The sequence below is a fragment of the Nostoc sp. MG11 genome (assembly GCF_014904695.1).
Taxonomy (GTDB): domain Bacteria; phylum Cyanobacteriota; class Cyanobacteriia; order Cyanobacteriales; family Nostocaceae; genus Komarekiella.
On sequence record NZ_JACXXN010000031.1, the window covers coordinates 1 to 57,671 of the forward strand.

Genomic DNA, 57,671 nt, shown 5'->3' on the forward strand with positions numbered 1-57,671 from the left:
CTTCCCGAACTCAGAGGTGAAACGCTGCTGCGGCCACGATAGTTTAGGGGTTGCCCTACGCAAAAATAGCTCGATGCCAGGTTTATTATTCAGTTAACATTAAATACCCAGAACATTTTAACTACTATGTTCTGGGTATTTGATTTAGTTAAGCTTTTACGGTTCTTCCGGTAGTTTTATGAACCTATCCCACTAATAAAACTCTTTGAATCCAAATATGAATAGTAGCAAGATCAAGAAATGCATCAAAATATATTTTTCGACGTTCCCAGCGAACAACTAAACGACGGTATTTACGTTGATACCAAGCAAAACAACGTTCTTGCTGGTTCTCGTCATAGATATTTTGATGGGTCTACCTTTATTTTTCTTAGTTTTCCAAACTCTTTTTGGTATTTGAGGTCGAATCCTTCGTTTGCGTAGACTCGCACGCTGTTGTTTCGAGTCATACCCCTTATCGGCAGCCAAAACTCTCACTCGTTTACGTGGTCTACCGCGTTTCAAAGTTCTTAATTTGACTTTATTTAGTAAAGATAATACTTGTTCCCCCTCGTTGCCGTTAGCTGGAGTTGTTGAATTAGACAGGGGTATTCCATTACCTTCTGTAAGCATGTGGATAAGAATACCTTTTCCTTTACCACCATACGCAACTTCTTCACCTCCTCCTTTTCCAGGGAGAAAAAGAGCCGTATACAGCCCCAGAATCCCAGTTTATCAGACCTTTTTCCATTAGCGTAGGCGTAGCCCGCCGCAGGGCATCGCTAATATACGTGCTTGTATGTACTCAAATGTTCCATCGTCACGCCATCGCTTTAACCATCGATGGGATGAGCTTTTAGATGCCCACACATCACCATGTGGTAAGTCACACCATCGACACCCAGTAATCAGAATGTACAACAAACTATTTAATACATGACGATATGGTGCATTTCGACTTGTCCTTCCTGCAGAAAAATTACTCACAGTATACATCAGAATCATTGGCGGATGATTCATGATTTACCTTGGAATAAAAAATCGGTGCTATTAAAAATAAATCGTCGCCAATTTATGAAATACTTGTCAGATGGGGATCAGATATACTTAATAAAATTGAAGAAGTGAGCATTGATCTCTGGTCACCTTATAAAAACCTAGTAGAAGAGTTAATGCCAAATGCTCATGTAACTGCTGATAGATTTCATGTAATGAAACAGTTAAATGATGAATTAGATACTATGCGTAAAACTGAGAAAAAAGCAGCTATGTCGCTAGATAATGAATCAGAAAAAGAGCGAATATTGAAGGCATTAAACAAAAGCAAATATAGCTTACTTAAAAATGAGAATTCTCTCAATGAAAAGCAAAAAAAAATGAAAATCTGTGCAGGATGTGTCCCCAAACCTCGCTACAATACACGCACTTAAAGAAGAATTTTGAGATATATTTGAAACAACTAAATCTTGGGGAGATAGTATAATAAACCTACTAAATTGGATGTATGATGCTCTTTCATATTTTCCGAAGAGTATAGGTACAATCGTTAGATGGTTTGGTGAAATAGTCGGCTATTTTGATAGCAGAACTACGAGTGGTGCTGTAGAAGGAATTAATAATAAACTCAAGTTAATTAAAAGGCTTGGATATGGCTTTCGTAACTTTAGTAATTTTTAGATTACGCAGTTTATTAAACTGGCATTTTACTATTAATTATTCATAAAAGTAACCGAAAAACCACTTTTACTTGCATAAACTGCAATTAACATAAAATTTGCATAATAAATAAGTATATTTGAGTTTCAAGCCCACATTATTCCTCTTCTGTCACTTTCCTAGATAAAAACATATTTACAAGATAAAAGTTCCAGTCTAAAGCAATGATTATGTCCATCATATTAGAAAATAAAGCCACAAACATAATCCCAGTTAGAGTTTTAGTGGTATTGACATGTTTAAGAAGTATTAAGAATAGACTGTCTCAGATTTCCATATGAACAAACCTGTAGGTATAAAGCCATTGATAAGGAAGCGCTGCTAGCAAAATGACGAACAAAAATGACAACAATTTATTTAAGGCTCAAAAACCTAAAACCTTTCCTCTGAGTTTGGCTTTGGTATTTATTATGTGTTTTACTATTCTAAATACTGGAAATACTGAACCTATAATTCCTATTTTAGGATTTCATGGAATTATTGATACTCAAGCTTCTACTCTACGCTCGTATAAAAGAGAGATGAACTATCCACGAGAAGATTTAGAAAAACTTCTAGAGTATTTAATACTTAATGATTATTTGTTTTTAAGCACTCAAGATTTATATAATTTTTTTTTAAAAAATCTCAGGAATTTTCGGCTGGGCATCGTAATAAAAAACTCATTATGATTTCATTTGATGATGGATATAAAACAGTACATACGAATTTACTACCCATTTTGTATAAATTTGAAAAGAAATATGGGAGAAAAGTAAAAGTTGTTTTATTTATCAATCCAGGGAATTTAACTAGTAAGAATAGTGTCAATTCAGCTCATTTAGGATGTCAAGAATTGAGAGAAGGATTTAAAAAAGGGTTTTATGATATTCAATCTCATGGAATGAATCATAAAAATTTAGCTAACCTCCCTCGTCACCAGTTAGTTAATGAGCTTTTGAAAGCCAGAACGGAATTAAGAAAATGTACACAAGATTTAGATATAGAACAAACTGTAGCATCACATTTCGCTTATCCTTATGGAGCTTATAATAAACAAGTAAAATATTATGTATCTAAATATTATTTATCTAGTTATTTATACAATGACCAAATACTAAATTATAGTTGTTTGAAAGATTACTATAAAATTCCTCGTTTAATTGTTAATCGGCAAAAATCAACTAAACAACTGATAGAAATTGCTCAAGGAATGCATCCTAAAAAATATCAAAAAAAATGTTAGTAAACTATGTTAATAAATTAAAAATATAACTGAATAGTGTATGTTAATTTCAACATTATTACTCTTCGTTCGCATAATAGAATTTGATTAAGAGAAATTATCGATAAGATTGCTATAAATATTATGTGAAATACCAAGCAAACTAATAATTTCCTGTGTAGAGATTTGAAATGAGGAATATAGGCAAAACGCTCATCTCAGACTTCAATAATCGTCAAAGTGAGATTAGAAAAAGCATATAACAATCGTTCAACCGTAGGTTTATCAGTCCGTTTTTTCAGATTATCGGGATACAGTCCAGTAACAGAAAAGCTAAAGGCAGTTATGATGTAGGCGATCGCATTTATTGCCTTTATGCTACCGATATCATCAACGATATTAGCGTTTTAGCTGTAGCGCGAAAACTTTGCCCAGAAGAACATGCATGTAGTGCTATTGAACAGCTGTCCACAGCTCTCTCTGCCCACAATACCATTTGAGTTGCGTAACATCGCTGTGGATGCAGCCATTCCTGGTGGTTTTAAACTTAGACTACTTACTCACCGAAGATTTACAGCCCTTTCCCAACAATTAAGACGTAGCGATAACTGCTGTAGAACAACTTTATGTGGAAGTTACCCTAGTAGAACCAGAGAAGGCATGGTTTGGGAAATAGAACCTCTTCCCGAAAACTATAACTGAGAAATACTCAGATTTTAAATATAGTTAAAATAGGTATTCATCCCATATATCCATTTAAAAATAAAAAGCCATGAGAGAAAAACCTAAACAACAAATGCGTATATGGGCAATGTTGTGTCATATCTCGGCTTTGTTAGCCTGGCTATTATTGTTCTTTTTGGTATTTATTGGTATCCCTTTATATTTGCCCCTGAATCTTTTAGCACCACTGTTAATTTGGCGTTTCAAAAAAGCACAATATTCTTGGATTGATTTACAAGGTAAAGAATCTTTGAATTTTCAAATTTCGCTAACTTTTTATACATTAATAGTAATATTTTTATCATTAATTTTGGTGGTAACTAGTTGTGGCATTGCAGTAACTAGCAATAGCACTGTCAATGAAGTAAAGATCACTTTTGATGGACTATTAATTATGTTCATGTCATTAATATTATTAGTAATGCTGCTACAATCATTTCTAGTGACTTTCGCCGCCATCAAAGCTTACAAGGGTGAGCATTATCGTTACCCTTTAACAATACGAGTTTTGCGGTGAAATAATTAGACTTTTGTTGAGCAAATGTTTCCGATGACACCAAAACTAAGAATATGGTTTAAGTAAAAGCCGAGCTAGGTATTTACTGGGTCGTGTGTACGCCAAGTTGCGTTGTTCAGTTTGTGCGGCTACAGCTACAAGACGAATGGCAGGGCTAATCTGATGAGGCGTTACTAAACGAAATTAAAACGCAGCAGTATACCTTTTGCTATTAATAACGTTAAAGTCTTGGTCAACGCGATGAAAACAATAAGTTCACTTTTTAGCGAAGAACGCAACCAACTCCGGGCAGATATTGACAATACAACCAGCATTGAGCAGGTAATCAAGCTGGTTCAGAATCGACTCGATAATCTCGAAAGAATTTACATTAGCAAGCTAAATGTAGTTCAAGTACGTCTAGCTTCCTTTTTTCTGGATACACTGCGCCAGTCCATTGCTACTCTGGCAGCGGCCCACTTGGCTCAAGTCGCCCCAACAGAGCAACAGCAAATCACTAATTTAGCTGTTTTTCCTACCAACAGGTTAATTTTGAAATTGCTTAAAGCACTTATTTATATCGGTATTTTAGGTTGGTTGTTCCACTTAACTGAAACTACCCCAGGTGCATGGATGGCTATTCTACTAGCTTCTGTGCTTTTAGGACTGGAAGTTGTGCTTCAACTCGATAAAGATAATTCAACATCTTTTGAGCAATTAGAACTAGCTCAACCTGTCCTACGGGTCGATAGCCAAATCCTTTTAGACAACCTTGCTGATGCTCTCAACACAATTGACTTAGCAGTCGCTAGATTTGAAGAAGGAAACAAACATCAAGACGATCGCGGCATCGAAGAATTGCCAGAATTATTGAGTTTTCTGCAAAAGCTCATGGGCGCATCATTTCTTGAAAAACCCCAAATGGCGATCGCACTAGCGAAAATGCTGCCACAGATTTTAATGTCTCAGGGAATTAACGCTCAAATTTACCGACCAAATGATCCTCATAGTGATCGCAATTATTTTGACTTCGAGCCAAGTATTGACCCATCCACCAAAGATTACGTAACTATAACTCCTGCTTTGTTGAAAGGCGATCGCTTGCTAAGACGCGGCCGGGTAATTGAGCCAGCATATTCCGAGGCTAGAGAATAACAGACAATAAGAGTATGGAAATTTTAGAAACAATTGGTTTTGACTTGGGACACGGTGAAACGGCTGTAGCTAAAGCTATAGTGGAGAGCATCGAACCCCCGGAAATGCTTGAGATTAATAACAAGAAGAACCAAATTACAGCTCTTGGTTGGCATCCCAAGCTAGGTTATCTTGTCGGAGAGCAAGCGTTAATTCAAGCTGGCGTTACCCAACTGACAATCTCTTTCAAGCAAAAACCAAATAACGATTCCAAGTATCGAGAAACAATTAGCACTTTTCTAGCAACTTACTACCGTCTTTTAAAAGAAAGCAGACAAATTGAAGCTGGGGAAACTACTTACTTTTATATTGGTTGCCCTTCAGGATGGTCGGTTAGTGAACGAGAGGAATATCAAAAGCTACTTCGAGAAGCTGGTATTGCCAAACTGAATGTTGTACCTGAATCGCGGGCTGCTTTTATGCAAGCCAAGGAAGCCGGTAAGCTGGAGTATGAAAAACTTCTTTCATCGGTTCTAATTGTTGATATTGGTTCTTCGACCACAGATTTTACCCTGGTTAAAAGTTTACAAGAAATTCCGATGGATTTCGGAAGTAACACTTTAGGCGCATCCCTAATCGACAAGGCTATTTTTGAGCGTACTCTCGCTAAGCACGAGCAATCAGAGTTGCTAAAAAAAGTATTTAATGAATATCCACATCACCAAGCTCGTTGTGAACTTGCTTGTCGCAAAACTAAGGAAGATTACTTTTCTAATGAACAGCTATACAGCGATTCTCAATCCTTTGCGCGTGGCTTCGAGTCTATCAACGAACAGATTTATTTTATCCCCCAAGTCAACAAATCGATGATGGAGGAGATTTTAAACCAACCTTTGCCAGAACTGAGGCTTCATAGTTGGATTCAATCATTTGGTGACTCTGTAAGTGAGGCTAAAGAAAAACTGGAAAAGCTTGGGATTGTGCCGCAACTTGTACTGATGACTGGCGGTGCATCTCGAATGAAGTTTACACACCAAATTTGTCAAGAAATCTTTCCCGAACCAGAAACGCTCCTGCGTCCAGATCCGGAACCTGAACGATGTATTGCACTGGGATTAGCGCGAGTAGGAAGATGGGATCTGCGTGCTGCTGCCTTCAAACAAGAAGTTAACAAACTATTGGACTCACAAAAGCTCAAAAAACTGATTGAGAGACATATTCCAAAGTTAATTGAGTTGTTGATTAAGCCACTAGCAGATGGTTTGCTAGAAAATGCAGTTAGACCTGGAGTAAAAGACTGGCAAAAAAACCAAATACGGACTTTAGCCGATTTGGAAACATCTATGAAAAGTCGAGCCGAGCAGTGGCTTCAAGGCGATCGCGCCCAGCAGATAATTAACAATCAGTGCATCAGTTGGTTTAACAATGAAATTCAACCCGACTTAGCCGCAGAAACCGACCCAATATGCCGAAAGTTTCAGATACCTAGAAGCAGTTTAAGGTTTGAAGATAGCATTGAGCCGGCTTTTGTCAACCCAGAATTAAAAATTGGAGATGCTATCCTTGCTGACACAGTGGCATTTATCATCAATGTAGTAATTGGTGGAGGTACTCTGGCTAGTATTATCACTCTGATACTAACTGGACACTTGGTTTGGCCTATTGCATTGGTGTACGGGGCTTCAGTAATGGCAGCAGGAATGGAGCTAAATCGCCAGAGTGTCCAAGAGGCAATCAAGACAAATTTGGATATTCCTAGCTGGATTCGTTTTAGTTTTTTGAGCGACAAGAAAGTTAATGATATGTTTTCCCAATTAAAGCCGGAGTTGGAGAAGGTTCTGCAACAACAACTAGCAGCGAATCAAGAAGCTTTTGACAAACTAATTAATCAAATTGAGCAAGGACTGCAAAAAGTTCTTTCTACTAAGGTTCAAGAGGCAATAATTTTAATTCAATAACGGTCGCTGCTGCAACTTGGGCGCTCGTCGCCAAAAGGAATATATGCTTGGTATGAGCAATAAAAATTACATGATTATGGGAGTAAAGATTATATGATTGGGGTTGCGATCGCTGGGACTGGATTTGGTCAAAAAGTCCATATTCCTGCATTCAAAGCACATCCTCAGACTGAGGTAGTGGCTGTTTATCATCGAGATATAAAAAAAGCTCAAGCGATCGCAGACTCCCATAATATTCCCCACGCCTGCGACACAATTGCAAACATTGTTGCATTGCCAGAAGTGCAAGCAGTCAGCATCTCCACACCGCCATTTTTACACTACGAAATGGCTAAAACAGTACTACAAGCTGAGAAACATTTATTACTAGAAAAACCTGTAACATTAAATGCAACTGAGGCGAAAGAACTATATCAATTAGCTAAAGAAAAAGGTGTTATTGCAACCGTAGATTTTGAATTTCGCTTTGTACCAGGATGGCAGTTATTTGCAGAATTATTGTCAGAAGGCTATGTAGGTGAGATGCGCCTGATTAAAATCGACTGGCTAGGTTCCTCGCGTGCTGACACTTCACGCCCTTGGAATTGGTATTCTGACAAAGAAAAAGGCGGTGGTGCATTGGGGTCTTTAGGTTCCCATACCTTCGATTACATTCATTGGCTATTTGGCCCAGTACGCAGATTGAACACCCATTTAAGTACCGCCATTCCCACACGAGTTGACCCTACTAGCGGCGAATTCAAGCCAGTAAATACGGATGACACCTGTATGCTGGCGTTAGAATTAGCGAATGGGACACCTTGTCAAGTTTGCATCAGTGCGGTTGTTCATGCACCGAGGACACATTGGGTAGAAGTGTATGGCGATCGCGGTACTTTAATTGTGGGTAGTGAAAATCAAAAAGATTACATACATGGCTTTCGGGTTTGGGGTTCTGAGTTAGGTAAACCTCTCACCGAAATCGAAATACCAAATCGGTTAATATTCCCGGAAAATTATGCTGATGGGCGCATTTCGGCATTTATGCGCGTGGTAGACCAATGGGTGCAAGCAATTGACCGCAAGCAAGAAATTACCCCATCGCTGCGAGAAGGAGTTTATTCTCAGCTGTTGATGGATTTAGCCCATAAATCTCATGCGACAGCAAGCTGGGTAGATGTACCTGGGTTGGAAGGCTTTATTGGTAGCTAAATATTATCACGCAGAGACGCAGCGAAAAGTATGTAGCTTGCTTCCCGTAGGGTGCGCCGGCTTCCGGCGAACATAACTTTTCAAGACAGAGTCGCAGAGAGTAAGAGTTGAGAAGAGTTGATTTTTAAATTTCATATTCAAATTCAACAACGCCAATTAATTTGGTATTAACAATTTTGAACGCTGCTGTTGGTAAAAGCCGACAACTTTTTGGACATAATCAGCTGTAAAGCCGCTATTACAGCCTGTGTAATTACCAGTCATCCACCAACAAGCTACGCCACGCACAGCCGCAGTTTCATCATTACTAGTGGCGCGGAACTGCTGGTTTAACTCGCGGCGCGTGATGCAGGATACAACTTGACGGGCGATCGCGGGGCTATTTTCAAACTGCGTTGGTGTTAGTTCTCGTTTAAGACAAGATTTCGACCAGCCTTTGAGGGTTTCTGGTTTAACTTGCCACTCACTGTGAAGTCCATCGTTTGAGGAGCCTGTTTGTGGTGCAGCCCGTCGCAGCGCCTCTACCATCGCCGCAACTTGAGCATTAGAAACCTGCTGTTGTGCTTGAGCTAATAATGGCGATGACAGCCCAAAGCTGACAATCACTCCGCTTAGTAGGAATCGTATGGGGTTTTTCCTCATAACTCTGGACTTATTTTTGATACCAGATGTAGCATACTACATCTCTAAAAATTGCAAGTATTAGCGGTGATGAAATTCCACCTCTTTCTCTAAAATTTTGATATCGTAGTTTCCAAAGAAATCGTGACCCAGTAGCCCGATGCCTGCTTTTGGAGCGATCGCAACTCGAATATTATTAGCTATGGCTCCACCTACTGCAATAGATTTTACTTTCCCAGTTGAAAATTGTACTTGGCTACCATCAGCAATTTGAGCTTGCATCAAACCTGTAGATTCGAGTTTGAGCGTGCTTGCCATACCTTGAGTAATTAGAGTACCAGTCGCACCTGTATCTACAATCATCTCAAAGGATTGTTTGTCATTGAACGTGACATCAATTATGGGAGTTCCACCAAGACGGCGTTTAATCGGAATCCGAAAAACTTTATTGTCATTACTTGAGGGCGGGGTTATCGTTACACCACCACAAAGGTTTGCCAATCCTACCGTTTTGCCAGAGGCGGTGATCATGAAACATGCTCCTGGATCTTCGGCTATTGCCGATTGGGGTAATGGCAAGAATATCAAAGTCGGCATTACAGCTATTAAAGCTATGTTAATGGTTTCAAGCCAACACTTCAAAGCATTTTTCATATTATTTTAATTCTCTAAGGTCTTCTATAAATGTTGATAAATAATGTATTCTGTTTGGCTTGATAAGCCAATTATTCTTTAAAAATGCTCATTTTCTTTACTAACTTTGTATATTTAAAATAAGACAAAATTGTATCTTAATAAATACATAGTACATATAAATACTAATATTACATTAAAGTTTAAGTAAAGACATGATAAAACTACTTAGACTACATCAAAACATGACATACTAAGAAGTTAGATAATGGAAATTTAAAGATGTAGCTAGACATTTGTTAGCTTACTCAAGGTTAGCTACTGCATGTATAGCAGTAGCGATCGCATTGTTAACGGCAATATCTTTCTTTGACAAAATCACATTTTCAGCAAAGGTGCGCTGAACAACTACACCGCAAACAGCAGCGGCAGCAAAATTATACACACCTGCCATCTTAAACAGCGTACCGCATTCCATTTCGTAATTCAAAACATTCAAACGCCGATATTCTTCTGTAATGCCATGCAGCGATCGCATTAAATTTGGATTCGCTGAATTGCTACGTTCTTGTCCTTCATAAAAAGTATCCACTGATGCCGTAATTCCTACATAATGCTCAATCTCTAGTTCTCGTGCTGCTTTAATTAAGGCAACTGTGAGAAACGGCTCAGCTGCGGCTGGATACTCCACAGGTGCAATGTCATTTGCTGCACCTTGGCGACACAATGCCGCACTACTAATTACAATGCTACCAACAGTTACATAAGGTTGAATTGCGCCACAAGTGCCAATACGAATAATTTGCCGGATTCCAACTTGTACTAATTCATTGACCACAATACTTAGCGAAGGCGCACCCATACCACTAGTAGCAGATAAGATACTGCGACCTGATAAGTTTCCCACATAACTATTGAGTCCCCGATTCTCCGACAATAAGCGCACATCCTGCAAATAAGTTTGAGCAATTAAACACGCACGTTCAGGATCGCCAGATAATAAAGCAATCCTAGGAGCAGATGAACCTAAATCATCTTTTCTAAAGCCAATATGATATAAACTTTTATTATTCATAAGGTAAGAAAAATTACTTTAACTTTGTCTAGAAATATTTATTCACCATGTAATCAGTTTATTCATCAAATAACTATGATTACATATTTATGACTACCGAAAAACGACAATTTTATAACAATAGTTATAATTTGGTATTAAATAGCAAAATAAGTATTTGTATCGGTAACGTAAAAACTTTAACTTTCTCAATTATGTTTTCATTAAAAATTAGAGATTTATGTCTTAACAAACACTATAAAAACATAGAATAATAAATTAAACGCAATATATTTAAACCAGTCATAAGACAGATGTAGTAAACTATAGTTAAACTTAAAGTATTGGATACAAAACAAAGGGCGTAACGAATTTAGGGTGCAACTGTAACAATGATAGACATTGATGATTGCAGAGTGAGAGTTGTATTTCTTACTCTGTATTTACTTAGAGGTTTTGCTTTGTTGAATTATTTAAAGTAGTAGATAAAAATATATTTTTCAACTTAAGATTGGGAACTAATTATAAATTACTAGTTCCCAAATCGTCATAATTACATTTTATCCGGCAGTTTAGAGTTGACAGCCATTATCCAAAAGGTACAAAGACAGACTCAAGCACCGTTAAAAAGTTCAAAATTTCTAAATTTCCGCACCTGCTTTAGATTCAGCACCCATTGGCGCAACATAATCACGGAAAAGAGTAATTTGCTGTTCAAAAGGTATGACTTGAATTTTGCTAAATAATGCTTTCGCTTCTGAAGGAAGTTGATAATCGGAAGGAACAGGAATGATAGTACCATTATCCATTCCTTGAGATAGTCGATACCAAAATAGCAGCTTGGTGGTATCACCCAAAGAGCCGTATTGACGAGAAAGTTGGGTATCTGCTTTATTAATTAAGTCACGTTGAAGTTGCAACTGTTCTTCGTGAGTTAATTCCTTAACTTGATTAAATAAACCTTCGGCAATTTCTGGGGAAGCAGTACTTGCACCAGGAGCAGCTGGTGTAATTGAGCTACCCATTTCTTTGTAAATGAACCAAAACAACGCGAGTTGTTGATCAACATCCAATTTTTGCCAAGCTTGAACATGTTCGCGAATAGTTGGATCGCCAGTTTGGGTGTATGTCATTATCAACTCCGATTGCAATTAATATCTATTAGCAATAACAATATCAAATGTGTATTTGGCGTTTTACCTCACTGAAGATAGAGATGTATCTAAATCAAAGAGAGGAACAATTGAAAATAGAATATCAATCGAGCGGAGTGTAGTCCTGTATGGAAAATATTTGGAACTAGATAAATATAAAGTAATAATTATGTTATGCAGAGTAAAATAATGAGCTTTATTGTTCCTTTACCACAAAGCGATAACATCTGTAATTTCAGGTTACCAAACTTAGAAATCGGAGTTCCGAGATCAAAACTTGAAACTCCGAATGAAAACTTGAATTCTATTTTTTTCGCAACTTTCTCCAAGTAGCTGTAGGCGTTCAGGCTTTCTTACTCCCGCCGATTTTGGTAATCTTCGGAAGACATTGGATCTAATTCCCAGCGAGAATCGTCTCGTTCTTCTAAAATATTGTTGGTACGGAGAAATGCAGCATCATCCATTTCTAAACCGACTGCTGCTTCTATTTCCTCAGTTACATTTTGGTCGGGAGTGGGAGCAGTACCACCAACAGCTTCATCCCCTACTGCATCTGCATCTTGCCAATAAGCATCAACATCACCGCCAGTAAGTTCAGGACTGGTCTCTGTATACTCACGTCTTTCCTCCCGTTGCGATCGCCCACCAATATTGTACCCCGGCAAGTCTTTCACACCAGTACCGTAGGACTCAGTAATTTCCTGCGGCAAATCATTGGTTTCAATTTCGTCATTATGATTTTTTTCTGCCATGATACTAGCCTTTTTCTGCATCCTCACAATAACGTTTTCCTGCCAGCAGGTTGTCCTACCGAAGATGTATAGCTTTAGAAATAAAATAATCTATCCCCTTAGTACGAAGCTAAGTAAGTAGTTACAGCCTAAGATTGTAACCATGAATTCACAAATCAAGTAACTTGTACTTGTCATAGTTGAAGTTTTTAGTTGTGAGTTAGAAGTTCTTAACTTTAATGCCCAACATAGATTTCTAAATCATGACTTTTTTATCCAGCAACAATCAATAAATTTAGCTAAGTTTCTTTTTACTTATGGCTTTAACTACCTGAATGCTAAACAACAAAGATTAATATTTAGTTAGAAGTGGAGGTAGAAAGTGGAATACAACGAGTTTATTACACACGTACAAAGCCTTGCTCAATCAGATTCTCGTGAAGAGGCAGAACGTTCTACCCGTGCCACACTGGAAACCGTTAAAGAACGTATTCCTGTTGATAAAGCACAAGACTTAGCTACCCAATTACCTCAAGAATTAGGCAAGTATCTACAAGGGAAAGAGGAAGAATCAAACAAATCATTTAATTTGCAAGAGTTTATTGCCCGTGCGAGCCAAAGAGAAAATATAGAACCGACTACCGCTGCGATTCATGTCCGTGCTGTGTTTGCTGTATTGCAAAATGCTGTCAAACCGGAAATATTTGCCGCATTCCACGCCAATTTTTCTCACGATTACGAAGAATTGTTTGCTACACCAACAAGCGAAGCATCTGCATAATAAACAATAAATAACTTAAAATTTCCAACTTCAAGTACTGCAAGCCAAAGAAAACATAACAGGCTGCTTAATTGACCTAGTTGTTGAATATTTTAGCTAGTTGAAACCCAGGAATAAACAGGTAATACCAATGACTCAGCAAAATCATTCTAGTAAGCAAAAAGTTGCTATCCTCATTGAAAACGATGTAGAAGATGCAGAATTTACAGTTCCTTTTAATGGGCTGAAACAAGCGGGGATAGAGGTTGTTGTCCTCGGTGGGCGCATGAATGAAAAATATAAAGGTAAACGCGGTAAACTTAACATGCAGCCCGATGGCACAACAACAGAAGCGATCGCAGCAGAATTCGATGCAGTAATAATTCCTGGTGGAATGGCCCCCGACAAAATGCGACGGAATCCCAACACAGTCCGCTTTGTCCAAGAGGCGATGCAGCAAGGAAAACTGGTAGCTGCGGTTTGCCACGGGCCACAACTTTTGATTGAAGGCGATTTACTCAAAGGTAAGCAAGCCACTGGTTTCAGTGCTATCCGCAAGGACATTATCAATGCAGGTGCAAATTACATAGATGAGCCGCTAGTAATTGACAGCAATTTGATTACCTCACGTGAACCCGGAGACTTACCAATTTTCACCACAGCTATTTTGAGTCGCTTGGGTTACGGTGGCAAAGATGCCGCACTACCAAGTGAGCAAGATACAAGCGCCGAATGGTGGAAACTAGCTGATGCTTGGGGTGGCTCAACCAAAGGTGATATCGCCAGAGGTTTAAATACTGCTCTTGCTGGTGAGCGTTATTCGTTAGAAGCTTTGGAAAAATACGCTGAAAAAGAATCAGATGCAGAAGTGCGATCGCTCTTTCAAGAGATAATTACTAATAAACAGCGTCACATTGAAAACCTGGAAACTTATCTTCACAAACTAGGCGAGAAACCCTCTTTAACCGCAAACATCGCCAATCAATACGCCAAAGTAAAAACTGCCTTAACAGGTAGTGATGACATATATCAGTTACGTTCCGCTTTAGGAGATGTACAAACTGGTATTGGCGATATTGGCAACTTGTGTGCAACATACACTGATCCAGTAGCAACTGCTATTTTCAAACAAATTTACAACGATTTGAGAAAATACGAACAGCAATTGATAAAGTTGTATCAGGTGCGGATAAGTACTCAGGCTAATCCTCCTCAGCCAACTACTGGTGCTGCTATGTCAATGTAAGAAGTCTTGAAGAGGCGTTGCACAACCAGAGATGAAATTAATGTATTGAGATTTAAACTCAACTTTAGTCCCAGAGCTTACATAAAAGCCAGATTGATTGCATAACTGGGATCTAAGGAAGTGTTAGTACTCTTGTACTGAAAAAATTTAGTTCAAAACTCCTCATCCTCTCTGCGCCTCTGCGCGACGCCAGTTGCTATAACGCGGCGGTACTTTCCACCCTTCGGAAATGCTTTCAGCGAACAAGTCGGCGAAGCCGCCCAACGCACCGTTTTCTCTGCGTGATATAAATCATCATTCAAACTATGCATACATGGCGTCTCTACCGCTTGCATAAGAAGCAAAAGCGCAGAAACAAAAAAGAATTGATTGGGAGATAAAAAAGTGACTTCAACATCTGGAGATAAACCGAATATCAGTCAAAGTGAAGCTAGTGAAACTGAGCGCTGGGCATCTCTTATAGGCGGCGGGGCGCTGGTGCTAATGGGTTTAAGACAAGGCTCTTTGCGCGGAGCACTGACAGCTTTAGCTGGTGGCGGTTTGATTTATCAAGGTGCAACAAAACAAAGCACAATCCAGCAGGCGCAAGAAGCAATGGGAGTAAACCAACCTATCAAAGTTGAAAAGACAGTAACAATCAATAAACCAGCAGATGAACTGTACCGCTTTTGGCACAACTTTGAGAATCTGCCCACATTTATGAAGCATCTCAAATCTGTGAAAGTTTATAACGAAAAACGTTCACACTGGATTGCCAACGCACCCTTGGGTAACAGCGTGGAATGGGATGCAGACATTTTAGAAGACCGGGAAAATGAATTCATTTCTTGGGCTTCTGTAGAAGGTGCAGATGTCGATAATTCTGGTTTTGTTCGCTTCCAAAAAGCATCAAGCAATCGCGGCACGGAAGTCAAGGTTGTCTTAGAATATAACCCACCCGGCGGAGCGTTAGCATCTGTTGTCGCTAAACTTTTTGGTGAAGAACCAGAACAGCAGATTGGTGATGAATTACGCCGCTTCAAAATGCTAATGGAAGCAGGCGAAATCGCTACTACTGAAGGACAACCCTCTGGACATAAATAGTTATTTGTCCTTCGTCCTTTGTCATTTGGATAAAGCGAATGACAAATTTAGATTTTTCAACATAGAAAAACAGCCGCATCAAAGTTGTGTTGACACGAAATGGCTAAGAGGTTAGTTGTGAGCATTTACTACTAACTAATTACCAGGGTACAGATGATAAATTGGAGAGTTTTAATGAACCAAGCAACTTCTTTTCTAAAAAACTTACGTCAAATTCTGACAGTTTTTCTTGTAGTAATTTCATTTTTTGCGATTCAAGCTTTTGGCTATAGTTCTACACTACAAGCACATGCTGGTAACACTGTGACAACTCCAGAAGGTACTTATTATAAAGGAGTACCTGACAGTGATGTAAACGACCTTACCAACAAAGCAAATCGGTCGGCTGACAGAACTGGACAAAATGCAAAAAGCGCTGTTGATAATATCCGAGAAAAGCTCAATCTTGATGAGCCACTGCCTCGAAGCACCAAAAACTTTTTGCAGTCAACTAAAGAAAAAGTAGAAGATACTGTTAAGCCAATGACTAGAAATAATGAGGGATATTAACAAGAGAAACAATCCCACATACTAAGGATGGAGTAATAGGGGAGTCTGTTGAATATTCAAGGTTGAGCATAACTCTTGACTATTCTTGACTCCTCCTTCCTTCATAATTGACCGAAAATTTAATTACGAATTACTGTCTTCTCTACGAGACGCTCCGCGAAGCGCTCAGACTTCATCTATTTGAGTAGCTTGCTTCTCGCGCCTTGGCGAGTATTACGTTAGCGCAGCGGGACGTAGCCCATTACGAATTAACGTGATTAAGGACTAATAATCATGAAAGCAGTTTGCTGGCATGGATCGAACGATGTGCGGGTTGAAACAGTTCCAGATCCAAAAATTATTAACCCGCGCGACGCCATTATCAAAATTACTTCCACAGCAATTTGTGGCTCAGATTTGCATATTTATAACGGCTATATCCCCACAATGGAGAAGGGCGATATTCTTGGCCATGAATTCATGGGGGAAGTTGTCGAACTTGGGAGTGCAGTCAAAAATGTTAAGGTAGGCGATCGCGTCGTTGTTCCCTTTACAATATCCTGTGGCAATTGCTTTTTCTGCAATCGGGATTTATGGTCACTCTGTGATAACTCAAACCCCAATGCTTGGCTAGTAGAAAAGCAAATGGGCTATTCACCATCAGGTCTATTTGGCTACTCTCACTTATTCGGCGGTTACGCCGGGGGTCAAGCAGAGTATGCACGAGTACCTTTTGCTGATGTAGGCTTGTTCAAAATTCCTGATGATTTAACGGATGAGCAAGTACTATTTTTAACCGATATTTTCCCAACCGGCTATATGGCAGCCGAGAACTGCAACATCCAACCCGGTGATATTGTCGCAGTTTGGGGCTGCGGCCCAGTCGGACAATTCGCTATCAAAAGTGCATATATGCTGGGTGCAGAACGCGTTATTGCTTTTGACCGCGTTCCCGAACGCTTGCAAATGGCTAAAGAATACGGCAAAGCCGAAGTCCTCAACTACGAAGAAGTAGATGTTGGCGAAGCATTAAAAGAAATGACCGGCGGTCGTGGCCCTGATGCGTGCATTGATGCAGTAGGAATGGAGGCACACGGCACAGATTTTATGGCATTGTACGACCAAGTAAAACAAGCAGTACGTCTAGAAACAGACCGCCCCACGGCATTACGACAAGTAATTGTATCTTGTAGGAAAGGTGGTCACGTATCAATTCCAGGTGTATATGGTGGTTTTGTAGACAAAGTGCCAATGGGTGCAGCGATGAACAAGGGATTAACCATGAAAATGGGACAAACTCACGTCCACAAATATTTACGACCCTTGCTAGAACACATCCAAAATGGTGAAATCGATCCAACTTTCATCATCACTCACAGATTACCTCTAGAACAAGCACCCCACGGCTACGAAATTTTTAAGGAGAAAAAAGATAACTGCATCAAAGTTGTACTCAAACCTTAAAGTCATTTCCAAAGTTTTGTTCTGACACTGAACTTTTGTTCGCCCTTGGCTTAAACTTTTCGCTTCGCTCAGACTTCTGTATTTGTCATTTGTCTAAAACAGATAACAAATGACTAATGACGAATGACAAATGACTAACAACAAATATGTTTGACTCTCTAAAATCAGAGCTTACCCGCCGGAATCTTTTGTACAAAGCAGGTTTTGGATTAATTGCAGTCAGCACTTTTGGTGCAGTAGGAACAATTTTCAAACCTACCCGTAGCTTAGCCCAAGCAGAGCCAGCACCTACCAAAGAACCATCTCTGCCTCCCGAAAAAAAGTTAGGATGGGCGGTTGTTGGTTTGGGAAAGTTTGCCACAGATACCAAGTGCCTCCAAGTTTTCGGCTCTGATGCAGTTTTAGAGTTAGATCCAGCGACCGACTAATACCAACATCGGCTGATAATCAAGCGAAAGAATAGTAACGAAGAACAGAATATTCAGGAAAAAAATCAATTCGCCCTAGAGATGGATCATTTATCCGAGTCCATCATGGCAAACAAACAGCCTAAAACTCCTGGCGAGGAAAGTTTACAAGATGTCAGGCTGATGCAGCTAATTTACGAAGCAGCTCCACTGGCAGAACAATCAAAGTTTAGCCAACTCAATCCCCAAGTTAAAAAGGTAAAAAATTATGTCTGATACAAGCGTTATAAAAGTAGATTCTAGCCATTCTCCTAAAGGTAAACTTGGTCAAAAGTATCTTGCTTCAGGTAAATCTATTGCCATGCGTCTTTGGGAAGACGAGCAACCAAGTGAAGCCAAAGAACCAACCGCGCGGGAATATGAAACTGTCGGTTATGTAATTAATGGTCGTGCAGAGTTGCATATTGAAGGGCAAACGATTTTACTAGAACCTGGGAGTTCCTGGGTAGTACCAAAAGGATCGACCCACACTTACAAAATTTTGGAACCATTCACCGCAGTTGAGGCAACTAGTCCACCGGCTCAAGTCCACGGGCGAGATGAAAGCTGATTTGTAGCTATGTGAAATCTTCAGCCGCCAAGGATGTATATCCGTTTTTAGTGGCGTACATATGTGCGCTACTAATACGTATTGGATTCAAAAGGTGTAGCGGCTACTCTTTAAAAACGCTAAGGGCGAACCTATAGGATACGATAACCGCTATAAGTTTGGCAGAGAATCGCCCAAAACGTGAAGCAATCGCAAGAGTTACTTTTAACTTGTTACTAGACTAGAGCCTGGTTATATTCTTAAAAGAAAATAAAGCCTTCTGAAATTCATTCCTAGACAGAACTAGAAACAAATAAAGCTCAGTCAAAATACTTATTTAAAAGTATTTTTTTTATCTGACTAGAGGCTGATGAAGATAAAACATTTGATTAGTTTCCTAGATAAGTAGAGGCTACACAAATATCAGATAAAAGTTTGGCAACAGTTTGATGTTGTGTCAGCACTATCTGCCATTAACGAGGAATTCAAATGTTTTATCACAATAAAAGACTACAGTATTTTACGCCCCCGGAAAAGCCAGATCCAGTTTACGCAAAGAAAATGCAAGAACTCATCGGCGGCAGCTTTGGTGAAATGACGGTGATGATGCAATACCTGTTTCAGGGCTGGAACTGTCGAGGCCCTGCCAAATACCGGGATATGTTGCTCGATATTGGTACTGAAGAAATCGGTCACGTCGAAATGCTGGCCACGATGATCGCCCATCTGCTGGATAAAGCACCGATCAAATATCAAGAAGACGGTGCAAAAGATGCGGTTGTGGGTGCAGTGATGGGTGGTAGTAACCCACGGGATGTAATTATGGCAGCAGCTATGAACCCGCAACACGCCATTGTTTCCGGTTTGGGTGCTATGCCAGCCGATAGCGTTGGGTTCCCGTGGAACGGTCGTTTCATCGTCGCTAGTGGTAATCTATTGGCAGACTTTCGTTCTAATCTTCATGCCGAATCTCAAGGTCTGATGCAGGCTGTACGGTTGTATGAAATGACAGACGATCCAGGAGTGAAAGATCACCTCAGTTTCATGATCGCCCGCGACACTATGCATCAAAACCAGTGGCTAGCGGCAATTGAAGATCTCAAAAGTGAAGGATTTGAGGACACAGTTGTTCCCCGTGTCGCCTATGAATATGGGAAGAACGAGTTTGCCTATCAGTTCTGGAATAATTCCGAGGGTGAGGAAAGTGCCGAAGGGCGCTGGGCGAAAGGGCCTTCAATGGATGGTAAAGGTGAATTCCAATATGTTGCAAATCCCCAACCAGTGGGGCCAGAACCGAACCCACCCCAGCCCGATCCCCGACTGCATGGTACACCGAAAGACCCACAGGCACAAAGCAACGGTTCTACCGCACCAACTGTGATTGAGCGCAAGACTATCAGCAGTTAATCATTTAAGGAACAACAAGATCCCCGACTTCTTGGAGGATACAGCTGGCAAATAGGGGGTCTAACCACTTAAAAACAAAAGCAGATTTACGAACACAGTTCTTTTGTGGTCACTATAAGCGTTAAGTGCGGTATTCTGCTGCACTTAACGACGAAATAATTTAAATGGAGATAAATCTTTATCTGCCAGCTTGGAATGAACGATTGATGTCACTTCTGTATCTGGAGTTGAGTCTGTACGTTACTTTCCATAATGCTTGAGCATATTTTTTTATTGAAATCTCTCCAACATTACGTCTAATAATTTATTTTAGTTATCATACTCGCTTAATCGACTGCGGAATTCACCTATTTTCGCAAGAAGAAGGAGGGTTTACCACGCCCTGGAAACTTTTCAGGTCTTTAGTCGCAGACGTTGGCACAGCGATCGCCTGCGTCATCTTCCCACGTTAAAATCTGGTCAGCAGTCAAGTTTAAATCTGGGAATATTGGTGATATTAAGCGATCACCTTGTCTAAACTGACTAACTTGATATTCACCTTCAACCAACTGGTAAACAAAGATAGTTGGCTGTTTGGGGTTGCCTTTAGCCCTACGACACCCACACCTAGTACACTGGGGAATTGCTCGCTCTGAATTGGGAGATATACAGAGGCATCGCGAATTTTCGAAAAACAGCTAACCTTAATCTAGAACAAACAAAAACAGATGATTACCAACAAGCTTTAACAGTAAGTTGGGTATGGTGCAAAAGTAAAGTAAAGTAAACCTATTTACTCGCAAAGTTAAATTAATGCCTATTGGGAATTAAATTATGAAATTTGATTACGCACTGGCATCAGCACTGATGGGAGTATCAATCGCTTTTGTACAACCCCAAATAGCGATCGCCCTATCCTCAACTGAGGTAAGTCAGGTTGCCAAAGCAATTACTGTACTAATTGACAATCCAAGCGGTTCTGGGACTGGGGTAATTATTCAGCGAGAGGGCGACACTTACACTGTTTTGACAGCTAAGCATGTCGTAGAAACTGAAGATAAATATGAAATTATCACCCCAGATAGTCAGCGCTATCCACTCGACTACAAAACTGTGAAAAAGCTGCCAGAAGTTGACTTAGCGATTGTGCAGTTTACCAGCAACCAAAGTTACGCTGTTGCCAAAATCGGTAACTCAGATGAAGCCATAGAAGGCGCTACAGCCTATGTAGCAGGTTTCCCTAAAGCAACCGCAGTAATTTCCAACTCGATTTATAATTTTGTCGCGGGGCAAATTACCGCTAATGCCTCAAAACCCCTGCGTGATGGCTACGCTTTAGTCTACAGCAATGATACGTTACCGGGGATGAGTGGCGGCCCGGTGTTGAATGAAAAAGGCGAAGTGATCGGAATTCATGGTATGGGGGATACTATGGAAAACTTTCAAATTTCCGACCAAAATCCCAATATCATTATCAAAACAGGTTTTAATTTGGGCGTTCCCATTAATACTTTTTTGAGACTGTCAGCTAGCGCTAAAACAGATGTGGGCGTCACTCCTCCTAGCACACCAACAGCCACAGCACCGAAAGCTGATGACTTTTTTATTCAGGCTGAGGACAAGTATGACAAAGGGGACTATCAAGGAGCGATCGCTGATTACACTAGAGCGATAAATATTAATCCCAACTTAGCTCAAGCCTACTACAGGCTAGGGTTGACCCGCAGCAAGTCTGGAGACAACCAAAAGGCTGTTGAGAATTTACAGAAAGCTACAGAATTATTTGCTGCACAAGGAAACAAAGCAGATGCCATACGTATTCAGGGCGTTGCTCGTTCCTTGTTAAAAGACTATAAAGGAGCGATCGCAGCTTTAACGGAAGCAATTCGCCTCAATGTCAAAGATACTTTAGCCTACAACAATCGGGGAAATGCCCGCTCTAACTTGGGGGACTTGCAAGGAGCGATCGCTGATTACAGCCAAGCCCTCAACATTGATCCTAACTATATCCAAGCCTACATTAACCGGGGAAATACCCGCTCTACTTCAGGAGACAAACAGGGAGCAATTGCCGATTATAACCAAGCCCTGAAGATTAATCCCAACTATGCCTTAGCCTACAACAATCGGGGAATTGCCCGCACTGCTTTGGGAGATTTGGAAGGGGCAATTTCTGATTACAATCAAGCCCTGAAGATTAATCCCAATTATGCTAATGTCTACTACAGCCGGGGAATTGCCCGTTCTAAGTTGGAAGATTTGGAAGGGGCAATTTCTGATTACAATCAAGCCCTAAAGATTAATCCCAACTATGCTCAAGCCTACTACAGCAAGGGAATTGTCCGCGCTGCCTTGGGAGATAAGCAATGGGCGATCGCAGATTTACAAAAAGCAGCTAACCTCTTTCAAGAACAAGGAAAAACAGAAGATTACCAAAAAGTACTGGAGTTAATTAAAAAGCTTTAACACTACCTCAACCTCGTATTTCTCGATTTTCCTTTGCTGAGGTGAGATTTAAGGAAAAAGCTTTAATATTATGCCATAAGTTTAGTCTTTAATACTCGTGGATGAGTCTTTAATACTCGTGGACGAGTCTTTGATATTCGTGGATGAGTCTTTAATACTCGTGAATGAATCTTTAATACTCGTGAGTGAGTCACTGCTCCCCCACTCCCCTGCTCATTCAATTTTGAATTTGCAATTTTACGCTCCGCTCAGAACTTTCCAAAACGGATTTTATACCGATTCAATTAATGATTGCAACAAATCCTTTGGTAGAGACGTTGCAATGCAACGTCTCTACATGGTCTATCTGTCATATTGTTTTTTGAAATTGGTATTAGATTATTCAATTCAAAATCTAAAATCTACAGCAGTTGGCATTTTCATAAATCACACGTAGAGACGTTACATGTAACGTTTCTACAGGGTTTCAGGTTTTATTTATGTACTTCATTTACCTGAAATCTGCTGTAAAATCTAAAATTACCCTAATTTTTGCATAATTAATTAATTTCAAATGATTTAATCATTGTTTCTGCTGTTTGCACAAACTTATCATAATCATCTATTGCTGCTGTATAGGTGATGACGTATGCTTGATCGCCTTGTAAAGTCCAAACTTGCAGATTTTTTAAAATATTCTCTCCACTTTTTCCAGTAAAAACTAATTTATTAGCTCTTTTATTTGCCATAGTTGTTTCACTCGTATCCAAAATATTAGCTCCTGACAAACTATTCTTAATTTCCTGTATAAATAACTCTCTAGATTCATCTAATGTGGTAGAAAGTGGTTCTGTACTAATAGTTAGCTTTTCTTGGAACTTATCAGCGTCACTTTGTTTAGGTGATAAGAATGTAACTAATTCTCCAGTCACAGGGTTTGCTACATCTTGTCTTGCCCAATTCTCAGGATAGTTTATCTTGATTCCATAACTAGAATTTTCATAAGTCAAAAACTTTGATGCTGGGGCGATTAATTGGGATAAAAATACAATAGCTGTAGCAACTGCTGCGATTATTCCTAGTGCGAACAAAAGTTTTCTCGGTGCTGCGAATGATAAAGATTTTTGCTCGATTGTAGTAACTGGTATTTGTTCGAGCGTATTTAAAACTTGCAATACCGACTCTGCTGTAGAATAACGTTGACGGAAGTCATAACGCACCATCTTATCAATAATTCCTGCAAGCTCCGGGCTAACTTGTGCTTGGTTTCGCCAATCAATTTCTCCTGTATCGGGGTTTCTGGGTAATCTTTGCCCACCATCAACAGCAGGATTAATTCCAGTCAAGGCTTGGATAGCAATAATTCCCACTGCATAGATATCGCTACTCAAGTTTGGGACTTGATTGGCTTGTTCACTTGGCATATAACCGTGAGTGCCAATCACAACGGTAACACTTGCTTTGCCTTGAGAATTAGCTATCTGGGTGCTGATTTGTTTGACTGCTCCAAAATCAATTAACACTATTTTGTTATCTGATTTTCTTCGCCGAATATTGGCAGGTTTGAGATCTCGGTGAATTACATTGTGTCGATGAACAACTGCGAGAACTTCCAAAATGTCTTTTAAAAGTTGAATTACCTCCGCTTCAGTTAGGAGGTTGCCTATAGGAGGTATTTCTTGACTGAGGTCGTGACCTACAATAAATTCTTGAACTAAATAAAATTCTTGATTGTCTTCAAAGTGAGCTAACAGTTGGGGAATTTGATCACACTTTCCCAATGTTTCTAGGGTGGCTGCTTCTAGGTCAAATAAACGTTTGGCTTGCTCTAAAGTGTATGGATCGGTAGAGAGTGGTTTAAAATGCTTAACAACACAATGCGGATTTCCAGGTCGTTGCATGTCTTGAGCTAAGAAAGTCTTGCCAAATCCCCCTTGTCCTAGTTGAGTGAGAATTTGGTAACGTCCACCCACGGTTTGACCCTGCATTACATTTACCCTTTCCGCTAGAATTACTCACTCACTGATTCTTAATCTTGATTTTTGCACATAACTAAAGTACTAAGTAGAAGCAAAGATACTGGTATAAACGAGTTGTAAACTTGAATTACATAAAGGGGGTGATGATTAGCTTATGATATCAAATCGGGAAAGTATGTATGTTTTGTAAAACCAGATAACGTAGTCAAAACTGGGCATTGCTGAATCAAGATTATGAATTGTCTTCTGTTCGCGCAGCGTTCCCGTAGGGTATGCAACGTTGGTGGAGCCTCTCGCAGAGAAGTGAAGCTTACCCCTCCGCTTAAGCAAGCTACGCGAACGTTTCGCGTAGCGACACTCAGCATGACAAAATAAAATTCATACGCCAATTCAGTAACGCCCAAAACCGCCTGTATTCAGCATTTATCTCTGTATATTAATTACGAATTACGAATTACGAATTATTATGAGTCTGAGTCTGTGCATGATTGTCAAAAATGAAGCAGCAACACTGTCTAAATGCCTAAGCAGTGTGAGAAAAGTAGTAGATGAAATGGTAGTTGTAGATACAGGCTCAATTGATCGCACTCCCTATATTGCCAAACAATTCGGTGCAAAAGTCCACCACTTTCAATGGTGCAATAACTTCAGTGCTGCTCGGAATGCAGCGCTTAAATACGTTACAGGTGACTGGGTTTTAGTATTGGATGCTGATGAGGTTATGACATCAGGAATTGTACCGCAGCTGAAAGAGGCGATCGCCAGAGATGAATATTTGCTAATCAACCTCGTCCGCCAAGAAGTTGGTGCAGAACAATCTCCCTATTCTCTAGTTTCCCGACTATTTCGCAATCACCCAGATATTTGCTTTGAACGCCCTTATCATGCCTTGGTGGATGACAGCGTATCCGCAATGTTAATGAAAGACCCCAATTGGCAGGTAGGTTATTTACCAGGGGTGGCAATTTTACACACAGGATATCAAAAAAACGCGATCGCTCAAAACAACAAATACGCCAAAGCCGCAGCAGCGATGGAAGGGTTTCTGGCTACTCATCCTGATGACCCTTATGTTTGCAGTAAGTTGGGGGCGCTGTATGTGGAAACTGGGAAAATTAGCCAAGGTATGGAGTTGCTGAAACGAGGAGTTGCGGCTAGTGAAGAAAACTACGATATTTTATACGAACTCCACTATCATTTAGGCATTGCTCACAGTCGTTTGCGAAATTTCCCACAGGCTATTTCTCACTATCAAGCCGCGATTAAGTTGCCAATTTATCCGATGCTCAAATTAGGAGCATACAACAATCTGGGAAACTTACTCAAAGCCGCTGGAGATTTAAACGGTGCAAAAACTGCTTACGCCACAACTTTGAAGATTGACCCTACTTTTGTTGTTGGTCATTACAATATGGGGATGATATTCAAAGCAATGGGATTGTTGACTGATGCGATCGCCTCTTACCAAGCAGCAATCAAGTTAAACCCTAATTATGCTGAAGCGTATCAAAATTTAGGTGTAGTGTTGCTCAAAGCTGGCAATCACCAAGATAGTTTAACAGTCTTTAAAAAAGCGATCGCCCTTCACGAAAGATACAACCCCGAAGAAGCGAAGAGGCTACGTCAGGGGTTGCAAGAGATGGGGTTGGTTTAGGGGAGTGGAGGACAAGGGAGACAAGGATTGTACAAGAATGCTGAATCTATTCTCCACTAAAGTTAGAATAATGCACCCTTGTATAATCCTTATGCTGCAAGCCTTAAAAGCATAATTGTCATACCCTCAGTGCTGTAATCGTTGTAATTATAATCTCATGATGCGAATCATTGCCCGCAGCACATTACGAAAGTTTTAGGAAGTATATCCCGATGCTGAACAGCCATTAAAGGCTTGGTTTGATGAAGCATCTCGTGCAGAATGGGATAGTCCGGCAAATATCAAAAGTACCTATCGCAATGCCAGTATTCTTGCTAATAACCGTGTTGTTTTCAATATCAAAGGTAACTATTATAGCTTAATTGTTCATGTTCGTTATGATATTGGAATTATTTTTATTCGTTTTCTTGGAACGCATAAAGAATACGATAACGTAGATGCAACAAGCATTTGAGGCAGTAATATCTATGCTTGAAACCCGTCCGATCCGCACTGAAGCTGATTATCGTGCTGCGCTTGATGAAATTGAAAGATTATTTGATGCGGAACTAAATACACCAGAGTTTGACCGCTTGGAAGTTTTAACTACGCTTGTGGAAGCATACGAGCAAAGGCATTACCAATCGAAGCACCAGATCCTATTGAAGCAGTCTTATATTATCTCGAATTCCGTGGGTTGTCTGTAGATGAATTAGAGCCTGTTATTGGCAGTAAAGCAGAAATTGCCGACATTTTGCATCACAAGCAGGCGCTAACCTTGGAGATGATTCGGGGTTTGCATCAACAATTGGGGATTCCGGCACAGATTTTGATTCAACCATACCCTTTGATGCAAAATTCAGCTTGATGGTGTTGGAACTAAATAATATCAGAACTCGGAACTTCAGTTTGGAAAATGAACTCCACCAGTTCTGAGTAGAAAAGGTAGAGTTCGAGAGTTGGTAAATTCTCCTCACAAGTGACAACTAACTAAATACGCGACTTGACAAATTTCTCTAACCGATCCATCCCCTTTTCAATTGTTGCCATATCCGTGGCGTAGGAAAGGCGAATATTGTGATCAGCACCAAAGGCGATTCCGGGAATGACTGCAACTTGGTGTTTTTCTAGTAAAGCGTCACAAAATTCCAAGGATTTTAGACCAGTTTTGCTGATGTCGGGAAATAGATAAAAAGCGCCGTCTGGTTTTGCAGTACTCAATCCGGGAATGGTGTTAAGTCTGTCTAACATTACCTGTCGGCGTTTGGCGAAAGCTTGGCGCATTTCTTCTACACAGTCTTGGGAACCTTCCAAAGCAGCGATCGCCCCATATTGGGCAAATGTACACACGTTAGATGTACTATGTCCTTGGATGGTACTCGCGGCTTTAATAATCTCGGTTGGCCCGGCTAAATAGCCGATACGCCATCCTGTCATTGAGTAAGCTTTGGCAAACCCATTACTAATCAAGGTGCGGTCAAAAATTTCCTTACCAAGAGAACCGATGCTGATATGTTCTGCACCGTCGTAGAGAATCTTTTCGTAAATCTCGTCAGAGACAACAAAGATATCTGCATCAACTATTACCTTAGCCAGTGCTTTGATTTCATCTGGCGTATAAACCATCCCTGTGGGATTGGATGGAGAGTTGAGGATAAATAGCTTTGTTTTAGGCGTGATTGCCTTGCGGAGTTGTTCGGGGGTAATTTTATAACCCGTTGTTGCATCTGTAGCGACAATTACTGGTATCCCACCTACTAAAGTTACCATTTCGGGATAACTAAGCCAGTAAGGAGCAGGGATGATTACTTCATCACCTGGATCAATGAGTGCCACCATCAAGTTGTATAGAGAATGTTTACCGCCGTTAGTGACGATGACATTCTCTGACTTGTAATCAAGACCGTTATCAGTTTTAAGCTTGTGGGCGATCGCATCCCTTAACTTTGGTTCTCCGGCGGCGGGGCCATACTTGGTTTTGCCTTCATCCAAAGCTTTCGCTGCTGCGGCTTTGATATGCGCTGGGGTGTCAAAATCTGGTTCTCCAGCGCTAAAACTGCAAACATCTATGCCGTCTGCCTTCAGTGCCTTAGCCTTGGCTGCGATCGCTAAGGTCAAAGAAGGTGTTACCTTACTTACTCTTGCTGCCAGCTTCATTCTTACTTTTTTTGGCAAATCTTTCACTTATATTAGGATATCCCAGAATCTCTACCGAGATTTGCCTTTTTAAAACTCTTTAATTAGTAGTCAGATCCCCGACTTCTCCAAGAAGTCGGGGATCTGACCACCCTCAAGCGTTTGAGCATATCTATGGGATTTTATTTGCTGCTTCCACTTCCCAAGTCTTGAGGAATCACTTCTGTTGCTCGCTTTTCCCTTTTGATATCATCAGTAGTTTCTTGGACGTTGGCTTTTACTTTCTGGCGATCGCGAGTAGCATAATAAGGCTTGAAAGGCTCAGTTTGTGCTATTTTACGCTCTTTGGTGGCATAAAAAGGCTTAATTACTTCTAGCTTGTGCGTTTTTTCCGAATAATAACCATCTGCTTGAACTGAAGCCACAGGTAAGCTAACCAGCCAGATCAATCCAGCTAGCACAGCTATCGTAATTTTGTGACTTAATTGATTAAATTTTCTCTGGATTTCCAACATTGGAAAAACTTACTCCTGAATCTTTTCGCAAACGTTTAAATCGTAAAAAACTCTCATGGAGATAACGTCTTCCCCTAGGCTAGTTACATGTATATAAAAAGTGAGGTTAGGGGAATCAGGAAATAACGCAATATCACGCAAGATTAGTATATTTTGTATTTATGCAATAGAGCTATTTTGTCAGTCTCTTATTTTGCTTAATACTTCAGTATATTTATTTAAGATATTAGCGATCGCCTGCTCCCATTCCAATACCTTCCGGTTAAAGAGGAAAGGCTTAAATCTACTTCTTATCCCTTTACCCATTAACCTTTTCCTAATTGCTAAAAAGGGGAAGACTTTGACTCTAGAAAGCGAACGTTTACACTCCTCCCTGCCAGACAAAAGCCAGAACTAGGGGTTTTCTGCCAATCAACTTTGATTCGTACTGTCGCTACCCGTACTGGTAGTTGACGGCGGGTAATTTCTGGTGGTGGTTCTACAACATATTGCCCAACTTCAAAACGACCTGTACCTGCTCTGATTGTTTCTACTCGTCCTTTCCATTGAACATTACTTGAGTTATTAAGGTTGATTTGGGCTTCTTGTCCAACGACAAGTTTCGATGCTTCAGTCTCATTTATAAATGCATCTATCCAAAGATTCTGACAGTTGAGTAATTGAATAATCGATTTATTAGCTTCGACTATTTCCTGTGGCTTAGAATCAATTGACCAGATCACGCCTGTTGTTGGTGCTATAACTAAGACGTTTTGTTGAGCCTGCAATTCTTTACTAGTAATGGATAGCTGTGACTGAATACTCTGGAGTTCTTTAGAGAGATTTTTTTCTTGTTGCTTTAGATCTGTTAACTCTACATCAAGTTCAAGAACGCGCGTTTCAGGATAGCTTGAGGTGCGAGTTCCTTCTAGCTGAAGTCCAGCTTTCGTTGCTTCTACGCTGAGATTGGCTTGCTCAATTTTTGACTGAGCTTCCTTGATTACAGCAGATGCTTGCTGTGCTCTTGCGATTTCGTTTTCGGCTCTGGAGATGGTCACTGCTCCTTTCTTAGCTAAGCCAGCAAAGCGCTGAGCATCGGCAATCGCTACTTTTTCTGTGGCTCGTGATCGAGCTATTTCCCATTCATATTGTTTTTTCTGTTGACGGGCGTATTTGAGTTGAAGCGTTTTCTGGATAACTGTTTGTTGTTCAAATAAGTTCATTAATTTAGTTCGATTTTGAATTTGCTGTTTTACCCCAGAGATTTGCTGTTGAATATCCTGTAGGCGAGTTTTTAATTGCTGCTTCTCAATTATGAGGACTGATACTCGTGGATTTTCGACAGTAGATTTAATTGTGCCGATTTGTGTACCTTTTTCAAGTTGGTTGCTCAACTTAAGTTTCTCGCTTTTCAACTCTAGCTCGCCTGGGATGGATGCCCGCACAAAAATGATTTCACCGTTAACAAAAGCTTGTACACTAAGAATTTGCGAAAAGTTGCGTCTCAGCCTAATTCCAATAACAGCCAGACAGCTAAGGACTAGAATCGAAAGGATAATTTTTCCTGAAGCTGTTTTAATTAATTTCATGAAACAAATGGCAGAAAATTATCAGTTCGCAATTGCTTTAAATTTTAGTTAGTTTTCGCGCATACTATTTAGACTATTTAGGGTATTTAGAAAACCAGCTTCCACTATGTAACAGAACGTAATTTCATTCCTTAAGTAACAAACTCGCTTTTGGGCATATCAAGAATCCCAGGTAGCTCCATAAGCTGGAATACCTTTCCCCAAACAAGTCTCGATCACCTTTTTAGTAACTACTTTGTTGGATACACAAAACACAGCTTGCGCTCTAAAATCTCGAACGGCTTGAATAGCTAGCTGCTCTACATTTGGTCTACCATGCATTCCTGTATCGAAAATATTGCAACGAGGATGAGAGTCAAGCAAAGACCAAAGCCTTTCGCCGTAAGTTTGTTCGTGGTCGTTACCGATCCACACAATACAAAGTTTATGATTATTTTCTATCACATGAGGTATGACTGGTGCAATTCCTGCTCCAGTTGCGATTACAACTACCCGTGAATAAGCGTTAATTGAGAACATAAAACCAGGAGGCTTGACTCGACGAACCCATAGTCGTTTGGGCAAATTTCCTTTTTCAACTTGCCGAATCAAATTTTTAGTCCAGTCGCCTACCGCGCCGATTATTAAATGAATTTCTGATTCGGCTGTTTGTTCGCTGAAACTCGTTCCTGCAACAGAAAAGGAATGCCATTCAATACCATCTAGACTAATTCGAGCAAACGTCCCTACATCAGCCCTTCCTGGAAGAGTTACAACTAAAACCCCAACAGAAGGACAATGCATCGTAAAATTATCAAAACACTGCACGCTTATCCAAGGCAAAAATATACTGAAAATCATCAGCGCGAGCATCAGTAAAACTGGATTAGTTAATAAAGTTTCTAGAGGATAAGTTTGGTTGAGAGCGATGATAAATTGAAATCTAATTTGATGCAAGACGAGAATACCCAAACAAGACCATCCCAGATAGCGATGGCTTATTTCAAACGTGTCATGGAACTTATGGCGTAATGGGGGAATAGCGGTGAGGATAATAATAAATAAAAGTGTTAAAAGTATACTGGATGTAGCGATTGATATGGGATCGCTGGATGTAGCCATTGATAGAGGATCGCTTGGGTTTCCCAACTGCTGCAATACATCAACAATTAGCCACAAAAAACCCCAAGTAGCACATGAGGTGTGAACGCCACCGATATAATGAACGCCACTATTAAGATAGTATTTGCCATAAACAATCTTTACCGAAGTCCATACTGCCAAACGATACAATAAATGCAAAATCAGTTCATTACGGACTAAAATCGCTACTAGTATATTACTGACACTAAAAATTGCCGTTGAAATGTCAGTCAAATATATTGTTTGGTAAAAAATATCTAAAAGTAAAATATTGACTAGGGAAACCAAAATCCACCAAAAAACATGCATATTAAAGTTTTGCTTGAACATAAATATGTCTCCTGAGGTCAAGTTTAAATAACACCCCAGCTAAATCAAAGGTGGAATATCATTTGAAGTAGAACAAGATGTAAAATAGCTTCTCTTGGGGCGTTTATAAGCGAGCTTTTCTTCCGGCTAACTTGGTTTTTTGACGTGATTTCTTACACTCAATGATGGTCTGTTCATAGATAGCGGTAAACTTTGGTAGTAAGGCTTCAAAGGTTTCACGGTTCAGTCCGTTCATCGCTCTCAACAATTAGTCTTGCTTGAGAATACGCTCAAACTTTAGCATCTTCTTATCCCAACTTGCTTGGTTTAACGTCTATTCTCTGCCTATTTGCCAACAAGTTTGTTAGTTAAGGGTCAAGAGTCAAGAGTTATTATTCTCCCCCTGCGCCTCTGCCCCCTAACTACAAAAATACTGTGACGGATTTTGATTTTGAAGTTTTTAAGCTATGGTCACATCGGGTGATAAATAAACATCTTGAATGGCGTGAAATAGTTTCACCCCTTCTTCAAACGGACGCTGGAAAGTTTTGCGCCCAGAAATCAAGCCTGTACCACCAGCTCGTTTGTTAATCACAGCGGTACGAACTGCTTCTGCGAAGTCATTTTTACCAGTCGCCCCACCAGAATTAATTAGTCCTGCACGTCCAGAGTAGCAATTGAGTACCTGGTAACGAGTTAAATCAATTGGGTGGTCGGTTGTCAATTCTGTGTAAACCCGTTCGTCGGTTTTGCCGTAACTCTTTCCAGTGGCTTTAGCGACTGCACCGTAACCATTATTGCATTCGGGTAACTTTTGTTTGATGATATCAGCTTCAATCGTCACACCCAAATGATTCGCTTGTCCGGTGAGGTCAGCGGCAATGTGATAATCTTTATCTTGTTTGAAAGCGTTGTTACGCAGATAGCACCAGAGAATAGTTACTAAACCAAGTTCATGAGCGCGTTTAAAAGCTTTGCTGACTTCTTGAATTTGTCTGGTAGATTGGTCTGAACCAAAGTAAATTGTCGCACCCACTGCTGCTGCACCCAAATTCCAAGCTTGTTCGACATCAGCAAACAATACTTGGTCAAATTGATTGGGGAAAGTCAACAGTTCGTTGTGATTTATTTTGACGATAAAGGGGATTTTGTGGGCATATTTGCGTGATACACTACCCAATACTCCCAAAGTAGTGGCTACAGCATTACACTCCGCTGCGATCGCCAGCTTGACAATATTTTCTGGGTCAAAGTAAATCGGATTGGGTGCAAAAGATGCACCTGCTGAGTGTTCAATGCCTTGGTCTACTGGTAAAATTGACAGATAGCCAGTATTAGCTAAACGACCAGTAGAGTAAAGTTGCTGGAGATTACGCAATACTTGAGGATTGCGATCGCTAATTGTCCAAACTCGCTCCACAAAGTCTGGCCCCGGCAAATGTAGTAAATCCTGAGAAACTTTTGCCTTGTAAGTGAGCAAGTCTTGTGCTTCTTTACCTAGCAAGGATTCGATAGAATTAGGCGCAGATAGCGTTGTCGTCATAGCGCTTTCCTTAAAACTTGAGCAAATGACCTTGTCTTTAAGGTAGCATTTTGATGATGATCGCAGTCTTAGCTAATTTTTTATTTAAGTCCGATCGCTCCTGACAATGACTTCGCGGGTATGATGGCGATTGTATATCTACAAAATTAATCGAACTGGGTAGACGCAATACAGTAATCAAATAATTTTCACAATTTAGATAACATTTCTATAAATACTCTCTATTTAAATCCGACCATTTTTTTATACCATCTTTAAACGTTAACCATTCCTTATAAACTTCTCCAAATAATGGATCTTTTTTAGCATAGTATTTCAATAGTTTATCTGTTTCTTCTTTGGCTCTTATCAAAATTTCCCTCTTAAATGGTTTTAGTTTAATGCCCAGTGACTTTAGTTCTTGTAATTTTTCACTATTTTTCTGATCGTATTCAGCTAATATTTTTATATGAGTTTCAAGACAAACAGCTTTAAATATTTCTTGATATTTTTTCGGTAAGTCTTTCCAGGCATCTGTATTAACCTGTATATCATAGGTCGTACCTGGTTCCCACCAACCTGGATAGTAGTAATATTTAAATACATTATGTAGTCCCAATTGAAAATCATCATATGGTCCAATCCACTCAGCAGCATCAAGTGTTTTGTCTCTGACTTTATCTGCAATTTGATTAATCGCAATTCTGAAACCTAAGTCTTTCTCTGTTTTGACACGCAATTCTCGTAACACATCTCCTCCTAGTCCAGGAATACGCATGGTTATGGCATTGAAATCTTCTATTGAGTTGATTTCTTTGTTAAACCATCCTCCCATTTGTGCCCCTATAGCTCCTGCTGGAAAGGGAATCACATTTAAGTCTAATCTTGGATAGATTTTTTGCATAAAAGTCAAGTCATCGTCAGGCTTATCTTTGTAATAAAGCCAAGCATTTTGTTCTTGAGGATTTAGGCCAAAAGGGATGGCACAACCAAAAAAGAGAACTCTGAATCTTTCACTGTTGTAGTAGACCCCACTGTAGCCACATTCTATCTTTCCATTGCTAACATCTTTGAGTATTTCTTCTGTATCTCCAGTGCTAACTAGGTCAATAGTAAAGTTACCATCTGTCATAACCTTGATGCGATCGCGGATCATTCCTGGAGCTTTCCAAAGTATCAAGTTCTTGGTATCTTCACCCAAACGGCTAACCATTTTCCAAGTAATACGTGGGTGATTTTTACTAGCAAACCAACCAGCAGTTAGTCCCACCGATGTACCGATAGCTGTAGGGATAAAAGCTCTGCGAGACATCCGCAACGATGGTAATCTGTCTTGAATTGGTGCTTTTATATGAGGATTTAAGCCAAGATGAACGTTGACAACGTTGCCATTTGAACTGCTATGTGTTTGATTCTGATTATTATCATTACCAATAGCAGCTTGCATTCCGCCGTCTACCGTTGAATCTTCAGTATTTTGCCGGATACTAGGCTCAGATTTTGGTGGTGAATTGTTGGAGTCAGGCGATGGTAATTGGCTCACAGGGTAACTCTGCTAAAGTCCAAAGAAAGATTTTGCAACATTTAACCAACCCAATAGTTGACCTAAAATAGGTTGAACTTTTTCTACAAGTCCTTGACCTGCATTGAGAGTTTTACTTGCATCTTCAAGGGTTTCTGTCATTCGTTTCAGGTTCCCCGCAGCCAATTGCTTGTCAGGCTCTTTCTGCTGAACCTCATCAACTGCAGCTCCTAATCGATTGCTGGCTTTTTGCTTAATATCTTCAGGTAAAGTAGACCCTTGAAGAATCTGCTGAATTTCCCCTAGCAATCTGAGTACATCTTCTTGAGAAAGTGTTTTTTGTGCAGGTACAGTCTGAGCTTGCATATTCTGCTGGTTATTATTACCGATAGCTGCTTGCATTCCGCCAGACATTTGACCTGTATTGGATTGTGAAATACCGCCTGGATTGCTGGTCATTTAAATCTTCCTAGTGTTAATCATTGGTACGAACAACTTTATAAATTTGCTTTTTGTATACGTAAACTACCTACAATAAGATAACTGCGGTTTAACTGGCGATGATAGTGTTATTTTCAGTATAATACCCTTGTTATAGGATACTATACGGTGTTGTTATAAGTATATATTCGGACGTAAACATTAGGAGCATTAGGTTTGATTTTGACTAGCGATCGCAGCTTTTATTTATCCAAACTCTATTTTCAAACTATGTCTAATCAAGACGCCAAAATCAACTTAATTTAATGGGTACAACAAAATAGGGCATTGCTGAATTGAAGTATGAAATTTAAAAACTTAACATCTTAAACTCTTACTCTCTGCGCCTCTGTCTTGAAAAGTTTCCTACGGCGGGAAACCCGCCTACAGAACTTTTCGCTGCGTCTCTGCGTGAGGTAAATTCATACCTGGATTCAGCAACGCCCAAAATAGAAGTTTTGAATATAAAAAAATCCTCTCCGTTATTTGGAGAGGGATACTAATTAAAATTTAGAGTTGTCTGCTTTTTTCTAACTGTTATTGAGCGGAATTGTTTGTACTATTAGCGCCAGTTTTCTCTGAATTGCTACCGGGTATTGCATCAGTCTGATTTGATTTATCTTGAGCAGGAGTAGAGATGCTAGTATTATTGTTTTTCTCTTGAGTGGAAGTACTATTACTCTGGTTTTCAGACTGTTTAGGAGCTTCAGGTATTGAAGGCGCTGGTTGCTGATTAACTTGTGTTGGCGCAGGATTAGGAATTGAAATGTTGATGTCTTGCTGAGGAGGTGCTGCTGGAGCTTGAGGTGCTGGCGCTTGCTGTTGTGGAACTGGAACAAGGACATCCCTAGTTTTTTCGATGATAGTGGTTTCTTTTTCAGGAGGTTGTTTGGCTTCTGGTTTTTGAGGAACCACTATTGGAGATGTAACTGGGACTGAGGTGTCGTTACGTTGATTTAGAAAGAAAAGAACACCACCAACCAAACCCACTAGCGAAGCCAGAAGTAATCCAACTAGCAAACCACTAGCAGCGTTACTGTTATCACGAGCCGCTAAATTTTCCTGAGCGTCAACATAACCATTTCTGTAGGAATTAGAGCTAGACCCCACAGGAACATTGTTAACAGTTTCTTCTGTTTTTTTCACGTTAGTGTGAATATTTCCGTTAGCGTCTTTATATGAATCCTGTTGAACTTCGCGGTTATAGCTTTGGTAATCGTTTTTGTTAGTCATGGTGTTAATAAAGTAAGTAAAAAATTGAAAATTCTAAACGTTTTAGCTTTCTTAGAAAAAACTCTGAGCTATCTTGTAGTGTTAGTTTTGCTACTTGTGCTTGAATTTTTTATAGAATAACTTCAAAAATTATCTAAACCACTCTGTCTCTAGAGTGGATTTATACATCTATCTAAAGATATAATGTCAAGAAATAAATTTACTGAATTTTCATCATTTAATGTTAAGGTTTACTGAATATTTATAGGCAAAACAATAAATAAAATATATACACATGCCTAAATAGATATAGGCAAAAAGAAATAGTGCAACTTCAGTATTCCTGATATTTTTATTCACCAACTTGATTGCAACAAAGTGAAGATTAAAAAGGTAAAACGACATCAAGGTTATTTCAGTGGCACACTAGTTTTACACTCAGCAAATACTTTCTTCATCCCTAACTTATGTTGCCTAAACCCAAAAAGCGTTGGACACCTTCAAACTGGGCAAGTTGGAAGCCCTTCGGCATTGGCGAGCAGTACCCTAACAATTACTGGGAAGTCTTTCGAGCCATTTGGCTATCTCGTGACCAGTTGCCTTATGCGTGGAACATCCTGGACAAAGGTGTTTGTGATGGTTGCGCTCTCGGAACAACCGGAATGAAAGATTGGACATTAGATGGCATCCATCTCTGCAATGTCCGGCTGCGGTTGTTGCGGATGAATACTATGCCAGCTTTTGACTCTGCACTGCTAGAAGATGTTTCTCAGTTACAAAAGCAAAAAAGCGCCCAATTACGAGACTTAGGACGGCTTCCCTACCCGATGATGCGTCAACGTGGGGAAAAAGGCTTTCGCCGCGTTAGCTGGGATGAGGCGCTAGAAGTAATTGCTAGTCGCATCCGCGCTATCACACCAAACCGCATCAGTTTCTACGTTACCAGTCGCGGCACTGTTAACGAAACTTACTACGCCACTCAAAAAGCTGTGCGGGCAATGGGAAGTAATAATATTGATAACGCCGCCCGTATCTGCCATTCTCCCAGTACAGCGGGGCTAAAAGCTGCTCTCGGTGCGGCGGCTACCACCTGTTCTTATAAAGACTGGATTGGTACTGATTTATTAGTTTTCATTGGCTCTAATGTTGCTAACAATCAGCCTGTCACAGTCAAGTATCTCCACTACGCCAAGAAAGCTGGCACCAAAATTGTGGTAATTAATACTTACCGCGAGCCAGGTATGGAACGCTACTGGGTTCCTTCGATTCCAGAAAGTGCCCTTTTCGGTACTAAGTTTGCCGAAGACTTCTTTTTGGTGAACATGGGCGGGGATATAGCATTTTTAAATGGCACAATTAAGCATATATTCGCCAACGGTTGGGTAGACCAGTCATTTATTGACTTACACACAGCTGGGTTTGCAGAACTCAAAGCTTCATTAGAAAGCCAATCTTGGGAAGAGTTAGAGCGGCTTTCGGGAGCATCCCGCGATGAAATGTATGCTTTTGCCAAAATGGTTGGGGACGCCAACAAAGCTGTATTTGTTTGGAGTATGGGCATTACTCAGCATGAATGTGGTGAAGATAATGTGCGGAGTATTATCAATCTTGCTCTGACTAAAGGTTTTGTCGGTCGGGAAGGCTGTGGTTTGATGCCGATTCGTGGTCATTCTGGGGTGCAGGGTGGTGCAGAGATGGGATGTTACGCCACTGTTTTTCCTGGTGGTAAGTCCATCACTCCAGAGAATGCTGCACACTTAAGTCAGCGTTGGGGTTTTGAAGTGCCAGCAAGTAAAGGTTTAATAGCTCCAGAAATGATTGATGCAGCACATCGGGGAAAATTAGATATGTTGTTCTCCGTCGGGGGGAATTTTTTAGAAGTGTTACCAGAACCCGATTATGTAGAAGGTGCGCTAAAACAAATACCGCTACGAGTGCATATGGATATTGTTCTCTCCAGTCAGATGTTAGTGGAACCAGCTGACACGGTGGTACTTTTACCTGCCACTACTCGCTACGAGATACCTGGGGGAGTGACGGAAACTAACACCGAACGCCGAGTAATTTTTAGCCCAGAAATTTCGGGGCCACGCATTGGGGAAGCGCGTCCAGAATGGGAGGTGTTTATAGAGTTGGCAAGGCGGGTGCGACCAGATTTGGCAGACAAGCTGACTTTTGCTGATACTGCTGCAATACGCCAAGAGATTGCTCAAATTGTCCCACAATACGCTGGTATTCAACACTTGCAGCAGGCGGGAGATCAATTTCAGTATGGTGGCTCACATTTGTGCTTTGGTTGGAATTTTCCCACACCAGATGGAAAGGCGCACTTTGGGATATTATTGCCACCACAAATTGAATTACCAGAAGGCTGTTTTTTAGTAGCAACGCGCCGGGGTAAGCAGTTTAATAGTATGGTGCAAGAACGCAAAGATGCAATAACTGGGGCAGTGCGCGAGGCGGTGTTAATAAATGCAGAAGATGCGGTAAAGTTGGGATTAAAAGATGGCGATCGCATCATTCTCAAAAATGATTTAGGCGAGTTGCATGGGCAAGTTTACATCGCACCGATTCAATCAGGCAACTTGCAAGTACATTGGCCAGAAGGGAATGTGCTATTAGATAAAAGTAAGCGATCTTTGGAAGGAGTTCCCGATTATAACGCAGTAGTACGCTTGGAAAAACAAACTTAATATTACCGCTTTCTCACTGCTACGCTCAACTTAATATCACCCCAAAACTTGCAGCCATGTCTGTTGCCAAAGATTTTGAACCACCAAAAGATGTAATATTTCCACCAGGGGATTTAGAAAGTAACGAACCACCATTGGAAACATACCTACATTTGCAGCAAATGCTGCTATTGATAAAATGCCTTGATTGGTGGTGGCGAGACCATAACAACTTTTTTGCTGCCGGGAATCTTAGCATTTATTACAGTCCACGCCAACGTAAATCCGAAGACTTTCGCGGCCCAGATTTCTTTGTCGTGTTGGATACTGAACGCAGACCCCGTGATAGTTGGGTTGTTTGGGAAGAATACGGTAAATATCCGAATTTGATTATAGAACTGCTTTCAAATTCAACCGCAGCGACAGACAAAGGCTTAAAAAAACAAATTTACCAAGATATCTTTCGCACTCCTGAATATTTCTGGTTTGACCCCAAGAATCTAGAATTTGCTGGGTTTATCTTATTAGGTGGTACTTATCAACCTATAGAACCTAACCCACAAGGATTATTGTGGAGTCAGCAGCTAAGTTTGTACTTAGGCGTTCATGAAAATCAATTGCGCTATTTCACCGCAGAAGGACAGCTAATTCCTACACCTGAAGAATTCGCTGAACAAGCAACACAACGTGCTGAACGCCTAGCAGCAAAATTGCGAGAATTAAATATTGACCCAGAAAATTTATAAAAGTTGATGATGTCTAGAATTTGAAAGTAGGCGATCGCTTTCAGGAGTTTGTGATTAAAATGCTGATGTATACCTGGAAAAAGCTAAATGACTAAGCCTCCAGGAAGTAAGACTAAAGCTACAGTCTGGGTGGTAGAAAAAGGACAGGCACGACCTCGTTTAGACCATCTCACCACCGAAGAACCCCTAGAGATTCGCCTTCTCCCTCTTCAAAAAACGGTAGCTGTCACCATGCGGACACCGGGGGCAGATTTTGAACTGGCTGCTGGTTTTCTCTACAGTGAGGGTGTGATTAACTCTAGAAAAGATATCCAACGCATGAGCTACTGTGTGGATGACTCAGTTGATGGTGAGCAGCGGTACAACATCGTGAATGTGGAACTCAGAGATGGCTTAATTCCAGATTTACAACCCTTAGAGCGTCACTTTTACACTTCCAGCGCTTGCGGAGTTTGCGGTAAAGCTAGCCTTGAGGCTTTACGTATGCGGGGTTGTCCAGTGATTCCCGCAGGTTTAAAGGTTATGCCGGAAATTATTTACAGCCTACCGGACAAACTCCGCGCTGCTCAAGGTATTTTCACTGCTACAGGGGGTTTACACGCTGCGGCTACCTTTGATGCTCAAGGACAACTGTTAAACTTGCGGGAGGATGTTGGGCGTCACAATGCTTTGGATAAATTGATTGGTTTGGCATTGCTCAGTGACGAATTGCCTCTAAATAATCATATTGTTATGGTTAGCGGACGCTCTAGTTTTGAGATTTTGCAAAAGTCTACAACTGCTGGAGTTCCGATTGTCTGTTCTGTTTCTGCTCCCAGCAGTTTGGCGGTGTCTGTAGCTAAAGAATTCGGAATTACCTTAATTGGATTTCTGCGCGGAGAACGGTTTAATGTTTACACTGGTTGGGATAGGATAAATGCTGCTTAAAGAAACATAGGTAAAAGTAAATCTGAGAAACAGGTAATTAATATGACAGATTTTCAAATCAAGGGAATCAACCATATTGCTTTGGTATGTAAAGACATGGCACAAACTATAAATTTTTATACCAATATATTGGGCTTGAAGTTGATCAAAACTATTACTTTACCAGATGGTGGACAGCATTTCTTTTTTGACATTGGTAATGGGGATGCTTTGGCTTTTTTCTGGTTCCCCTCAGCACCGCAAGCTGCACCTGGTATTGCGTCTGTGGGACTTGATGCCTTTCAAACTGGTAATGCAACCACCGCACATGGTTCATTAAATCATTTGGCGTTTAACGTTCCACTGGAAAAAGTTGAGGAGTATAGAGAAAAACTTATTGCTAAAGGTGTACAAACGACTCCTGTTTTACACCATGCAGATGTTCCCTCTGGCTATTCTCCAGAAGTTGACGAAAATACATTTATTTCCTCAATCTATTTCTTTGATCCTAATGGTATTTTGTTAGAGTTTGCTGCAAATGTGCGCTCTTTGGGTGATCCTGTGCGGGATCTGCAACATCAACCAGCTACAGCAAAGTAGCTAAGAAGAAGCGTTGCATACTTAAGGGATGATTGATTTCACGCAGAGGCGCAGCGAAAAGTTCTGTAGGCGGAGAGAAGTCTGAGCGCCGGCGTCCGGCGATGGTCTTTATCACTGCCCTTGGGCGCAAGGCTTTGCGCCTCTGCCTTGTGTCCAAAGGACACAAGGCAACCGTTCTGAAAGAACGGTTGGGCAGTAAGACCCGCATAGCGATCAAAACTTCGGAGTTTCCCAACCTAGGAAACTTTTCAAGACAGAAGCGTAGAGAGGATGAGGAGTTTTAAATTTCAATACCTCAATTTCATCTCTTGTGTAACGCCTGAAAAGATCTATCATGCTATTGTGGCGAGATATATGGAAAGGTGGTAAGTATGGGTTTCCGATATACTGACGCGATCGCCACTATAGCAGTGATTAATTTTGAGAATTTAGTAAGTTTCTATACCAAGTTATTAGGGCAAGAACCAGTATCCCTAATTCCGAATATTTATGCTGAGTTTCATCTAGCTAGTTTGCGATTAGGTATTTTTAAACCCAAAAAAATACACGAATCTGAATTTGGAGGTATTACCAAAAGTAAGATAAGTTTATGTTTAGAGGTGAGTAACTTGGAAGATGCGATCGCTCACCTGACAACTTTAGGCTATCCCCCACCAGGAAATATTTCTATTGCTTCCCACGGCAGAGAAATTTATGCTTATGACCCTGATGGTAATCGTCTAATCTTACATCAAGCCCAAAGTTATTAGTCTTTACTAATGACAAATGACAAATGACAAATGACAAATGACAAATGGCTATAACTCAAAACTATAAATTAAATCTGATTCAATGGTATCCAGGTCACATTGCTAAAGCTGAAAAGAACCTCAAAGAACAGCTCAAACGGGTAGATGTGGTTTTAGAGGTACGAGACGCCCGGATTCCTTTGGCGACACACCATCCGCAAATAAGTGAGTGGGTGGGGAGTAAGGCGCGGGTATTGGTAATCAACCGGGTAGATATGATTCCGCCGCAAGTGCGATCGCTTTGGATAGATTGGTTCAAGCGTCAAGGAGAATTCGCCTATTTTACCAACGCTCAACATGGTAAAGGTATAGCAGAAATAATGCAGGCAGCGCAAGCCGCTGGGGTAGCACTTAATCAAAGAAGATGCGATCGCGGCATGTTGCCGCGTCCAGTCCGCGCTGTGGTAATTGGTTTTCCCAATGTTGGTAAATCAGCTTTGATTAATCGTCTGTTAGGAAAACGGGTGGTGGAAAGTGCAGCCCGTCCTGGGGTAACTCGTCAACTGCGCTGGGTGCGAATATCCGAGCATTTGGAATTGCTAGATGCTCCTGGTGTTATTCCTGCAAGGATGGAAGACCAAGAAGCAGCTTTGAAATTAGCGATATGTGATGATATCGGTGAAGCATCTTACGATAATCAGTTAGTAGCAGCGGCATTAGTAGATTTACTGAACTATCTAGAAGCTGTAGCTACTGATTTATTACCGAAAAAACCATTACAGTCGCGTTACCAACTCGATTCTATATCCGACACTGGAGATGTCTATTTGCACGCCTTAGCAGAGCATCGTTATAAAGGTGATGTAGAGCGAGCTGCAAGGCAACTTTTAACAGATTTTCGTAAAGGATTATTGGGTATACTTCCTTTAGAATTACCGCCGAATTGAGAAGTGGGGCAGAAAATCAAAAATTGTTAATTTCTCCTTTTTAATTGGGCTGCCCGCACACTCAAAATCAGCATAGTTCCAGCTGTAAATAATATTCCTAATAACATATTTTTAAAGCTCAGATGCTTGCCGCTTTCACTTACTAGAATACCTTCCAACATCACAGAAGGTATTAAAATCCCGCCATAAACTAATAACTTAGAAAACATCAACTTTGCTTTCGCTATTAGAATTATTATGGCTAAGCCTACTCCTAGAGGTATAAAAGTTAGTGCATAGTAAAAAACTTTCTGCTTTTTAGGAATTAAATCCAGTAAGTTAAAAGAGTAATAATTCTGTAAATTATCTACATAAACTTGAATAGTCGCTCTGACATAAGTAATGACTATGTGATGAGGGTTAGTGTCTACAAAAACATTAGGTATATTCAGTTGTAACTCTGACCCATTTTCTCCAGTAATTGGCGTTCGTATTCGAAAATCTAGGTTGTTCCCGTGCTGTGCCAGTGTCCAATTACGACGCTGAGAATTACCAGAGACCGAGACAATACGAGCAGGGCCTAACTGGTCTTTATTGGCAGTAGCAACGGTAGTGCTGAGCGTAAATTCAGATGTTTTACTGATTCTTTTGCTGAGAGAGGTAACAGGAGTAGCTGTTTGTAGCCAGTGACTAGAACTTAGAAAAGCCCCTTTACCTTCCTGAATATCTGAAGGCTGTCCTTGCCACAATAGTTCTGGCAGTTGTCCAGTCTGTTCTTTATAGCAACATTTACCATTTAATCGATAAGAAGCTAACAAAGAAGTACCAAGTTTATCAAAGTAACTTGAGTCAGCTAACCCTTGTGATACTTCATTTCTTGATATAGCTCTGTCAGTCATATAAACTTCAGATACATATCCTTGCCAAGGTTTATCTCCTGTGCGCTCGTTGCCAATTGTTAGCGGATAATTGACATCCCAATTACTCAAATGTGTCGTACTCTGCCAAAACAGCGAAATCAAAAATACCAGAAATATATATCCTAAAAAACAGGCTAATATTTGTTTGTTGGAACGGCTAGACTGACTATTTTCTATATGCGCTACTGTGTTAACAAAACTCTGATGATTCCATAGATAAAAGCAAATAAAACCTAACAGCCCACCAATTCCATTATTTATAATATCCGCTGGAGTTGGCGTTCTAGAAGGTAGGAATACTTGCAAGAACTCAACTGTTAGTGATAAGCCAACGCTCACCAAGGTAGCTATGAAAACTTGTACAACTATTTTCAACCTGAGTCTCTGCAAAAGGCTGGTGAGACTGAAACCTATAGGTATAAATAGCAAAATATTATTTACTTGGTCTTGAAAATAACTGGTATTGTTAAAACTGGCAAAAAGTTTTCTCAGGGAAAAACTATCTGGAATTGAAAAATTAAAGGGATAAAGTGTAGCGAATAGTACTAATATTATGCTGATAATAAAAATCCGCAAATGAAAAGAGACTTTATGGAATTTTTGGCGTTTATTCATAAGTTTTCATGTAATCTTTGTGTTTAGTAATTGGATGTTTATCAATTACTAATTTCTATTAACATACGTTTAAACCAATGTTTAACTGTGCAGAACGTGAATGCTGCCTTTATATTATTTACTCAGAGATAATTATGAGCAATAAGTTATGAAGAATTCATGAGTCTATTGTGAAGAACACATAAGTCCCTTTTGATCGACTGAAATAATGATGATTTTGATTAGTTTGGCAAAAAATTTCTGTAGTTTAAGATAGAGTTTTGCCGTTTCGGCATTTATGCCAATTATTTTCTGAGAGAGCAGTGAGGATTGTTCTGGCTGCACAAGTTCTTGTTTGTGGCGATCGCCTGCTATTGTTCTTTTATATCTAAAGATAGTTTCTAAGTGATATTTACTACATACAGTTGTCGTAATGCCGTCAACAGTGTCATAAAGAAAAGGTGAAGGGTTAGCCCTTGGCGTATACCTAAAATTAAACTTGCTTGCGCCCCCAGCCTCCAGGATAGACATATCATACTCATGACTGAACTCACGCTATGCCTACGAGAAGGAGATACCGAGACAACGGTTACAGTAGATCAAGATGTATTCACAATTGGTCGGTTGCCAGAATGTAACTTATACTTACCTTTTGTCGGAGTTTCCCGCAATCATGCACGGCTTGTTAGAACAGCTGTCGGTGTATGGACAATTGAGGATCTGGGTAGCAAAAACGGGACGCAAGTGAATCAATGTCTTATTCGCTGTCCTCAAGAGTTACATCATGGCGATGTTATCTGGTTGGGCAATGTTAGCCTAGCAGTGTTACTTGCCACTCCTGCGGTAAAGTTGACGCCTGAGTATGTGCTAGCTGCGGAAAATAATGAGCAGCGAACAATCTTTCGCAATGTCGAACAACTACAACAGCAATGGATTGAAGCTGATAGCAAAGATGGCAATATCAGCAATAAGGACAAAACCATTGCCCGTCTTAAAGACTTAGTAGATATAGCTAAAAATCTCTGTGCTGCGGCATCTATAGAAGAGATTTTCTCTCAGGTGCAACAAGTCGTTTTTCGTTACCTTGATAGTATTGACCGTTTAGCATTATTAATTGATGTCAGTGGTTGCGGTCAGTTGGAGTTAGTCAATGCTGCTACTAGAAATATTTTCCAACAAAAACATCTTGCAGCTGATGGCAGTTGGATTAGTCGTAGTATTTGTCAAAAGGTATTTGAGGAAAAAGTTGTCATTCAAACGGCTGATACCCATAAGGATGAACGGTTTTCTAGTGAACACAGTATTTTGGTTAAAGGCATTCGCAGCGCGATGGCAGTGCCTTTATGGGATGAAAATAAAGTTGTAGGCGTTCTTTATGCCGATGCTCATCTTTCTTCTTATCATTGGGCAAATGAAGGCGAGGAAGAACTCAGCTTTTTTTCGGCCTTGGCAAACCTTGTAGCTTCTAGTGTGCAACGTTGGCTGTTGGTAGAGAAACTCAGAACTGAAGAGGTGATTCGTCACCGACTAGAACGCTATCATTCTCCATCTGTGGTACAGCAGTTAATATCTGTAGGCGGTTTACCAGGTGGTCGTTTAGCTCCCGCAGAGAGCGAAATCAGCATTTTATTTGCAGATTTAGTCGGCTTTACGGCAATTTCTGAAAAGTTAACACCAACTGCGATCGCTCAATTATTAAATAATTTATTTGAAGAGATGCTACAAGAAGTGTTCGGCTATGGCGGCACTTTGGATAAATATATCGGAGATTGTATTATGGCATTCTTTGGCGCTCCAGAGCCGCAACCAGATCACGCCGATCGCGCAACTGCTGCGGCTAAGGGAATGCTCACCCGTCTAGCACGTCTCAATGCCAATGGTTTTTGGCACGAACCGCTACAACTACGCATTGCTATAAATAGTGGTAAGGCTGTGGTGGGAGATGTTGGTAGTTCGCAGAGAGTAGACTATACGGCATTAGGCGCTACGATTAATCTCGCTGCTCGGATGGAAGCAGTCTGTTCCCCTGGTGAATGCGTAATTAGCGAAGCTACTTATAAAATGCTTTCGCAACCTTCATGCTTTCAGGAAATGGGGGATCATCGTTTCAAAGGTATTGATCGATTAGTGAAAGTTTATCAGACGAAAATGCGCCAAGAGTCATTTGTCATTAATCAAGATACAGAAATGCCAGGAACATCACATTTTCCCGCAAGTCATTGACCAAACCCAAACTTAGTGCTGAGTTCTGAGTGGAAGAGTAGGGGAGTGGGGGAGTGAAATAATTTGAATTGTCGAAAGGAGGTGATTTTTCACTTTGGAAAATCGCTGGTTTATCATCTGATTTTGTCTACAAAAGTTCAATGTAGAATATGTGTTTTGCTTATCATGGGTTGCTTGTATAGTCTGTCATATAGGTTTTTTTTGCTTAAATTTGTTTAACGATAAATACACGGTTATTCTGTATATTTTGTTTCTAAGTTAATTGCAAAATTGTAATATTAAGCTACCAATTCTTGGCTAAAAGACTAAAATTTAGATGGTAGCTTCCACACATATAGTATGTGTAACACTATGAAGTTTACCTGAAGCTATTTTTTAACGGGAGGTTAGGTAATGGCTATCGCCACCATTAATCCCGCCACTGGGGAGACGCTCAAAACCTTTGAGCCACTTAATGATGCAGAAATTGCCGCTAAACTCGATTTGGCACTTCAGGCTTTTGAGGAGTATCGCCAAACTAGTTTTTCTAAGCGATCGCACTGGTTGCAAAAAGCTGCGGACATTCTAGAGCAAGAGAAAGCAGAATTTGCTAAAGTGATGACTCTAGAAATGGGCAAACCCTTCAAAGCAGCGATCACAGAAGTAGAAAAATGCGCCGCCGTTTGCCGCTACTATGCCGAAAACGCACCGAGTTTTTTGGCTGATGTTGCTGTCAAAACCGATGCTAGCCATAGCTTTGTCCGTTACCAACCATTGGGCGCAATTCTCGCGGTTATGCCGTGGAATTTCCCTTTTTGGCAAGTTTTCCGGTTTGCTGCACCTGCCTTAATGGCGGGAAATGTCGGCTTGCTCAAACACGCTTCCAATGTGCCGCAGTGCGCTTTGGCAATTGAAGATATTATCCAACGAGCAGGTTTTCCCAAGGGTGCATTTCAAACTCTATTGATAGGTGCTGCCAAAGTTGCCGATTTAATGGCTGATGAGCGGGTGAAAGCTGCTACCTTGACTGGAAGCGAACCCGCCGGCGCATCTCTCGCCGCTGCTGCGGGAAAACAAATCAAAAAAACCGTCCTGGAACTGGGAGGAAGTGATCCATTTATTGTGTTAGCAAGTGCTGATTTAGAGACAGCAGTTGTCACAGCTACTACAGCGCGGATGTTAAATAATGGGCAATCATGTATTGCAGCGAAACGATTTATTGTAGCAGAAGCGATCGCTGACAAATTTGAAAAATTACTTTTAGAAAAATTCGAGGCGCTGAAAGTTGGCGATCCCATGCAACTAGACACTGATTTAGGCCCATTAGCAACCCCCGGTATCCTCCAGGATTTAAACCAGCAAGTGCAAGCTGCTATTGATAGCGGTGGTAAAGTCCTCACAGGTGGACATCCTTTATCAGATCGTTCGGGGAACTTTTATCCACCAACAATTATCAAAGATATCCCCCACGACAGTTCAATTGCCAAAGAAGAATTCTTTGGTCCGGTAGCATTGTTATTCCGGGTTCCAGATCTCGATGCTGCCATTCAACTCGCCAATGATACGCCCTTTGGTTTAGGTGCAAGTGCTTGGACAACAAATGAGCAAGAACGCGATCGCTTAGTTGAGGAAATTGAAGCAGGTGCGGTATTTATCAACGGTATGGTTAAATCCGATCCGCGATTGCCCTTTGGTGGTACTAAGCGTTCTGGGTATGGCAGAGAACTGAGTATCCAGGGTATACATGAGTTTGTCAACGTTAAAACTGTTTGGGTGAAGTGATTTTGTCATTAGTCCTTTGTCATTTGACTAATGACTAAAATCTTGTTCATCGCTAGTGAGGAAATCAAATGAATACGGCTGAACTGTTAGTGCAGTGTTTGGAAAATGAAGGGGTGCAATACGTTTTTGGACTTCCTGGCGAAGAAAACCTGCATGTTTTGGAAGCATTGAAACATTCTTCCATTCAATTTATTACTACCCGTCACGAACAGGGTGCGGCTTTTATGGCGGATGTCTACGGACGCCTGACAGGAAAAGCTGGCGTGTGCCTTTCTACGCTTGGGCCAGGGGCAACCAACTTGATGACCGGGGTAGCAGATGCTAACCTCGATGGTGCGCCTTTAGTGGCGATTACTGGTCAAGTGGGAACAGATAGAATGCACATCGAATCTCATCAATATTTGGATTTGGTGGCAATGTTTGCTCCTGTTACCAAATGGAATAAGCAGATTGTGCGACCGAGTATTACACCAGAAGTTGTGCGGAAAGCCTTTAAGCGATCGCAAAGCGAAAAACCTGGTGCAGTTCACATCGATTTGCCAGAAAATATTGCTGCCATGCCTGTAGAAGGCAAACCTTTACATAAAGATAATAGCGAAAAAACGTATGCTTCTTTTGCAAGTATTCGAGCAGCAGCAGCGGCAATTTCCCAAGCAATTAATCCTTTAATCTTAGTGGGAAATGGAGCAATTCGCTCTCACGCCAGCGATGCTGTGACGCAATTTGCCACTACCATGAATATTCCTGTTGCTAATACTTTCATGGGCAAAGGCGTAATCCCCTACACTCATCACTTAGCCTTGTGGTCAGTGGGATTACAGCAAAGAGATTTCATTACTTGTGGCTTTGACAACACAGATTTAGTAATTGCTATTGGTTATGATTTGATAGAGTTTTCTCCCAAAAAATGGAATCCCGATGGTGAAATTCCCATTGTGCATATTGGAGTAAGTCCAGCGGAAATTGATAGTAGTTATATTCCCCATGCGGAAGTAGTAGGAGATATTTCTGATTCCCTCTACGAAATCTTAAAATTAGCAGACCGCCACGGAAAAGCTAATCCTTTTGCGATCAGCTTAAGGGAAGATATTCGTGCTGACTATGAAGAACACGCCTATGATGAGGGGTTTCCCATTAAACCACAAAAGTTAATTTATGACTTGCGGCAAGTAATGGGCCCAGACGATATCGTCATCTCTGATGTTGGCGCACATAAAATGTGGATTGCTCGTCATTATCACTGTCATAGTCCTAATACTTGCATTATTTCTAATGGTTTCGCGGCAATGGGTATTGCTATTCCAGGCGCTTTAGCAGCAAAACTTGTTCATCCCAACCGCAAAGTCGTAGCGGCTACCGGCGATGGCGGTTTTATGATGAATTGCCAGGAATTAGAAACTGCTTTGCGTGTCGGTACTCCTTTTGTTACCTTAATTTTCAATGATGGTGGCTATGGGTTAATCGAGTGGAAGCAAGAAAATCAATTTGGTAAAGGAAACTCATCTTTTGTGCATTTTGGCAATCCCGATTTTGTCAAATTAGCCGAAAGCATGGGTTTAAAAGGCTACCGAGTTGAATCTGCTGATGATTTGATTCCCATACTCAAAGAAGCCCTCGCGCAAGATGTGCCTGCGGTGATAGATTGTCCCGTGGATTATCGGGAGAATCGCCGCTTTACCCAAAAAGCTGGCGAGTTGAATTGTGCAGTCTAATCAGTACTGAGTTAAGAAGTAGGACTAGTTCTGTCAAGGTGATGAGAAATCTGCACTTCGGTAAGCATAAAGGCATAAAGAACATTAAATGTTAAATGCTACACCTTGACAGGGCTAGAGTTAGGAGTTATCAATACAGCTGTTGCCAGGTAGTTTAGGACATCATCCTGATCATAAAATCCTGATGCTAAGAGACTTTCAAGCCTGTTCTGTGTTCTCTATTCCCTGTCCCCTGCTATACCTAGCTATTTGGTGGCTTGGGGCGATCGCAGCACTTATGATGGTGAACTTTGCCAGAATAAGTGCGTCAATAGTTGTTGTTAACTACAGAGAGCGAATAGGAAGGAGTCAACTCTGAAAGGTTTTAAATTCAAAGGCGTTGAAAAACTGATTGGCCCAATAGCCGCACTTCTCGGCTTGGTGTGTTTGTTACAGTGGTACATCTATGGTGAACTGCGATCGCCTTCCGATCCCGTCTTTGAAGTTAAACAGCCACCTTTGGTTATGAAAGGGGGCGACCCTTATATCCGCGCTTTGATGCGAACCATCTCAGCAAGTGAAGCCAATAGCAGCCGTCCCTATTCGCTGTTGTATGGTGGACAACAAATTAACGACCTCAGCCGACATCCTGAAATATGCGTCACCATTGTCACAGGTCCTAACACGGGTAACTGTTCCACTGCTGCTGGTAGATATCAAATCATCAACACTACCTGGTATCACATAGCGCCTCGTTATCACCCAAACCCGATGCAATTAATGTTTTGGACTGCTTATAGTTTTCAACCAGAGTATCAAGATAGAGTGGTTTACCGTTGGTTAAGTGATTCACAAGTTTGGGGAACTGATATTTCTCAACTACTGCGTCAGGGAAAGTTAAATGATGTTTTGCGGCGACTATCTCCTACTTGGACAAGTTTAGGATATGGCATTGAAACTAATTCCATCAGTAGCTCTTTGCCAAAGGTTTATCAGAAAATGCTGCAAGAGGAATTAAACGCAGCTAAGCAACCAGCATCACAGAAGTTAACCCCATCTCCAACTCCTTCGAGCAAGCAAGTAGAGAAGCAGCCAAAGAAGCAGTGAACTTAATCATAGTTAACTTACTGCGTAAAAAAGTTTTTGACATTTTGCACAAATGCTAAGGTATTTTCAAAGTGAATGTTATGCCCAGCATTATCAATTATTTCTAGCTGAGAAAATTCACATACTTTAGTCATTTTTATATTGATATCTATAAATTTCTCATCATATTCACCAGTAAGCAAAAGCATGGGAATTGTGTTTTCTTTAAGCTTTGCCCACAAAGAAGGTTGGCATCCAGTACCCATGAAGCGCAGGGATTTATCTAATTCTAGTGGATGATTTTGCAACCGACTTTCTATCATGCGGTCATATTGTGGATGGTTTTTTATAGAACCAAAAATTGACTGATTGTACCAATTTGCTAGAAAAGCAGTATCAATTTTGTTAATGTTTCTGATTAATTTCCTCCCTATTTGCATATCACGTTTAATTCGTTCTAATCTTTCTGCTTTTGTTGGTAAACCTGGGGAAGCTGACTCTAATACTACTTTATAAAAACGTTCTGGAAAGTGCAGGGTTAGGTATAAGCCCAATCTCCCACCCATTGAATAACCAACTAAAAAGCATTTGGCAATTATTAAATCGTCCAGCAAGTTGATTAAAGCATCAGCAGTGTTTTCGATGGTGTAGTACTCCTCACCACCCAAAACTTGAGTTTTGCCATGTCCGGGAAGGTCAATTATCAAATAAGAAAATTCATCATTAGATAGTAATTTTATGGCTTCATCAAATTCATTCATGCTACCCATGAAGCCATGCAGAAAAAGAATTAGTGGTTTGTCTACATTACTAATTAAACAATAATGAAATTGATAATTTTCTGAAATCATAATCGGCTCAGATTCCCAACTTTTCTAAGAATTCGGGAATCTTGTGATCTTGTTGTTCAATTCACTGTGTAATGGTCTTTTAGTCTACTTAAGGCAAAAACCGATCTAAAGCAGCTTTTAACTGTTCAATTTCAACTTCCATATTGCCCTCCTTAGCGGCTCTGGCAATACACTCAGTTAAATGTTCATCTAGAACTATTCGTGCTACCCGATCTAGTGCGCCCCGGACTGCGGCAATTTGCAACAAAACATCAGGACAAGGGCTACTTTGCTGCACCATTGTCTTAATGCCGCGAACATGTCCTTCTATACGCGATAACCGATTGACAATTCTCCGTAACGACTCTTCACTATGGACATGAGGATGAACCGATGTATCTTCAGGAGTATGAGCTGTATGCTTGTGGTCTGTATTGTGACTGTGAGAGTCTTCTGCTTGCTGGGATATAGGCAAGGATTCTTGACCTAATCGGTTTGATACGTTCATGGGTTGTCAAAGTGCTGGTAGTACTAAGATCCTAGCCTAACTAGGCACTGGGAAAAGGGGGAAAGGTTAAAAGGTAAGAGGATGGTTCTTCTCTTTCACCGAAGAGGCAGAGGGGAAGGGAGCGATCTTGCGGGGGGAGCAAGCCCTTCCCCTAGAGCATCGATTCAGTAATCGCAAAAACCTGATTTCTTTTCGGTAAAACGACCAATTATCGTTGACTGTAGAGACGTTGCATTGCGACGTCTCTACGAAATAATCGGTTTTTCTCGCCCCTATCTTGAATACTGAATCGGTCTTCTAGAAGCGGAACATGGGTATGAATGAAGCCCTGTCCTTCCAGAACGCTTGGATTGGTGCGGAGTACAAGCTCCGTCTGTTGTCTTTCCCCCTGCCCCCTGCTTCTTTTGACTTTTCCCCAATTCTTAATCAATGGGTAAGATCCGTACCTCTAAAGGGTGAATCTCCATAATAGCTTTTGGGCTAAAAATTCCATTAATTTGATTACAGGTAAGTCGCACTACGCCTCAACTCCAATGTTGAGCAAAGTAGACGAAACTGGAAGCAGAGAGTAAACGTCAATTTTGTAAAAATAACTGTAGAAAGATTTGTCACGACTCAACAACATTACGCTTCTAAATTAGGTTGTGATTATGCGAATTTCCAAACTACCCTGGTCTGTACGCCAATTCTGTACTCATGTGTTAGCGATCGCGCTAGGAGTTATATTAACGGTTAGCAGCCTCCAAGTATTACCTTCTCAAGCAGAACCCGCGCCCACGAATACTGCTGGTGATGCGCCAGAACTCATTGCTCAGCGAGAATCACCAGCAAATGCTGCTATTGGTAGCAGTAGCTTTGTGACAGCAGCAGTAAATCGCGTTGGTACAGCAGTTGTACGGATAGATACAGAACGTACAATTACTCGGCGTGTCGATCCATTTTTTGAAGACCCGTTTTTCCGTCGGTTTTTTGGTGAAGGTTTACCTCAACAGATGCCTTCTGAGCAATTGCGCGGTTTAGGCTCTGGTTTCATTATTGATAAAAGCGGGTTAGTTTTGACCAATGCTCATGTGGTCGATAAAGCTGATAAGGTGACAGTCCGCCTCAAAGATGGTCGCACCTTTGAAGGAAAGGTTCAAGGAATTGATGAAGTCACAGATTTAGCGGTAGTTAAGATTAACGCTGGTAACGATTTACCAGTTGCGCCTTTGGGTTCTTCTAATAATGTACAGGTAGGAGACTGGGCGATCGCAGTTGGTAATCCTTTAGGATTTGATAACACCGTTACTTTGGGAATTGTTAGCACCCTCAAACGTTCTAGTGCTCAAGTTGGTATTAGTGATAAACGTCTAGAGTTTATTCAAACCGATGCAGCAATTAATCCTGGTAACTCTGGCGGGCCACTGTTGAATGGTCGGGGTGAAGTGATTGGGATCAATACAGCAATTCGCCCTGATGCGATGGGTATTGGGTTTGCTATTCCTATAGATAAAGCTAAAGTGATCGCAGCTCAACTGCAACGCGACGGTAAAGTTGCTCACCCCTATTTAGGTGTGCAAATGCTAACTTTGACACCCCAGCTAGCCAAGCAAAATAACACTGATCCTAATTCTCCTATCCAAATACCAGAAGTTAACGGTGTTTTGGTAATGCGAGTTATACCCAACTCCCCAGCGGCAACTGCGGGTGTCCGACGTGGCGATGTAATTGTTCAAATTGATGGTAAACCAATCACCACTGCTGAACAATTGCAAAATATTGTTGAAGACAGTCGCCTCGGTCAAACTTTGCAGGTGAAGGTGCAACGAGGTAATCAGACACAGCAACTTTCAGTCCGCACAGCTGAGTTACAAAATGCTTCGTAGTTAGTTAGCAAAGTACAGATGTCTCCGACAAGCCCTTCGGGTATCTACAGCGTAAGTCACTGCTCTGATTTATCGCTGAGTACCAAGTTTTGAGATAATTGTAGGACTTGTCAGTAGACTTATTACAAAATGCGAATAATACCAATTTAAAAAAAGAATGTGACAGATAGACCATGTAGAGACGTTGCAATGCAACGTCTCTACCAAAGGATTTGTTGCAATCATTAATTGAATCGGTATAAGCAAAAATAAGGAACCACAGATGAACACAGATAATTCATCTGTGTTTATCTGTGGTTTAATTTCTAAAAAATAGACTTTTGTAAGAGGTTGAGTAATCACCAATATCCCGTATTGCTTATCTGGATTGCTACAAAGAACAATCACCTATTTATCCCCTCAGCCTTGCAAGAGAATATTTTTAAGTCGTTTACACGCAACATATTTAGATGAAAACCTACGACTGGATTGTAGTTGGCGGTGGAATTACGGGTGCTGCACTCGCGTATGAATTAGTCAAAACGGGTTTTACTGTACTTTTATTAGAGCAATACGAAACACCACACAACGCAACTCGTTATAGTTATGGTGGACTTGCTTATTGGTCAGGTACTACACCCCTAACTCGGCAATTGTGCGAAGAGGCGATCGCACTTTACCACATCCTGTCTCAAGAGTTAGACGCTGATATCCAATTTCGCCAATTAGACTTATTACTAACTATTACAGCCGATAGTGACCCAGAAGTAACTGCTGCATCTTACGCGGATTTCGCCATTCCACCTCGCTTACTCAGTGTACAAGAAGCTTGTGAGTTGGAACCACTACTGAACCGAGAGGCGATTTCTGGAGCTTTAACTGTCAAACATGGTCATATCCACCCCGGAAAAACAGCACAAGCTTACATCCAAGCTTTTCTGCGTGCTGGGGGTGATATGCAGATTACCCAAGTATTGCAAATAGTGCAACATAGTGTAAAAACAACTAATACAACTTACCACAGCGCTAACGTGGTCATTTGTGCGGGTGGACTCAGCCGACAACTATTAAAATCAGCTGGTATTTCAATCAAGCTGTATTTTACTCATGCAGAAATTATCGAAACACCACCTGTTGATTTGAGGTTACGCACTTTAATTATGCCAGCTAATCTGCAACGGTTTAAATTAGAAGCTGAATCTACTCAAGTTGATGAATTGTGGAATCAATCAGATAATGAACCAGTACCACCGATTTTAGATGCTGGTGCAATTCAGTTTCAAGATGGTAGCTTGCGCTTAGGTCAAATTAGCCGTGTTCTCACAAATCCTCATGCCAAGGTAAACTCAGAAGCAAGTGAAAAATGGCTGCGAAAAAGCATTACTCAAGTATTACCAGCCTTGGGAAACTTACCAGGCATCTGGCATCATTGTTTGGTGGCATTTAGTAGCGATAAACTACCTTTAATTGGTGCTATACCCGGATTTGATGGTATTCATGTTTTCTCTGGGTTTAGCAACCCCCTAGTGATTGTACCGCCCTTAGCAAGGCACTTTGCTAACTTTGCGATCGCCAAGGAAGATGAAATTATTGCTCAGCTATCTCCTCACCGCTAGTAATAATTTTACAAATATTAATTCTTCTTAACCTGGTTAATTTCGGGTTAACAAAACAGAACAAATTGTATCAAAAATAACTTTTTAATTGTCAAATAACGCACTAATATCACAGTTTAAAGGTTTAAATTGTCAGCTTGCTATTAGCTAGCTGATTCATTGAGAAGAGAATTGATAAAAAGATGAGTAAACGATTTAATCGACGTAATTTTTTGATTTACGGCTCTGTAACTTTTGGTAGCAGCATTTTTCTGAAGGCTTGCGCGAATAACTCCCCAACTGCAACAGAGAATCCAGTTGCTTCTCCTGTTGCTGCTACTAGTGGTAACACGATCAAAGTTGGTATTTTGCACTCTCTGAGTGGCACAATGTCTATTAGTGAAAAAAGCGTCGTAGATGCTGAAAAACTAGCCATTAAAGAAATTAACGCTGCTGGTGGTGTTTTAGGTAAACAAATTACAGCAATTGTTGAAGATGGTGCTTCTAACTGGGATACCTTTAGGGAAAAAGCAACCAAGCTAATTGATCAAGATAAAACTGCTGTAATCTTTGGTTGTTGGACTTCTGCTAGTCGCAAGAATGTTAAGCCAGTATTTGAGAGCAAAAACCACATGCTCTGGTATCCCGTGCAGTACGAAGGTCAAGAGTGTTCTAAAAACATTTTTTACACAGGTGCAGCCCCAAATCAACAAATCGAACCATCTGTTGACTGGCTGTTAAAAAATAAAGGCAAACAGTTCTTTTTAGTTGGCTCTGACTACGTTTTCCCACGTACTGCTAATACAATAGTTAAATCTCAACTAGAAGCTCTCGGTGGAACAACAGTTGGTGAGGATTATTTACCATTAGGTAACACAGAAGTTACATCTATTATCACTAAAATTAAGCAAAATTTGCCTAATGGCGGCGTAATTTACAATACTCTAAATGGTGATAGTAATGTCGCTTTTTTCAAACAATTGAAAGGGGCTGGATTGACACCAGAAAAATATCCTTCTATGTCAGTAAGTATTGCTGAAGAAGAAGTTAAAGCAATTGGTGTAGAGTATCTCAAAGGTCATTACGCTGCTTGGAATTACTTTCAGACAGTAGACACACCTGCTAACAAGAAGTTTGTCGCAGCTTTTAAGAAAGAATATGGTGCAAATCGGGTAACAAATGACCCAATGGAAGCAGCATATATTGCAGTTTATTTGTGGAAGCAAGCAGTAGAAAAAGCCGACACTACTGATTTAGCTAAAGTGCGTGCTGCGGCTTATGGTCAAACTATCGATGCTCCTGAAGGCAAAGTGACAATGAACGCCAATAATCACATATCCAAAATTGTGCGGATTGGTCAAGTAAGAGACGATGGTTTGTTTGATATTGTCTATGCTACTCCTGCACCAGTTGAACCAGTTCCCTGGAATCAGTATGTGAAGGAAACTAAAGGATTTGCTTGTGATTGGTCTGACCCGGCTAAGGGTGGTAAATACAAAAAAGTTTAAACCAAGGACTTTTTACCTTTGTGTCTTTGTGTT

At 40.6% G+C, this 57,671-nt stretch carries 54 protein-coding genes and 4 pseudogenes; 36 read left to right on the plus strand and 22 right to left on the minus strand.

The features are described 5' to 3' along the window. Nucleotides 1-279: 279 nt before the first annotated feature. Nucleotides 280-612, minus strand: coding sequence for a transposase (locus HCR01_RS40895; protein ID WP_413773975.1), 333 nt, complete (start codon nucleotides 610-612; stop codon nucleotides 280-282). A 117-nt stretch (nucleotides 613-729) separates the two neighbouring features. Then, nucleotides 730-999 (minus strand): transposase, encoded by a 270-nt coding sequence (locus tag HCR01_RS27715; RefSeq protein ID WP_320073192.1) that lies wholly within the window; start codon nucleotides 997-999, stop codon nucleotides 730-732. Here HCR01_RS27715 and HCR01_RS27720 point away from each other — a divergent pair. From HCR01_RS27720 to HCR01_RS27755, 9 genes and pseudogenes are all read left to right on the plus strand, one after another. After that, nucleotides 934-1,702, plus strand: a pseudogene (locus HCR01_RS27720) (transposase); the annotation flags it as partial. The gene HCR01_RS27715 and the pseudogene HCR01_RS27720 sit on opposite strands and share 66 nt — an antisense overlap. Nucleotides 1,703-2,024: 322 nt before the next feature. After that, nucleotides 2,025-2,366: a hypothetical protein gene (locus HCR01_RS40545; protein ID WP_320073193.1), complete on the plus strand. Its 342-nt coding sequence runs from the start codon at nucleotides 2,025-2,027 to the stop codon at nucleotides 2,364-2,366. Further along, entirely contained in the window at nucleotides 2,363-2,920 is a 558-nt protein-coding gene (locus tag HCR01_RS40550) for a polysaccharide deacetylase family protein (protein ID WP_320073194.1), read from the plus strand. Before HCR01_RS40545 ends, HCR01_RS40550 begins: the two co-directional genes overlap by 4 nt. Nucleotides 2,921-3,261: 341 nt before the next feature. Then, nucleotides 3,262-3,399: a hypothetical protein gene (locus HCR01_RS27730; RefSeq protein WP_413773978.1), complete on the plus strand. Its 138-nt coding sequence runs from the start codon at nucleotides 3,262-3,264 to the stop codon at nucleotides 3,397-3,399. Beyond that, nucleotides 3,395-3,601, plus strand: a pseudogene (locus tag HCR01_RS27735) (DUF1822 family protein); the annotation flags it as partial. The gene HCR01_RS27730 and the pseudogene HCR01_RS27735, both read left to right, overlap by 5 nt. Before the next feature lie 70 nt (nucleotides 3,602-3,671). Further along, nucleotides 3,672-4,139: a DUF4870 domain-containing protein gene (locus HCR01_RS27740; RefSeq protein ID WP_193199252.1), complete on the plus strand. Its 468-nt coding sequence runs from the start codon at nucleotides 3,672-3,674 to the stop codon at nucleotides 4,137-4,139. Nucleotides 4,140-4,379: 240 nt separating this feature from the next. Further along, nucleotides 4,380-5,273 carry a hypothetical protein gene (locus HCR01_RS27745; RefSeq protein ID WP_193199253.1) on the plus strand — a complete coding sequence of 298 codons (894 nt, stop codon included), beginning with the start codon at nucleotides 4,380-4,382 and terminating at the stop codon, nucleotides 5,271-5,273. Nucleotides 5,274-5,287: 14 nt separating this feature from the next. After that, on the plus strand, nucleotides 5,288-7,210 hold the full coding sequence (locus HCR01_RS27750) for an Hsp70 family protein (protein ID WP_193199254.1): 1,923 nt from the start codon (nucleotides 5,288-5,290) through the stop codon (nucleotides 7,208-7,210). A 93-nt stretch (nucleotides 7,211-7,303) separates the two neighbouring features. Next, complete coding sequence (locus HCR01_RS27755) at nucleotides 7,304-8,401, plus strand: Gfo/Idh/MocA family protein (protein WP_193199255.1); 1,098 nt, start codon at nucleotides 7,304-7,306, stop codon at nucleotides 8,399-8,401. A 156-nt stretch (nucleotides 8,402-8,557) separates the two neighbouring features. On the opposite strand, the gene HCR01_RS27760 is transcribed toward HCR01_RS27755, so the two are convergent. The 5 genes from HCR01_RS27760 to HCR01_RS27780 form a co-directional block, all read right to left on the minus strand. Then, nucleotides 8,558-9,043: a hypothetical protein gene (locus HCR01_RS27760; protein WP_193199256.1), complete on the minus strand. Its 486-nt coding sequence runs from the start codon at nucleotides 9,041-9,043 to the stop codon at nucleotides 8,558-8,560. 60 nt (nucleotides 9,044-9,103) lie between these two features. Further along, a complete protein-coding gene (locus tag HCR01_RS27765) occupies nucleotides 9,104-9,676 on the minus strand; it encodes a TIGR02281 family clan AA aspartic protease (protein WP_193199257.1) in 573 nt (190 codons plus the stop codon). Between the two features lie 283 nt (nucleotides 9,677-9,959). After that, nucleotides 9,960-10,730: a nucleoside phosphorylase gene (locus HCR01_RS27770; protein WP_193199258.1), complete on the minus strand. Its 771-nt coding sequence runs from the start codon at nucleotides 10,728-10,730 to the stop codon at nucleotides 9,960-9,962. A gap of 620 nt (nucleotides 10,731-11,350) precedes the next feature. Continuing rightward, entirely contained in the window at nucleotides 11,351-11,842 is a 492-nt protein-coding gene (locus tag HCR01_RS27775; protein ID WP_193199259.1) for an orange carotenoid protein N-terminal domain-containing protein, read from the minus strand. Between the two features lie 374 nt (nucleotides 11,843-12,216). Next, nucleotides 12,217-12,615 (minus strand): DUF6335 family protein, encoded by a 399-nt coding sequence (locus HCR01_RS27780; RefSeq protein ID WP_193199260.1) that lies wholly within the window; start codon nucleotides 12,613-12,615, stop codon nucleotides 12,217-12,219. A gap of 361 nt (nucleotides 12,616-12,976) precedes the next feature. Here HCR01_RS27780 and HCR01_RS27785 point away from each other — a divergent pair, with 361 nt between their 5' ends. From HCR01_RS27785 to HCR01_RS27820, 9 genes are all read left to right on the plus strand, one after another. Beyond that, nucleotides 12,977-13,375, plus strand: a complete 399-nt coding sequence (locus HCR01_RS27785) for a DUF2267 domain-containing protein (RefSeq protein ID WP_193199261.1) — start codon at nucleotides 12,977-12,979, stop codon at nucleotides 13,373-13,375. A 130-nt stretch (nucleotides 13,376-13,505) separates the two neighbouring features. Then, complete coding sequence (locus tag HCR01_RS27790) at nucleotides 13,506-14,600, plus strand: DJ-1/PfpI/YhbO family deglycase/protease (protein WP_193199262.1); 1,095 nt, start codon at nucleotides 13,506-13,508, stop codon at nucleotides 14,598-14,600. A gap of 384 nt (nucleotides 14,601-14,984) precedes the next feature. Then, nucleotides 14,985-15,683: an SRPBCC family protein gene (locus HCR01_RS27795; protein ID WP_193199263.1), complete on the plus strand. Its 699-nt coding sequence runs from the start codon at nucleotides 14,985-14,987 to the stop codon at nucleotides 15,681-15,683. 174 nt (nucleotides 15,684-15,857) lie between these two features. Next, the gene (locus tag HCR01_RS27800) at nucleotides 15,858-16,232 is read left to right on the plus strand and encodes a hypothetical protein (protein ID WP_193199264.1); all 375 of its coding nucleotides are present in this window, start codon (nucleotides 15,858-15,860) and stop codon (nucleotides 16,230-16,232) included. 273 nt (nucleotides 16,233-16,505) lie between these two features. Continuing rightward, nucleotides 16,506-17,675, plus strand: coding sequence for a zinc-dependent alcohol dehydrogenase (locus HCR01_RS27805; protein WP_193199265.1), 1,170 nt, complete (start codon nucleotides 16,506-16,508; stop codon nucleotides 17,673-17,675). 146 nt (nucleotides 17,676-17,821) lie between these two features. Continuing rightward, entirely contained in the window at nucleotides 17,822-18,103 is a 282-nt protein-coding gene (locus tag HCR01_RS39110) for a hypothetical protein (RefSeq protein ID WP_226889677.1), read from the plus strand. 105 nt (nucleotides 18,104-18,208) lie between these two features. Next, on the plus strand, nucleotides 18,209-18,358 hold the full coding sequence (locus HCR01_RS39115) for a hypothetical protein (RefSeq protein WP_226889678.1): 150 nt from the start codon (nucleotides 18,209-18,211) through the stop codon (nucleotides 18,356-18,358). Further along, complete coding sequence (locus HCR01_RS27815; RefSeq protein WP_193199266.1) at nucleotides 18,351-18,692, plus strand: cupin domain-containing protein; 342 nt, start codon at nucleotides 18,351-18,353, stop codon at nucleotides 18,690-18,692. Before HCR01_RS39115 ends, HCR01_RS27815 begins: the two co-directional genes overlap by 8 nt. 468 nt (nucleotides 18,693-19,160) lie before the next feature. Then, a complete protein-coding gene (locus HCR01_RS27820; RefSeq protein ID WP_193199267.1) occupies nucleotides 19,161-20,078 on the plus strand; it encodes a manganese catalase family protein in 918 nt (305 codons plus the stop codon). A 401-nt stretch (nucleotides 20,079-20,479) separates the two neighbouring features. Here the strand turns inward: HCR01_RS27820 and HCR01_RS27825 are convergent, their stop codons facing one another. Next, entirely contained in the window at nucleotides 20,480-20,626 is a 147-nt protein-coding gene (locus HCR01_RS27825; protein ID WP_413773976.1) for a hypothetical protein, read from the minus strand. 265 nt (nucleotides 20,627-20,891) lie between these two features. Between HCR01_RS27825 and HCR01_RS27830 the strand changes: the two genes are divergently transcribed. After that, complete coding sequence (locus HCR01_RS27830) at nucleotides 20,892-22,523, plus strand: serine protease (RefSeq protein WP_193199268.1); 1,632 nt, start codon at nucleotides 20,892-20,894, stop codon at nucleotides 22,521-22,523. A 539-nt stretch (nucleotides 22,524-23,062) separates the two neighbouring features. On the opposite strand, the gene HCR01_RS27835 is transcribed toward HCR01_RS27830, so the two are convergent. After that, nucleotides 23,063-24,490 (minus strand): serine/threonine-protein kinase, encoded by a 1,428-nt coding sequence (locus HCR01_RS27835; RefSeq protein WP_193199269.1) that lies wholly within the window; start codon nucleotides 24,488-24,490, stop codon nucleotides 23,063-23,065. A 457-nt stretch (nucleotides 24,491-24,947) separates the two neighbouring features. On the opposite strand from HCR01_RS27835, the gene HCR01_RS27840 reads away from it, so the two are divergent. The 3 genes and pseudogenes from HCR01_RS27840 (at nucleotide 24,948) to HCR01_RS27850 (ending at nucleotide 26,982) form a co-directional block, all read left to right on the plus strand. Continuing rightward, nucleotides 24,948-26,135, plus strand: a complete 1,188-nt coding sequence (locus tag HCR01_RS27840; protein ID WP_226889679.1) for a glycosyltransferase — start codon at nucleotides 24,948-24,950, stop codon at nucleotides 26,133-26,135. 160 nt (nucleotides 26,136-26,295) lie between these two features. Continuing rightward, nucleotides 26,296-26,589: pseudogene (locus HCR01_RS27845) on the plus strand (type II toxin-antitoxin system HigB family toxin). A 13-nt stretch (nucleotides 26,590-26,602) separates the two neighbouring features. Beyond that, a pseudogene (locus HCR01_RS27850) lies at nucleotides 26,603-26,982 on the plus strand (helix-turn-helix domain-containing protein). Between the two features lie 122 nt (nucleotides 26,983-27,104). Here the strand turns inward: HCR01_RS27850 and HCR01_RS27855 are convergent. The 9 genes from HCR01_RS27855 to HCR01_RS27890 form a co-directional block, all read right to left on the minus strand. Next, the gene (locus HCR01_RS27855; protein ID WP_193199270.1) at nucleotides 27,105-28,271 is read right to left on the minus strand and encodes a pyridoxal phosphate-dependent aminotransferase; all 1,167 of its coding nucleotides are present in this window, start codon (nucleotides 28,269-28,271) and stop codon (nucleotides 27,105-27,107) included. A gap of 161 nt (nucleotides 28,272-28,432) precedes the next feature. Beyond that, nucleotides 28,433-28,765: a hypothetical protein gene (locus HCR01_RS27860; protein WP_193199271.1), complete on the minus strand. Its 333-nt coding sequence runs from the start codon at nucleotides 28,763-28,765 to the stop codon at nucleotides 28,433-28,435. Nucleotides 28,766-29,088: 323 nt separating this feature from the next. Beyond that, nucleotides 29,089-30,333, minus strand: coding sequence for an HlyD family secretion protein (locus tag HCR01_RS27865; protein WP_193199272.1), 1,245 nt, complete (start codon nucleotides 30,331-30,333; stop codon nucleotides 29,089-29,091). Nucleotides 30,334-30,492: 159 nt separating this feature from the next. After that, nucleotides 30,493-31,785 (minus strand): hypothetical protein, encoded by a 1,293-nt coding sequence (locus HCR01_RS27870; RefSeq protein ID WP_193199273.1) that lies wholly within the window; start codon nucleotides 31,783-31,785, stop codon nucleotides 30,493-30,495. 103 nt (nucleotides 31,786-31,888) lie between these two features. Beyond that, the gene (locus tag HCR01_RS40160) at nucleotides 31,889-32,020 is read right to left on the minus strand and encodes a hypothetical protein (RefSeq protein ID WP_264299950.1); all 132 of its coding nucleotides are present in this window, start codon (nucleotides 32,018-32,020) and stop codon (nucleotides 31,889-31,891) included. Between the two features lie 204 nt (nucleotides 32,021-32,224). Beyond that, nucleotides 32,225-33,307 (minus strand): class I fructose-bisphosphate aldolase, encoded by a 1,083-nt coding sequence (locus HCR01_RS27875; protein WP_193199274.1) that lies wholly within the window; start codon nucleotides 33,305-33,307, stop codon nucleotides 32,225-32,227. A gap of 208 nt (nucleotides 33,308-33,515) precedes the next feature. Further along, entirely contained in the window at nucleotides 33,516-34,829 is a 1,314-nt protein-coding gene (locus HCR01_RS27880) for a TRAP transporter substrate-binding protein (protein ID WP_193199275.1), read from the minus strand. A gap of 12 nt (nucleotides 34,830-34,841) precedes the next feature. Beyond that, complete coding sequence (locus HCR01_RS27885; RefSeq protein WP_191760125.1) at nucleotides 34,842-35,267, minus strand: hypothetical protein; 426 nt, start codon at nucleotides 35,265-35,267, stop codon at nucleotides 34,842-34,844. Nucleotides 35,268-35,825: 558 nt separating this feature from the next. After that, the gene (locus HCR01_RS27890) at nucleotides 35,826-36,521 is read right to left on the minus strand and encodes a hypothetical protein (protein ID WP_193199276.1); all 696 of its coding nucleotides are present in this window, start codon (nucleotides 36,519-36,521) and stop codon (nucleotides 35,826-35,828) included. Nucleotides 36,522-36,967: 446 nt separating this feature from the next. Here HCR01_RS27890 and HCR01_RS27895 point away from each other — a divergent pair, with 446 nt between their 5' ends. The 6 genes from HCR01_RS27895 to ylqF all read left to right on the plus strand — a co-directional run bounded on the left by HCR01_RS27895 (nucleotide 36,968) and on the right by ylqF (nucleotide 43,099). Next, nucleotides 36,968-39,193 carry an FdhF/YdeP family oxidoreductase gene (locus HCR01_RS27895; RefSeq protein WP_193199277.1) on the plus strand — a complete coding sequence of 742 codons (2,226 nt, stop codon included), beginning with the start codon at nucleotides 36,968-36,970 and terminating at the stop codon, nucleotides 39,191-39,193. Nucleotides 39,194-39,249: 56 nt separating this feature from the next. Then, a complete protein-coding gene (locus HCR01_RS27900) occupies nucleotides 39,250-39,918 on the plus strand; it encodes a Uma2 family endonuclease (protein ID WP_193199278.1) in 669 nt (222 codons plus the stop codon). Nucleotides 39,919-40,005: 87 nt separating this feature from the next. Beyond that, the gene (gene fdhD / locus HCR01_RS27905; RefSeq protein WP_193199279.1) at nucleotides 40,006-40,845 is read left to right on the plus strand and encodes a formate dehydrogenase accessory sulfurtransferase FdhD; all 840 of its coding nucleotides are present in this window, start codon (nucleotides 40,006-40,008) and stop codon (nucleotides 40,843-40,845) included. Between the two features lie 42 nt (nucleotides 40,846-40,887). Beyond that, nucleotides 40,888-41,424 (plus strand): VOC family protein, encoded by a 537-nt coding sequence (locus HCR01_RS27910; protein ID WP_193199280.1) that lies wholly within the window; start codon nucleotides 40,888-40,890, stop codon nucleotides 41,422-41,424. 371 nt (nucleotides 41,425-41,795) lie between these two features. Then, a complete protein-coding gene (locus HCR01_RS27915) occupies nucleotides 41,796-42,173 on the plus strand; it encodes a VOC family protein (protein WP_193199281.1) in 378 nt (125 codons plus the stop codon). Between the two features lie 44 nt (nucleotides 42,174-42,217). Continuing rightward, a complete protein-coding gene (gene ylqF, locus HCR01_RS27920; protein WP_193199282.1) occupies nucleotides 42,218-43,099 on the plus strand; it encodes a ribosome biogenesis GTPase YlqF in 882 nt (293 codons plus the stop codon). A 26-nt stretch (nucleotides 43,100-43,125) separates the two neighbouring features. On the opposite strand, the gene HCR01_RS27925 is transcribed toward ylqF, so the two are convergent. Further along, nucleotides 43,126-44,613: a VanZ family protein gene (locus tag HCR01_RS27925; protein ID WP_193199283.1), complete on the minus strand. Its 1,488-nt coding sequence runs from the start codon at nucleotides 44,611-44,613 to the stop codon at nucleotides 43,126-43,128. 165 nt (nucleotides 44,614-44,778) lie between these two features. Next, complete coding sequence (locus tag HCR01_RS27930) at nucleotides 44,779-45,123, minus strand: hypothetical protein (protein ID WP_193199284.1); 345 nt, start codon at nucleotides 45,121-45,123, stop codon at nucleotides 44,779-44,781. A gap of 9 nt (nucleotides 45,124-45,132) precedes the next feature. On the opposite strand from HCR01_RS27930, the gene HCR01_RS27935 reads away from it, so the two are divergent. The 5 genes from HCR01_RS27935 (at nucleotide 45,133) to HCR01_RS27955 (ending at nucleotide 51,374) form a co-directional block, all read left to right on the plus strand. Beyond that, nucleotides 45,133-46,815, plus strand: coding sequence for an adenylate/guanylate cyclase domain-containing protein (locus HCR01_RS27935; RefSeq protein WP_193199285.1), 1,683 nt, complete (start codon nucleotides 45,133-45,135; stop codon nucleotides 46,813-46,815). Nucleotides 46,816-47,208: 393 nt separating this feature from the next. Beyond that, nucleotides 47,209-48,576, plus strand: a complete 1,368-nt coding sequence (locus tag HCR01_RS27940) for an NAD-dependent succinate-semialdehyde dehydrogenase (RefSeq protein ID WP_193199286.1) — start codon at nucleotides 47,209-47,211, stop codon at nucleotides 48,574-48,576. A gap of 68 nt (nucleotides 48,577-48,644) precedes the next feature. After that, entirely contained in the window at nucleotides 48,645-50,288 is a 1,644-nt protein-coding gene (locus HCR01_RS27945; RefSeq protein WP_193199287.1) for an acetolactate synthase large subunit, read from the plus strand. 184 nt (nucleotides 50,289-50,472) lie between these two features. After that, nucleotides 50,473-50,646, plus strand: a complete 174-nt coding sequence (locus HCR01_RS27950) for a hypothetical protein (protein WP_193199288.1) — start codon at nucleotides 50,473-50,475, stop codon at nucleotides 50,644-50,646. Between the two features lie 32 nt (nucleotides 50,647-50,678). Then, nucleotides 50,679-51,374, plus strand: a complete 696-nt coding sequence (locus tag HCR01_RS27955) for a glycoside hydrolase family protein (protein WP_320073196.1) — start codon at nucleotides 50,679-50,681, stop codon at nucleotides 51,372-51,374. A 17-nt stretch (nucleotides 51,375-51,391) separates the two neighbouring features. On the opposite strand, the gene menH is transcribed toward HCR01_RS27955, so the two are convergent. After that, the gene (gene menH / locus HCR01_RS27960) at nucleotides 51,392-52,204 is read right to left on the minus strand and encodes a 2-succinyl-6-hydroxy-2,4-cyclohexadiene-1-carboxylate synthase (protein WP_193199289.1); all 813 of its coding nucleotides are present in this window, start codon (nucleotides 52,202-52,204) and stop codon (nucleotides 51,392-51,394) included. Nucleotides 52,205-52,292: 88 nt separating this feature from the next. After that, the gene (locus HCR01_RS27965) at nucleotides 52,293-52,691 is read right to left on the minus strand and encodes a metal-sensing transcriptional repressor (protein ID WP_193199290.1); all 399 of its coding nucleotides are present in this window, start codon (nucleotides 52,689-52,691) and stop codon (nucleotides 52,293-52,295) included. Nucleotides 52,692-53,341: 650 nt separating this feature from the next. Here HCR01_RS27965 and HCR01_RS27970 point away from each other — a divergent pair. The 3 genes from HCR01_RS27970 to urtA all read left to right on the plus strand — a co-directional run bounded on the left by HCR01_RS27970 (nucleotide 53,342) and on the right by urtA (nucleotide 57,638). Continuing rightward, entirely contained in the window at nucleotides 53,342-54,556 is a 1,215-nt protein-coding gene (locus HCR01_RS27970) for an HhoA/HhoB/HtrA family serine endopeptidase (RefSeq protein ID WP_193199291.1), read from the plus strand. A 449-nt stretch (nucleotides 54,557-55,005) separates the two neighbouring features. After that, the gene (locus HCR01_RS27975; RefSeq protein ID WP_193199292.1) at nucleotides 55,006-56,151 is read left to right on the plus strand and encodes an NAD(P)/FAD-dependent oxidoreductase; all 1,146 of its coding nucleotides are present in this window, start codon (nucleotides 55,006-55,008) and stop codon (nucleotides 56,149-56,151) included. Nucleotides 56,152-56,333: 182 nt separating this feature from the next. Beyond that, nucleotides 56,334-57,638 (plus strand): urea ABC transporter substrate-binding protein, encoded by a 1,305-nt coding sequence (gene urtA, locus HCR01_RS27980; protein WP_193199293.1) that lies wholly within the window; start codon nucleotides 56,334-56,336, stop codon nucleotides 57,636-57,638. Nucleotides 57,639-57,671 lie beyond the last annotated feature (33 nt).

What these genes read in the sequence shown, in the direction of transcription:
- urtA (WP_193199293.1), top strand. Translation starts at nt 56,334, where the DNA reads ATGAGTAAACGATTTAATCGACGTAATTTTTTGATTTACGGCTCTGTA.
- HCR01_RS27790 (WP_193199262.1), top strand. Translation starts at nt 13,506, where the DNA reads ATGACTCAGCAAAATCATTCTAGTAAGCAAAAAGTTGCTATCCTCATT.
- HCR01_RS27745 (WP_193199253.1), top strand. Translation starts at nt 4,380, where the DNA reads ATGAAAACAATAAGTTCACTTTTTAGCGAAGAACGCAACCAACTCCGG.
- HCR01_RS27885 (WP_191760125.1), bottom strand. Translation starts at nt 35,267, where the DNA reads ATGACCAGCAATCCAGGCGGTATTTCACAATCCAATACAGGTCAAATG.
- HCR01_RS27775 (WP_193199259.1), bottom strand. Translation starts at nt 11,842, where the DNA reads ATGACATACACCCAAACTGGCGATCCAACTATTCGCGAACATGTTCAA.
- HCR01_RS27780 (WP_193199260.1), bottom strand. Translation starts at nt 12,615, where the DNA reads ATGGCAGAAAAAAATCATAATGACGAAATTGAAACCAATGATTTGCCG.
- HCR01_RS27925 (WP_193199283.1), bottom strand. Translation starts at nt 44,613, where the DNA reads ATGAATAAACGCCAAAAATTCCATAAAGTCTCTTTTCATTTGCGGATT.
- HCR01_RS27870 (WP_193199273.1), bottom strand. Translation starts at nt 31,785, where the DNA reads ATGTTCAAGCAAAACTTTAATATGCATGTTTTTTGGTGGATTTTGGTT.
- HCR01_RS27805 (WP_193199265.1), top strand. Translation starts at nt 16,506, where the DNA reads ATGAAAGCAGTTTGCTGGCATGGATCGAACGATGTGCGGGTTGAAACA.
- HCR01_RS40545 (WP_320073193.1), top strand. Translation starts at nt 2,025, where the DNA reads ATGACGAACAAAAATGACAACAATTTATTTAAGGCTCAAAAACCTAAA.
- HCR01_RS27760 (WP_193199256.1), bottom strand. Translation starts at nt 9,043, where the DNA reads ATGAGGAAAAACCCCATACGATTCCTACTAAGCGGAGTGATTGTCAGC.
- HCR01_RS27890 (WP_193199276.1), bottom strand. Translation starts at nt 36,521, where the DNA reads ATGACTAACAAAAACGATTACCAAAGCTATAACCGCGAAGTTCAACAG.
- HCR01_RS27965 (WP_193199290.1), bottom strand. Translation starts at nt 52,691, where the DNA reads ATGAACGTATCAAACCGATTAGGTCAAGAATCCTTGCCTATATCCCAG.
- HCR01_RS27945 (WP_193199287.1), top strand. Translation starts at nt 48,645, where the DNA reads ATGAATACGGCTGAACTGTTAGTGCAGTGTTTGGAAAATGAAGGGGTG.
- HCR01_RS27895 (WP_193199277.1), top strand. Translation starts at nt 36,968, where the DNA reads ATGTTGCCTAAACCCAAAAAGCGTTGGACACCTTCAAACTGGGCAAGT.
- HCR01_RS27910 (WP_193199280.1), top strand. Translation starts at nt 40,888, where the DNA reads ATGACAGATTTTCAAATCAAGGGAATCAACCATATTGCTTTGGTATGT.
- HCR01_RS27740 (WP_193199252.1), top strand. Translation starts at nt 3,672, where the DNA reads ATGAGAGAAAAACCTAAACAACAAATGCGTATATGGGCAATGTTGTGT.
- HCR01_RS27765 (WP_193199257.1), bottom strand. Translation starts at nt 9,676, where the DNA reads ATGAAAAATGCTTTGAAGTGTTGGCTTGAAACCATTAACATAGCTTTA.
- HCR01_RS40160 (WP_264299950.1), bottom strand. Translation starts at nt 32,020, where the DNA reads ATGAACGGACTGAACCGTGAAACCTTTGAAGCCTTACTACCAAAGTTT.
- HCR01_RS27970 (WP_193199291.1), top strand. Translation starts at nt 53,342, where the DNA reads ATGCGAATTTCCAAACTACCCTGGTCTGTACGCCAATTCTGTACTCAT.
- HCR01_RS27975 (WP_193199292.1), top strand. Translation starts at nt 55,006, where the DNA reads ATGAAAACCTACGACTGGATTGTAGTTGGCGGTGGAATTACGGGTGCT.
- HCR01_RS27860 (WP_193199271.1), bottom strand. Translation starts at nt 28,765, where the DNA reads ATGTTGGAAATCCAGAGAAAATTTAATCAATTAAGTCACAAAATTACG.
- HCR01_RS27865 (WP_193199272.1), bottom strand. Translation starts at nt 30,333, where the DNA reads ATGAAATTAATTAAAACAGCTTCAGGAAAAATTATCCTTTCGATTCTA.
- HCR01_RS27915 (WP_193199281.1), top strand. Translation starts at nt 41,796, where the DNA reads ATGGGTTTCCGATATACTGACGCGATCGCCACTATAGCAGTGATTAAT.
- HCR01_RS27755 (WP_193199255.1), top strand. Translation starts at nt 7,304, where the DNA reads ATGATTGGGGTTGCGATCGCTGGGACTGGATTTGGTCAAAAAGTCCAT.
- HCR01_RS27930 (WP_193199284.1), bottom strand. Translation starts at nt 45,123, where the DNA reads ATGTCTATCCTGGAGGCTGGGGGCGCAAGCAAGTTTAATTTTAGGTAT.
- HCR01_RS27830 (WP_193199268.1), top strand. Translation starts at nt 20,892, where the DNA reads ATGAAATTTGATTACGCACTGGCATCAGCACTGATGGGAGTATCAATC.
- ylqF (WP_193199282.1), top strand. Translation starts at nt 42,218, where the DNA reads ATGGCTATAACTCAAAACTATAAATTAAATCTGATTCAATGGTATCCA.
- HCR01_RS39115 (WP_226889678.1), top strand. Translation starts at nt 18,209, where the DNA reads ATGGCAAACAAACAGCCTAAAACTCCTGGCGAGGAAAGTTTACAAGAT.
- HCR01_RS27820 (WP_193199267.1), top strand. Translation starts at nt 19,161, where the DNA reads ATGTTTTATCACAATAAAAGACTACAGTATTTTACGCCCCCGGAAAAG.
- HCR01_RS27935 (WP_193199285.1), top strand. Translation starts at nt 45,133, where the DNA reads ATGACTGAACTCACGCTATGCCTACGAGAAGGAGATACCGAGACAACG.
- HCR01_RS27940 (WP_193199286.1), top strand. Translation starts at nt 47,209, where the DNA reads ATGGCTATCGCCACCATTAATCCCGCCACTGGGGAGACGCTCAAAACC.
- HCR01_RS40895 (WP_413773975.1), bottom strand. Translation starts at nt 612, where the DNA reads ATGCTTACAGAAGGTAATGGAATACCCCTGTCTAATTCAACAACTCCA.
- HCR01_RS27715 (WP_320073192.1), bottom strand. Translation starts at nt 999, where the DNA reads ATGAATCATCCGCCAATGATTCTGATGTATACTGTGAGTAATTTTTCT.
- HCR01_RS39110 (WP_226889677.1), top strand. Translation starts at nt 17,822, where the DNA reads ATGTTTGACTCTCTAAAATCAGAGCTTACCCGCCGGAATCTTTTGTAC.
- HCR01_RS27770 (WP_193199258.1), bottom strand. Translation starts at nt 10,730, where the DNA reads ATGAATAATAAAAGTTTATATCATATTGGCTTTAGAAAAGATGATTTA.
- menH (WP_193199289.1), bottom strand. Translation starts at nt 52,204, where the DNA reads ATGATTTCAGAAAATTATCAATTTCATTATTGTTTAATTAGTAATGTA.
- HCR01_RS27950 (WP_193199288.1), top strand. Translation starts at nt 50,473, where the DNA reads ATGCTAAGAGACTTTCAAGCCTGTTCTGTGTTCTCTATTCCCTGTCCC.
- HCR01_RS40550 (WP_320073194.1), top strand. Translation starts at nt 2,363, where the DNA reads ATGATTTCATTTGATGATGGATATAAAACAGTACATACGAATTTACTA.
- HCR01_RS27750 (WP_193199254.1), top strand. Translation starts at nt 5,288, where the DNA reads ATGGAAATTTTAGAAACAATTGGTTTTGACTTGGGACACGGTGAAACG.
- HCR01_RS27835 (WP_193199269.1), bottom strand. Translation starts at nt 24,490, where the DNA reads ATGCAGGGTCAAACCGTGGGTGGACGTTACCAAATTCTCACTCAACTA.
- HCR01_RS27815 (WP_193199266.1), top strand. Translation starts at nt 18,351, where the DNA reads ATGTCTGATACAAGCGTTATAAAAGTAGATTCTAGCCATTCTCCTAAA.
- fdhD (WP_193199279.1), top strand. Translation starts at nt 40,006, where the DNA reads ATGACTAAGCCTCCAGGAAGTAAGACTAAAGCTACAGTCTGGGTGGTA.
- HCR01_RS27840 (WP_226889679.1), top strand. Translation starts at nt 24,948, where the DNA reads ATGAGTCTGAGTCTGTGCATGATTGTCAAAAATGAAGCAGCAACACTG.
- HCR01_RS27855 (WP_193199270.1), bottom strand. Translation starts at nt 28,271, where the DNA reads ATGAAGCTGGCAGCAAGAGTAAGTAAGGTAACACCTTCTTTGACCTTA.
- HCR01_RS27800 (WP_193199264.1), top strand. Translation starts at nt 15,858, where the DNA reads ATGAACCAAGCAACTTCTTTTCTAAAAAACTTACGTCAAATTCTGACA.
- HCR01_RS27900 (WP_193199278.1), top strand. Translation starts at nt 39,250, where the DNA reads ATGTCTGTTGCCAAAGATTTTGAACCACCAAAAGATGTAATATTTCCA.
- HCR01_RS27875 (WP_193199274.1), bottom strand. Translation starts at nt 33,307, where the DNA reads ATGACGACAACGCTATCTGCGCCTAATTCTATCGAATCCTTGCTAGGT.